The sequence below is a fragment of the Lysobacter korlensis genome (genome assembly GCF_042434515.1).
In genome coordinates, this window is record NZ_JBHLTG010000003.1 from 682,846 (window position 1) to 739,351 (window position 56,506).

General features: G+C 67.4%; 52 protein-coding genes (2 of these 52 running past the window's edge). 30 read left to right on the forward strand and 22 right to left on the reverse strand.

The window, feature by feature from the left end; all coding sequences use genetic code 11:
• A protein-coding gene (locus tag ACFFGH_RS16150; RefSeq protein ID WP_386670063.1) for an extracellular catalytic domain type 1 short-chain-length polyhydroxyalkanoate depolymerase crosses the window boundary here: on the reverse strand, positions 1-823 show its 5' portion. It extends 239 nt beyond the left edge of the window; only the first 823 of its 1,062 coding nucleotides appear in the window; it begins with the start codon at positions 821-823; its stop codon lies beyond the left edge, outside the window.
• A 391-nt stretch (positions 824-1,214) separates the two neighbouring features.
• Between ACFFGH_RS16150 and gntA the strand changes: the two genes are divergently transcribed.
• Together gntA and ACFFGH_RS16160 are read left to right on the forward strand one after the other, a co-directional pair.
• Positions 1,215-1,964, forward strand: coding sequence for a guanitoxin biosynthesis heme-dependent pre-guanitoxin N-hydroxylase GntA (gene gntA / locus ACFFGH_RS16155; protein ID WP_386670065.1), 750 nt, complete (start codon positions 1,215-1,217; stop codon positions 1,962-1,964).
• On the forward strand, positions 1,961-2,563 hold the full coding sequence (locus ACFFGH_RS16160) for a DUF1989 domain-containing protein (protein ID WP_386670068.1): 603 nt from the start codon (positions 1,961-1,963) through the stop codon (positions 2,561-2,563). Before gntA ends, ACFFGH_RS16160 begins: the two co-directional genes overlap by 4 nt.
• 181 nt (positions 2,564-2,744) lie before the next feature.
• Here ACFFGH_RS16160 and ACFFGH_RS16165 read toward each other — a convergent pair whose 3' ends face one another.
• Together ACFFGH_RS16165 and ACFFGH_RS16170 are read right to left on the reverse strand one after the other, a co-directional pair.
• Complete coding sequence (locus ACFFGH_RS16165) at positions 2,745-4,748, reverse strand: TonB-dependent receptor plug domain-containing protein (protein ID WP_386670070.1); 2,004 nt, start codon at positions 4,746-4,748, stop codon at positions 2,745-2,747.
• Positions 4,749-4,884: 136 nt separating this feature from the next.
• Positions 4,885-5,085, reverse strand: a complete 201-nt coding sequence (locus ACFFGH_RS16170; protein ID WP_386670073.1) for a hypothetical protein — start codon at positions 5,083-5,085, stop codon at positions 4,885-4,887.
• Positions 5,086-5,524: 439 nt separating this feature from the next.
• Between ACFFGH_RS16170 and ACFFGH_RS16175 the strand changes: the two genes are divergently transcribed.
• Positions 5,525-8,161, forward strand: a complete 2,637-nt coding sequence (locus tag ACFFGH_RS16175) for a TonB-dependent receptor plug domain-containing protein (RefSeq protein ID WP_386670075.1) — start codon at positions 5,525-5,527, stop codon at positions 8,159-8,161.
• Positions 8,162-8,242: 81 nt separating this feature from the next.
• Here ACFFGH_RS16175 and ACFFGH_RS16180 read toward each other — a convergent pair whose 3' ends face one another.
• Entirely contained in the window at positions 8,243-8,872 is a 630-nt protein-coding gene (locus ACFFGH_RS16180; RefSeq protein ID WP_386670077.1) for an outer membrane beta-barrel protein, read from the reverse strand.
• A 440-nt stretch (positions 8,873-9,312) separates the two neighbouring features.
• Between ACFFGH_RS16180 and ACFFGH_RS16185 the strand changes: the two genes are divergently transcribed.
• Positions 9,313-10,218 (forward strand): hypothetical protein, encoded by a 906-nt coding sequence (locus ACFFGH_RS16185; protein ID WP_386670079.1) that lies wholly within the window; start codon positions 9,313-9,315, stop codon positions 10,216-10,218.
• 413 nt (positions 10,219-10,631) lie between these two features.
• On the opposite strand, the gene ACFFGH_RS16190 is transcribed toward ACFFGH_RS16185, so the two are convergent.
• Positions 10,632-12,182, reverse strand: a complete 1,551-nt coding sequence (locus ACFFGH_RS16190; RefSeq protein ID WP_386670081.1) for a diguanylate cyclase domain-containing protein — start codon at positions 12,180-12,182, stop codon at positions 10,632-10,634.
• On the opposite strand from ACFFGH_RS16190, the gene ACFFGH_RS16195 reads away from it, so the two are divergent.
• Positions 12,103-12,660: a DUF3228 family protein gene (locus ACFFGH_RS16195; protein ID WP_386670083.1), complete on the forward strand. Its 558-nt coding sequence runs from the start codon at positions 12,103-12,105 to the stop codon at positions 12,658-12,660. The two genes, ACFFGH_RS16190 and ACFFGH_RS16195, sit on opposite strands and share 80 nt — an antisense overlap.
• An 18-nt stretch (positions 12,661-12,678) precedes the next feature.
• On the opposite strand, the gene ACFFGH_RS16200 is transcribed toward ACFFGH_RS16195, so the two are convergent.
• Positions 12,679-13,092, reverse strand: coding sequence for a hypothetical protein (locus ACFFGH_RS16200; RefSeq protein ID WP_386670085.1), 414 nt, complete (start codon positions 13,090-13,092; stop codon positions 12,679-12,681).
• A 156-nt stretch (positions 13,093-13,248) separates the two neighbouring features.
• Here ACFFGH_RS16200 and ACFFGH_RS16205 point away from each other — a divergent pair, with 156 nt between their 5' ends.
• Positions 13,249-14,229: a Gfo/Idh/MocA family protein gene (locus ACFFGH_RS16205; protein WP_386670087.1), complete on the forward strand. Its 981-nt coding sequence runs from the start codon at positions 13,249-13,251 to the stop codon at positions 14,227-14,229.
• Between the two features lie 111 nt (positions 14,230-14,340).
• On the opposite strand, the gene ACFFGH_RS16210 is transcribed toward ACFFGH_RS16205, so the two are convergent.
• The 4 genes from ACFFGH_RS16210 to ACFFGH_RS16225 form a co-directional block, all read right to left on the reverse strand.
• On the reverse strand, positions 14,341-14,910 hold the full coding sequence (locus ACFFGH_RS16210) for a hypothetical protein (RefSeq protein WP_386670089.1): 570 nt from the start codon (positions 14,908-14,910) through the stop codon (positions 14,341-14,343).
• Positions 14,911-15,424: 514 nt separating this feature from the next.
• On the reverse strand, positions 15,425-17,272 hold the full coding sequence (locus ACFFGH_RS16215; RefSeq protein WP_386670091.1) for a DUF885 domain-containing protein: 1,848 nt from the start codon (positions 17,270-17,272) through the stop codon (positions 15,425-15,427).
• A 219-nt stretch (positions 17,273-17,491) separates the two neighbouring features.
• Positions 17,492-19,687 carry a catalase/peroxidase HPI gene (gene katG / locus ACFFGH_RS16220; RefSeq protein ID WP_386670093.1) on the reverse strand — a complete coding sequence of 732 codons (2,196 nt, stop codon included), beginning with the start codon at positions 19,685-19,687 and terminating at the stop codon, positions 17,492-17,494.
• Between the two features lie 251 nt (positions 19,688-19,938).
• Positions 19,939-21,039 (reverse strand): NAD(P)/FAD-dependent oxidoreductase, encoded by a 1,101-nt coding sequence (locus tag ACFFGH_RS16225; protein WP_386670095.1) that lies wholly within the window; start codon positions 21,037-21,039, stop codon positions 19,939-19,941.
• Between the two features lie 242 nt (positions 21,040-21,281).
• On the opposite strand from ACFFGH_RS16225, the gene ACFFGH_RS16230 reads away from it, so the two are divergent.
• A complete protein-coding gene (locus ACFFGH_RS16230) occupies positions 21,282-21,839 on the forward strand; it encodes a hypothetical protein (protein ID WP_386670097.1) in 558 nt (185 codons plus the stop codon).
• Between the two features lie 152 nt (positions 21,840-21,991).
• On the opposite strand, the gene ACFFGH_RS16235 is transcribed toward ACFFGH_RS16230, so the two are convergent.
• Positions 21,992-22,834: a class I SAM-dependent methyltransferase gene (locus ACFFGH_RS16235; RefSeq protein ID WP_386670099.1), complete on the reverse strand. Its 843-nt coding sequence runs from the start codon at positions 22,832-22,834 to the stop codon at positions 21,992-21,994.
• A 240-nt stretch (positions 22,835-23,074) separates the two neighbouring features.
• Here ACFFGH_RS16235 and ACFFGH_RS16240 point away from each other — a divergent pair, with 240 nt between their 5' ends.
• Entirely contained in the window at positions 23,075-25,156 is a 2,082-nt protein-coding gene (locus ACFFGH_RS16240) for a S8 family serine peptidase (protein ID WP_386670101.1), read from the forward strand.
• Between the two features lie 114 nt (positions 25,157-25,270).
• On the opposite strand, the gene ACFFGH_RS16245 is transcribed toward ACFFGH_RS16240, so the two are convergent.
• Complete coding sequence (locus ACFFGH_RS16245; protein ID WP_386670103.1) at positions 25,271-25,678, reverse strand: hypothetical protein; 408 nt, start codon at positions 25,676-25,678, stop codon at positions 25,271-25,273.
• 175 nt (positions 25,679-25,853) lie between these two features.
• Here ACFFGH_RS16245 and ACFFGH_RS16250 point away from each other — a divergent pair, with 175 nt between their 5' ends.
• A complete protein-coding gene (locus tag ACFFGH_RS16250; protein WP_386670105.1) occupies positions 25,854-26,414 on the forward strand; it encodes a thermonuclease family protein in 561 nt (186 codons plus the stop codon).
• Between the two features lie 42 nt (positions 26,415-26,456).
• On the opposite strand, the gene ACFFGH_RS16255 is transcribed toward ACFFGH_RS16250, so the two are convergent.
• Together ACFFGH_RS16255 and ACFFGH_RS16260 are read right to left on the reverse strand one after the other, a co-directional pair.
• Positions 26,457-27,209, reverse strand: a complete 753-nt coding sequence (locus ACFFGH_RS16255; RefSeq protein ID WP_386670106.1) for a hypothetical protein — start codon at positions 27,207-27,209, stop codon at positions 26,457-26,459.
• Between the two features lie 390 nt (positions 27,210-27,599).
• The gene (locus ACFFGH_RS16260; RefSeq protein ID WP_386670269.1) at positions 27,600-28,496 is read right to left on the reverse strand and encodes a manganese catalase family protein; all 897 of its coding nucleotides are present in this window, start codon (positions 28,494-28,496) and stop codon (positions 27,600-27,602) included.
• Between the two features lie 319 nt (positions 28,497-28,815).
• Between ACFFGH_RS16260 and ACFFGH_RS16265 the strand changes: the two genes are divergently transcribed.
• The 7 genes from ACFFGH_RS16265 (at position 28,816) to ACFFGH_RS16295 (ending at position 36,461) form a co-directional block, all read left to right on the forward strand.
• Positions 28,816-30,828: a hybrid sensor histidine kinase/response regulator gene (locus tag ACFFGH_RS16265; protein WP_386670108.1), complete on the forward strand. Its 2,013-nt coding sequence runs from the start codon at positions 28,816-28,818 to the stop codon at positions 30,826-30,828.
• Between the two features lie 222 nt (positions 30,829-31,050).
• Positions 31,051-31,914, forward strand: a complete 864-nt coding sequence (locus ACFFGH_RS16270; RefSeq protein ID WP_386670110.1) for an STAS domain-containing protein — start codon at positions 31,051-31,053, stop codon at positions 31,912-31,914.
• Positions 31,915-31,917: 3 nt separating this feature from the next.
• Positions 31,918-32,289 carry an STAS domain-containing protein gene (locus ACFFGH_RS16275; protein ID WP_386670112.1) on the forward strand — a complete coding sequence of 124 codons (372 nt, stop codon included), beginning with the start codon at positions 31,918-31,920 and terminating at the stop codon, positions 32,287-32,289.
• Positions 32,286-32,690: an anti-sigma regulatory factor gene (locus ACFFGH_RS16280; protein WP_386670114.1), complete on the forward strand. Its 405-nt coding sequence runs from the start codon at positions 32,286-32,288 to the stop codon at positions 32,688-32,690. The genes ACFFGH_RS16275 and ACFFGH_RS16280 overlap by 4 nt, the downstream gene beginning before the upstream one ends.
• Complete coding sequence (locus tag ACFFGH_RS16285; RefSeq protein ID WP_386670271.1) at positions 32,690-33,670, forward strand: ATP-binding protein; 981 nt, start codon at positions 32,690-32,692, stop codon at positions 33,668-33,670. Before ACFFGH_RS16280 ends, ACFFGH_RS16285 begins: the two co-directional genes overlap by 1 nt.
• Positions 33,671-33,678: 8 nt before the next feature.
• A complete protein-coding gene (locus tag ACFFGH_RS16290; RefSeq protein ID WP_386670116.1) occupies positions 33,679-34,551 on the forward strand; it encodes a sensor histidine kinase in 873 nt (290 codons plus the stop codon).
• Positions 34,548-36,461 carry a hybrid sensor histidine kinase/response regulator gene (locus tag ACFFGH_RS16295; RefSeq protein ID WP_386670117.1) on the forward strand — a complete coding sequence of 638 codons (1,914 nt, stop codon included), beginning with the start codon at positions 34,548-34,550 and terminating at the stop codon, positions 36,459-36,461. Before ACFFGH_RS16290 ends, ACFFGH_RS16295 begins: the two co-directional genes overlap by 4 nt.
• A 25-nt stretch (positions 36,462-36,486) precedes the next feature.
• On the opposite strand, the gene ACFFGH_RS16300 is transcribed toward ACFFGH_RS16295, so the two are convergent.
• The 3 genes from ACFFGH_RS16300 to creB form a co-directional block, all read right to left on the reverse strand.
• Positions 36,487-37,908: an Hsp70 family protein gene (locus ACFFGH_RS16300; protein WP_386670273.1), complete on the reverse strand. Its 1,422-nt coding sequence runs from the start codon at positions 37,906-37,908 to the stop codon at positions 36,487-36,489.
• A 118-nt stretch (positions 37,909-38,026) separates the two neighbouring features.
• Complete coding sequence (gene creC / locus ACFFGH_RS16305; protein WP_386670119.1) at positions 38,027-39,460, reverse strand: two-component system sensor histidine kinase CreC; 1,434 nt, start codon at positions 39,458-39,460, stop codon at positions 38,027-38,029.
• Between the two features lie 2 nt (positions 39,461-39,462).
• Positions 39,463-40,149: a two-component system response regulator CreB gene (gene creB, locus ACFFGH_RS16310; protein ID WP_386670121.1), complete on the reverse strand. Its 687-nt coding sequence runs from the start codon at positions 40,147-40,149 to the stop codon at positions 39,463-39,465.
• A 178-nt stretch (positions 40,150-40,327) separates the two neighbouring features.
• Between creB and ACFFGH_RS16315 the strand changes: the two genes are divergently transcribed.
• The gene (locus tag ACFFGH_RS16315; protein ID WP_386670123.1) at positions 40,328-40,672 is read left to right on the forward strand and encodes a hypothetical protein; all 345 of its coding nucleotides are present in this window, start codon (positions 40,328-40,330) and stop codon (positions 40,670-40,672) included.
• Positions 40,673-40,815: 143 nt separating this feature from the next.
• On the opposite strand, the gene ACFFGH_RS16320 is transcribed toward ACFFGH_RS16315, so the two are convergent.
• Complete coding sequence (locus tag ACFFGH_RS16320; RefSeq protein WP_386670125.1) at positions 40,816-41,553, reverse strand: rRNA pseudouridine synthase; 738 nt, start codon at positions 41,551-41,553, stop codon at positions 40,816-40,818.
• A gap of 174 nt (positions 41,554-41,727) precedes the next feature.
• On the opposite strand from ACFFGH_RS16320, the gene ACFFGH_RS16325 reads away from it, so the two are divergent.
• The 7 genes from ACFFGH_RS16325 to msrA all read left to right on the forward strand — a co-directional run bounded on the left by ACFFGH_RS16325 (position 41,728) and on the right by msrA (position 47,519).
• Complete coding sequence (locus ACFFGH_RS16325; RefSeq protein WP_386670127.1) at positions 41,728-42,075, forward strand: hypothetical protein; 348 nt, start codon at positions 41,728-41,730, stop codon at positions 42,073-42,075.
• A 243-nt stretch (positions 42,076-42,318) separates the two neighbouring features.
• Complete coding sequence (locus tag ACFFGH_RS16330) at positions 42,319-43,242, forward strand: M14 family metallopeptidase (protein WP_386670129.1); 924 nt, start codon at positions 42,319-42,321, stop codon at positions 43,240-43,242.
• A 185-nt stretch (positions 43,243-43,427) separates the two neighbouring features.
• Positions 43,428-44,210, forward strand: coding sequence for a hypothetical protein (locus tag ACFFGH_RS16335; protein WP_386670130.1), 783 nt, complete (start codon positions 43,428-43,430; stop codon positions 44,208-44,210).
• A gap of 374 nt (positions 44,211-44,584) precedes the next feature.
• Entirely contained in the window at positions 44,585-45,268 is a 684-nt protein-coding gene (locus ACFFGH_RS16340; RefSeq protein ID WP_386670132.1) for an adenine nucleotide alpha hydrolase family protein, read from the forward strand.
• A 282-nt stretch (positions 45,269-45,550) separates the two neighbouring features.
• Positions 45,551-46,468, forward strand: coding sequence for a 2-hydroxyacid dehydrogenase (locus tag ACFFGH_RS16345; RefSeq protein ID WP_386670133.1), 918 nt, complete (start codon positions 45,551-45,553; stop codon positions 46,466-46,468).
• Positions 46,469-46,566: 98 nt separating this feature from the next.
• On the forward strand, positions 46,567-47,016 hold the full coding sequence (msrB, locus tag ACFFGH_RS16350) for a peptide-methionine (R)-S-oxide reductase MsrB (protein WP_386670135.1): 450 nt from the start codon (positions 46,567-46,569) through the stop codon (positions 47,014-47,016).
• Positions 47,013-47,519, forward strand: coding sequence for a peptide-methionine (S)-S-oxide reductase MsrA (msrA, locus tag ACFFGH_RS16355; RefSeq protein WP_386670137.1), 507 nt, complete (start codon positions 47,013-47,015; stop codon positions 47,517-47,519). The genes msrB and msrA overlap by 4 nt, the downstream gene beginning before the upstream one ends.
• Before the next feature lie 58 nt (positions 47,520-47,577).
• Here msrA and ACFFGH_RS16360 read toward each other — a convergent pair whose 3' ends face one another.
• Entirely contained in the window at positions 47,578-47,766 is a 189-nt protein-coding gene (locus tag ACFFGH_RS16360) for a hypothetical protein (protein WP_386670139.1), read from the reverse strand.
• Between the two features lie 420 nt (positions 47,767-48,186).
• On the opposite strand from ACFFGH_RS16360, the gene ACFFGH_RS16365 reads away from it, so the two are divergent.
• Both ACFFGH_RS16365 and ACFFGH_RS16370 read left to right on the forward strand, forming a co-directional pair.
• Positions 48,187-49,197 (forward strand): sensor domain-containing diguanylate cyclase, encoded by a 1,011-nt coding sequence (locus tag ACFFGH_RS16365; RefSeq protein ID WP_386670140.1) that lies wholly within the window; start codon positions 48,187-48,189, stop codon positions 49,195-49,197.
• Positions 49,198-49,332: 135 nt separating this feature from the next.
• The gene (locus ACFFGH_RS16370) at positions 49,333-49,770 is read left to right on the forward strand and encodes a hypothetical protein (protein WP_386670142.1); all 438 of its coding nucleotides are present in this window, start codon (positions 49,333-49,335) and stop codon (positions 49,768-49,770) included.
• A 173-nt stretch (positions 49,771-49,943) separates the two neighbouring features.
• On the opposite strand, the gene ACFFGH_RS16375 is transcribed toward ACFFGH_RS16370, so the two are convergent.
• Both ACFFGH_RS16375 and ACFFGH_RS16380 read right to left on the reverse strand, forming a co-directional pair.
• The gene (locus ACFFGH_RS16375) at positions 49,944-50,660 is read right to left on the reverse strand and encodes an alpha/beta hydrolase (protein ID WP_386670144.1); all 717 of its coding nucleotides are present in this window, start codon (positions 50,658-50,660) and stop codon (positions 49,944-49,946) included.
• A gap of 198 nt (positions 50,661-50,858) precedes the next feature.
• On the reverse strand, positions 50,859-51,647 hold the full coding sequence (locus tag ACFFGH_RS16380) for a DUF4142 domain-containing protein (protein ID WP_386670145.1): 789 nt from the start codon (positions 51,645-51,647) through the stop codon (positions 50,859-50,861).
• Positions 51,648-51,929: 282 nt separating this feature from the next.
• Here ACFFGH_RS16380 and ACFFGH_RS16385 point away from each other — a divergent pair, with 282 nt between their 5' ends.
• The 3 genes from ACFFGH_RS16385 to ACFFGH_RS16395 all read left to right on the forward strand — a co-directional run bounded on the left by ACFFGH_RS16385 (position 51,930) and on the right by ACFFGH_RS16395 (position 54,152).
• Complete coding sequence (locus tag ACFFGH_RS16385; protein ID WP_386670274.1) at positions 51,930-52,787, forward strand: PA4780 family RIO1-like protein kinase; 858 nt, start codon at positions 51,930-51,932, stop codon at positions 52,785-52,787.
• A gap of 191 nt (positions 52,788-52,978) precedes the next feature.
• Positions 52,979-53,242 carry a glutaredoxin domain-containing protein gene (locus ACFFGH_RS16390; protein WP_386670147.1) on the forward strand — a complete coding sequence of 88 codons (264 nt, stop codon included), beginning with the start codon at positions 52,979-52,981 and terminating at the stop codon, positions 53,240-53,242.
• 346 nt (positions 53,243-53,588) lie between these two features.
• Entirely contained in the window at positions 53,589-54,152 is a 564-nt protein-coding gene (locus tag ACFFGH_RS16395; RefSeq protein ID WP_386670276.1) for a fasciclin domain-containing protein, read from the forward strand.
• 51 nt (positions 54,153-54,203) lie between these two features.
• Here the strand turns inward: ACFFGH_RS16395 and ACFFGH_RS16400 are convergent, their stop codons facing one another.
• On the reverse strand, positions 54,204-55,379 hold the full coding sequence (locus ACFFGH_RS16400) for a serine hydrolase domain-containing protein (RefSeq protein ID WP_386670148.1): 1,176 nt from the start codon (positions 55,377-55,379) through the stop codon (positions 54,204-54,206).
• Positions 55,380-55,573: 194 nt separating this feature from the next.
• Here ACFFGH_RS16400 and ACFFGH_RS16405 point away from each other — a divergent pair, with 194 nt between their 5' ends.
• Positions 55,574-56,506, forward strand: the beginning of a protein-coding gene (locus ACFFGH_RS16405) for a M13 family metallopeptidase (RefSeq protein WP_386670150.1). It continues 1,191 nt past the right edge of the window; 933 of the gene's 2,124 nt are visible here — the first part of the coding sequence; the start codon lies at positions 55,574-55,576; the stop codon falls past the right edge of the window.

Below are 56,506 nucleotides of genomic sequence, written 5' to 3' on the forward strand. Positions count from 1 at the left end.
CGACCAGGTCACCCCCCGCCGCCTGACGCACCAGCGCATCGGCGTTGACCGGATCGACCACGCGGTCGCGGTCGCCCTGGAACAGGATCATCGGCACCGGCAGTCCGGAGACGGTCTGCCTGGCTTCGGACTTGTGGTAGCCGTGCCCGGTCAACGTCGCCAGCGCGGACGGCGCGCTGTGCGCGCTCAGGTACGGCGTACCCGAGTGCACGCAGATCGCGCGGAACAGCGTGGGATACGTGTGGCCCAGGATCGCCGCCATGCTGGCTCCGGCAGACAGGCCCGCCACGAAGATCCGCCCGGTATCGACGCGGTGGGTCGAGGCGATCTCGTGCGTGATGCCGGCGAGGATCGACGGTTCGCCTTCGTCGGGCTTCTGATGATCGGGGCGATACCAGTTCCAGCACTTCGCGCGGTTTTCGCCCATCGTCTGCCGCGGGTAGGCCACCAGGAAGCCGAGGCGGTCCGCCAGCATGTTCATGCGCGTGCCGACGGCGAAGTTTTCGGGCGTATGCGCGCAGCCGTGCAGCATGAGGACCAGCGGCATTGCACGGTCGCTCTCGGCGTATCCGACCGGCCGATAGAGGCGGTACTCGCGCTCGCCGTGCTCGTTCCGATACGTGGCGTGCAGAAATTCGCCGCGCCCGCCGGCGGCATCGCCTGTGTCGTTCGCCTCGTCCGTTTCCGCGGTCGCGCCGCAGTGCATGCCGAGACGCAGTTCCTCCTCGTCGATGTCGCGTCCGCTGTTCGACCATTGGCCGCCCGCGGATGCGCCGTCCGGCGACGACTCGGCGTTGGCCATCTGCTGGGCCCGGCTGCGCACTGAGGCGTTTCTGTCTTCTCGATCATGTGCTTTCGATATGAATTTCATGCTCCGCCCGGCTTCGTTTCGTTGCGGTGCACCATACGCAGCCGGGATTAAGGAACCGTCACAGCGTCGCCGGGCATCTTGTTAACTGACCTCGAGCGCGGGCGCTTGGGCCGGCCGCAATCGACGGCGCCGCGCGTGATGTGTCCGTGCCGATCGTCCCCGCGAGCCCCCGCATGAATCGGCGGCTATGGCGCTCAGACACACGGGGGCGGCGCTGGGGTCGCTGACGTCTCGCAGGTCCGCCACGTCGAATCTGAACCATTGGTCGCGCGCTTCCTTGTGCTCGACATGGCCTTGCCACGCACGCTCCTATGGTTGCGGCTTGACGCGCAGGAGCAACGAGATGAACAAGCCGATGATGCCGGCAACGCTACGTGCGCTGGAAACCGCGGAGGCTGGCCTGTTCATCGCGGCTGAGCCGCCGCCAGCCAACCTGGATTCGCGCTTTCGCGAGTTCGTCGATGCGGCGGAGTTCCCCTGCGTCGGTGCGAAGACCGCGCTTGCGCGCGATGGCATCCGCACGATCGAACTCGATGCGCTTGATAACCCCAACGACGACGCTCGCCTGATGGCGCGGCTAGAAGTGTTCGCTCGCGAAGTCGAGTCCTTGCCGGCGGACAGCCTCGATGTGCTGTCGCTGGTCGCCCTCTATCGCGCGCCAACGGTGATCGATGAGCTGCAGTTCGAGCGCCTGCTGTGGAAGCAACTGCAGCGGCTGCACGATCTGGATGTCGCGCGGGGTGTGCCCTGGGCGGACGACGTGAGCGCCGATCCGTCGGACGCCAGATTCAGCATGAGCTTGGCCGGGCATCCGTTCTTCGTGATCGGGCTGCATCCGGAGGCATCACGACTTGCGCGGCGGTTCGAACTGCCGGCGCTGGTGTTCAACTCGCACCGGCAGTTCGATCGCCTTCGCGAGGATGGACGATTCCTGCGAATCAAGCGCGCGACGCGAAAGCGCGATCGCGCGCTGCAGGGTTCGATCAACCCGAACCTGGCCGATTACGGCAAGGCCTCAGAGGCGCGGCAGTACAGCGGCCGACACGTGGAGCGTCGCTGGAAGTGTCCGTTCCAACCCAGGAGCCCGCATTGAACAACCCGACCATGCACCGCATCCCGCCGTGCTCGGCGCGCGCTGTCGAACTGGAGACAGGCGACGAGCTGGTCATCGTCGACCCGGAGGGTCAGCAGGTCAGCGACCTGGTCGCATTCAGTCGCGATGATCTCGCCGAATACCTGTCGTCGGGCCGCTCGATCGATTACGCCGCCAAGCTCTGGCTGTCTACCGGCGACCTGCTCTATTCGAACCGCAGCCGCCCGATGTTCGAGATCGTCGACGACACTTGCGGTCGCCACGACTTCACGCTGACGCCGTGCTCGAAGGACACGTTCTCGATCATCTACGGGGAAACCGAGAACCGTCCCGGTTGCGAGGGCAACCTCGTCAGTGCGCTGGAGCCATACGGCATCACCACCGACCGCATCCCGATCGCGTTCAACGTGTTCATGCATGTGGCATTCGACCCCGACACGGGCGCAGTTGCCGTCAAACCACCGCTGAGCAAGCCGGGTGACCGCATCCGCCTGCGTGCACTGATGCCGCTGGTCGCAGCGATGACCGCGTGCTCGGCGGGGCAGTCGAACAATTTCCGCTACAAGCCGATCGACTTCGCGGTCGAGCGGGCAGGGTGATGGCGCGGTAGCGCTCGTGGTTCATGGCGCCGTTGCGCAGGCATCCGCGGGACGATGACGTGGCGTTCGTCCGCTGTTGAACAGTCAGACGCGACGATCGGCGCGGGAGCGCGCGAACCTGCGCCTTCGAGCCGCTCGGCCGCGCATCAGCGCTGACCAAAGCTCGCTGAGCACCGAGGACTCAGAACCGTATCCGCACGCCGCCGTTGACCACGAAGCCGTCAGTCGGCGCCCAGGCATCGACGGTCCAGCGACCATCCGGTGCACGCTGCGGGCGTGTGATCGGGTGGTAGCGGGTCTGCCTCACGTTGAGGATGTTCTCGAGGTTGAGGAACAGGCTGACCTTGCCTAGCGTGATTTCCCCGAGCGCGCCGAGCTCGACGTAAGGACGGCCGGTGCGACGGTAGGGGTTGTCGTCCAGCGTCTGATTGCCGGTGTAGTACGCCTCCAGGCCAACGCGGCCGCGGCCGTGCTGTTCCCACATGGCAACCAGTCCGGCGGTGTGGCGCGGCGTCAGCGGTACGCGGCGGCGGCCGGGCCCATCGGGGTCCTGTTCGGCTGCATCGGTGAACACATAGCTGCCGGTGACAACGAGGTCCTGCCAGCGGTAGCGCAGCAGCAGCTCGCTGCCGCGCGTGCGGATCGGCCCGTCTGCGTTGACCAGCTGCACGCGCGGCGTGCCGTCGGGAGATGGCGCCGACGGCGCGAGCCGCACCGCATCGTCGATGTCGGACGCGAACAGCGTGACGTGCGTTTCCAGCCCGCCACGGGCGTAGCCGACGTCGATGGAGCCGGTCGTCGCGGTCTCCGCCTCCAGTCCGGCGAGCGGCTCCAGGCGCGACAGCCCGGCGGCCTCGATCTCCTCGACGAACGGCGTCGGTGCGTAGAAACCGCGGCCGAGCGAGGTGCGCACCGACCAGTTACCCGGTCGGTAGAGCAGTGACACACGTGGGCTGAAGTGCGAGCCGTATTCGCTGTGGTCGTCCCAGCGCGCGCTGCCGGCCAGCGTGAGGTCTTCGCGCAGGTTGTGCTCGGCCTGCGCGAACACGCCCGGCACGGTGTAGCGGTAATCGAACGCGGAAAACGCGCGCGACTCGAACGCGTCCGACTGCAGCGCAACACCCGCAAGCCACGTGGTCTCGCCAAAGCCCGAGGCGTACGAGGCTTCGGCGAACACCGTCTCGTGACGGTCGTCCTCGACCACGGCGCCAAATCGGTGCCGGTGGTCGGTCGTCATCGCGGAGGCGCGAAGGTGCAGCGTGTCGGTCTCGCGCATCGGTAGCTCGACGACCGCGCCCGCATCAAAACGCGTGGTGTCCTGGGTCAGCGGGAACGGCTCTCCATCGGGGATCAGCGCGCCGGGAAGGGTGCCGCCGATGCGGTCTTCGGTCATCGCACCGAACGTCAGCAGCGCCTTGCCGCCATCCGGCGAGTTCCAGAACAGGCGCGGCCGCATGGTCCAGCGCTGGTAGGCCGGCATGTCGATCCAGCCATCCTCATCGAGGTCCTGCCGGGTCTGATCGTGATAGCCCCCGACCAGCGAATAACTCCACGCCTCCGTCAACGGCGACGCGGTGTACGCGGTGACGTCGTAGCCTTCTCGGCTGGTGACGTTGAGCAGCAGCTCGGCTTCACGCTCGTCCTTGGGACGCCGCGAGATCAGGTTGATCACGCCGCCCAGTGCGGACGGGCCGTACAGCGCGGACGCGGCGCCCTTGATGATCTCCACGCGCCCGAGGTCGGTGGGCGGGATCTGCAGCAGGCCGATCGACGACGCCTGCCCGCCATACAGCGGCAGACCGTCGGCGAGCAGCTGCGTGTAGCGCCCGCGCATGCCCTGCATGCGGATGTTCGCGGCGCCAAGCGCAGGGGAGGTGACCTGCACGCGCACGCCGCCGGTCTCGGCAACCAGCATCGCGATGTTGCCCGGCGTCATCAGCAGCTTTTCTTCGATCTCCTCCTGCTCGATCACCTCGACGCGTATCGGCTCGTCCGACACGCGCCGCTTCGACCGCGTGGACTCGACGATGACGGCGTCGAGTTCGACGGTCTCGTCTTCATGCCCGTGCTCGTGTTCGTCGCTGTGGACGTCCTGGGCGGTAGCGGTGGCGGGTGCGGTCGCCAGCGCGACGAGGAAGATGGCGGTCGCCAGCGGGCGACGGCGGAGCAACAAAAGGCGATGCACGGGTGTGTTCCTGAAGCCGATCCGTGGGCGGGGCGCGACTGCACGCCAGCCCGTTGCGGGTCGGCGATTGTACCGGCCCGGCGGCGTCGCCCTGCGTGTGCAGGGCGGTGCGGACACACTGGCTTCAGGGCTGCGGCTAGACCGCGATCCGGGCGTGTGCTTGCTGCCTGACCTCCTCCCCAGCATCGGCCGCCGCGGCGGGCCCGATTGCGGCGTCGTCGCCGTCACGGGATTCGTATTGGTTCCAGGCGAAAAATCCGAGGATCAGCAGCGCGATCACGGCCAGGATGACTGCTGCGCTACTGCGTGTTTTGGGCTGTTTCCGGCGGCCGGGCATGTCGAACCTCCAGGGCGGTGGTGTAGCGATCGTCGTGCCGGCCGTGGTGACGTCCGGTGAAGTCGGCGTCCGCGGACGAGGTAGGGCGACGACCTGCGTGGGTGGAACCTTGCGGCTCACTGCCCGCCCTGCGAGGAGAACGGAGCGCCGGAATACCTCACGTCCCGCTGCAGCGCGTGCGAGCGGCCGAGCACCTGCCGGCTTTCGCACGACCCGCCGCGCATGCCGCCGCACCTCGCACGGCTTCCCGCGACCCGGCCGAGCACCGTCGAGATCGCAAGAGTCCGCCGCCGCGGGCTTTGCCGGTTTCAGCCTGACTTTTTGCTTGCCACCCACATTCAATTCCTGTTAAGACGGAGCCGGACCGAGACGGGCGGGGGCGGAACGGCCAGGGATGCAACACGACATTCATCTGATTGGTGAGGGAAGGTTGATGGCAATGAAATCGAACACGCAGCGCCGCCTGGCGCGCCACTCGCTGTCGGCGGGGGTGCGTCTCGCACTGGTCACCACGATGCTGTCCGTTGCGGGCATCGCCGGCGCCCAGAGCCAGGAGCAGTCGCAGGATCAGTCGCAGGAACAGGCACAGGCCCAGCAGGGCCAGGCCGAAGGACAGGCCACCACGCTCGAGACCGTATCGGTGCTCGGTTCGCGTACCAAGCCGCGCTCGGAAGCTACTTCCGCAGTGCCGATCGACATCCTCGACGGCGAGGAATTCCGCAGGCAGCCCGCAGTCGATGTCCTCGACAAGCTGCGCACGCTCGTGCCGTCGTTCAACGTCAGCACGATTCCGATCGACGACGCAGCGACGCTCGTGCGCCCGGCCAACCTGCGCGGTCTGCCGCCGGACAATACGCTGGTGCTGGTCAATGGCAAGCGCCGCCATCGCGCGGCGGTCATCACCTTCCTCGGACACGGCCTGTCCGACGGCTCGCAGGGCCCGGACATCTCGGTGTTCCCGTCGCTCGCGCTCGAACAGGTCGAAGTGCTGCGTGACGGCGCAGCGGCGCAGTACGGTTCCGACGCGATCGCGGGCGTCATCAACTTCCAGCTCAAGCGTCTGGAAGAGGGCGGTACGATCGAAGCGTTCGCCGGCCAGTACTACGAAGGCGACGGCTTCACCCAGCAGTACGCCGCGCAGATCGGCATGCCGCTGTCGGAGAGGGGTTTCGCGACGTTCACCGCTGAATGGCGCACCGCCGACGCGACCTCGCGTAGCGTGCAGCGCGACGACGCGGCTGCAGTCGCGGCCGCGGGTTACCCGGGTGTTCCGAACCCGGCGCAGATCTGGGGCTCGCCCGAGGTCGACAAGGACATCAAGCTGGTGGCGAATATGGGCCTGTCGACCGAGTCGATGGACTTCTACCTGTTCGGCAACTATGCGCAGCGCGAAGTGATCGGCGGCTTCTACTACCGCAACCCGACCACCCGCGGTGGCGTCTTCTCCAACGACGACGGCCAGACGCTGCTGATCGGTTCGCTCAACGGCGCACCGTGCCCGACGATCTCGCTGCGCGACGCCGCCGGCAACCTGATCCCGTATTCGGTCGTCGGCCCGCAGGTGCAGGCACTACCGGGCAACTGCTTCACGTTCCTGTCGAGCCTGCCGGGTGGGTTCACGCCGAACTTCGGCGGCGAGATGGAAGACGCCGCGGTCACCGCGGGCGTCAAGGGCATGTGGGGCGACGGTTGGCACTGGGACCTCAGCGCGTCCTACGGTCGCAACGAGATCGACTTCTTCATCCTCAACACGGTCAACGCCTCGCAGGGCCCGAATCAGCCGGCGGACATGCGGTTCAATCCGGGCGGCAACGTGCAGACCGAGCGCAACGTCAACTTCGACGTCGGCCACGACCTTGCGGTCGGTTTCCTCGACGAGCCGGTCAGCCTCGCAATGGGTGCGGAGTGGCGCGAGGAGGAGTTCCAGGTCATCGCGGGTGATCCGGCATCGTTCGCGATCGGGCCGCTCACGCAGCAGGGCTTCAGCATCGGGTCAAACGGCTTCCCGGGCTTCAACCCGCGCACGGCCGGTACGTTCAGCCGCGACAACTGGGCGGTGTACGTCGATGCCGAAGCGCGTCTGACCGAGAAGTTCCTGATGGCGGCGGCGGTCCGTTACGAGGACTACAGCGACTTCGGCGGCACCACCAACTGGAAGCTGACGGGCCGTTACGACTTCACCGATACGTTCGCGATGCGCGGCGCGCTGAGCACGGGTTTCCGCGCTCCGACTCCGGGCCAGTCGAACGTCAGCCAGGTGACCTCGGCCTTCATCGACGGCCAGCTGCGCGACACCGCCACGCTACCGCCGACCAACCCGGTTGCCGCGTTCTACGGTGCCGACCCGCTGACGCCGGAAGAGTCCGAGAACGTCTCGCTGGGCCTGGTGTGGAACCACGACGCCTGGCAGACCACGGTCGACGCGTACCACATCGAGGTCACCGACCGCATCGCGCGCAGCACCGACTTCACGCTGACCGATGCCGACCGCGCCGCACTCGTGGCCGCAGGCGTTGCAGAGGCCGCAACGCTGAGCCGCGTGGGTTTCTTCGTCAACGACTTCGACACCACGACGACCGGCGTCGATATCGTCAGCAGCTACACGAGCGAGCATTTCGGCGGCGAGACCATCTACTCGGTGGCCGCCAACTGGAACCGCACCGAAGTCGACAGCTTCACGCCCGGCATCATCACCGAGGCGCGCATCAAGAAGCTCGAGGAATCGCTGCCGCGCACGAAGGGCTACTTCAGCGTCAACCACCAGCGCGACATGTTCAGCGCGAACCTGCGCGTGAACTACTTCGGCTCGTTCTACGAGGATCACCTGGACAGCGACGTGGTGCTCGTCGAGGACGGCGGTCTGCCGATCTACGGCGACAGCGCGGTCACCGTCGACGCCGAGGTGGGTTGGAAGTTCGCGTCCGGCCTGTACGTCAACGTCGGTGCGCAGAACCTGTTCGACAACGTGCCTGATGCGAACCCCTGGGCGGGCATCGCGGGTGCGCAGTACCCGGTGCATGCGCCGTACGGTTTCAACGGCGGCTTCTACTACGCACGCGTCGGCTTCAGGTTCTGATCAAGGTTGTTGGTTGTACGAAAAAGCCCCGCGATTGCGGGGCTTTTTCTTGGGTCGCGTGAAAGCACGACGACCGATTCGTCAGAAGCGGTACTCGACCGTGACGGTGACGCTGCGTGCGTCGCGCTTGTCATCCGAAAGCCGGTACTCGTCGCCGACCGGGTCGTACTGCACCTGCGAATAGCGGTACTGGTTGAGCATCAGACCCACGTCGAGCAACGGCAGGATCGTGGTGCCGACGCCGACGCCGGCGTACGTGCCGCCGCTGGCATCGCTGAACTCGCTGCGCTCGGTGACCGGCGCCGTGCCGACGGTGCGGTCGATGGCGGTTTCGTCGAGCTCGCGCCGGATGCCCAGCACGCCGGCCCGGCCGATGAAGTACACGGGTAGCACGGGCGGTTTGATACGTGCGTTCGCACCGACAAACCCGTAGCGCGATGACAGAGTGTAAGCACGGTCCACGGTGCCGGCGGTGTAATCGAACTCCGTCTCGCCGAGTTGGCCGAGGCCGCCCTCCAAGCCGATCTGTGCGTAGCCGATGCCCCAGCGGTAGCCGACGCTGCCCTGCACGAGCGAGCTGCTGTCGTCGGAGAAGCCACTGTCGAGTTCGATTCGGCCGGCCTGGCCGTTGATGAAGAAATCACCCGCCGAGGCGGCAGGGGCGATGGCGAGACAGGCGGCGAACAGCGCCGCGCATCCGGACTTGCGCATGGTGTGCTTGTTCCGATCGTGGAGGGGGAGGGGCGGCCCGTGGGCGGCGCGGCGCATAGGGTAGCGGTGTCGGCGGCGGTAGCCCGTCCATCACGGCGCTCCGCCTCGGCCGCTGTTCAGGCGCGACCGTCCTCAACGGTCGATGCGGGCTCGACTTTGCCGATCCTGCGTTTCTGTCATGTCGATTTCATTACGCCGCCCTTAAGGTTTGCTCATCGCACCGCCTGTCCGCTCGACCGCGTACCGAGTGCGCAAGCCCGGCCGTCTACGGCCCGGGGTCCCTGTCCGGGCAGCCTGCAGGCGTGCATCCGTTCCTAAAACGACAGGAGAACACCATGGCTGCAGTTACCCACTCCACCACCGCGACTGCCGCGGTACGGCGGGTGTCCTGGGGCGCGATCTTCGCTGGCGCCGTGATCGGCCTGACCGTACTGCTGCTGATGGGCGTGCTCGGCATTGCGATTGGCGCCAGCGTCATCGATCCGATGAGTGAGCAGAACCCGGTCAAGGGCATCGGCATCGGCTCGGGCATCTATTTCGTAGTGAGCGTGATCGTCGCCATGCTCGCCGGCGGCTATGTGGCGGGCGCACTGGCTTCGCTGCAGACGCGCGGTGATCGCACCCTGCACGGCCTGGCGACCTGGGCCGTGATCACGCTGCTGTCGATGATGCTGCTGGCAACCGGCCTTGGCCGGCTGATCGGTGGCACGCTCAACCTGCTCGGCGAGGGTCTGTCGAAAGCCGGGCAGGCCGCGTCCGCGGTGGCCGGACCGATTGCCGATCGGGCACAGGAACAACTGCAGCAGAGTGACGTGGACCTCAGTGTACTGCGCCGTGAGGCCGAAGCGGTGCTGCGCGATACAGGCACGCGTGAACTGACGCCAGGCGCGGTAGAGCAGGACGCGCAGGAGGTGCGCAACGAAGCCAGTGACGCACTGCAGCGCGCGGCACGTAACCCGGCTGCCGCCGACGAGGCACTGCAGCAGATTTTCGACCGCATCCAGCGCGAAGCGCGCGAGACGATGAGTGCCGCCGACCGTGAGGCGCTGGTCAACCTCGTCGTGGAGCGCACCGGGATGAGCCGCGAGCAGGCCCAGCAGACCGTTGCCAACTGGGAGCGCAGCTACGGCCAGGCTTACCAGAAGGCGCAGTCGACCTGGCAGGATGCGAAGGTGCAAGCCGAGCAGAAGGCGCGCCAGTGGGGCCAAGCGTCGGCCGAGGCGGTCGCCGCGGCGGCATGGTGGTCGCTGTTCGTGCTCGTGCTCGGCGCGGTTGCCGCGGCCGCCGGCGCGAACATCGGTTCGAACCGGGTGCTCGTGGCGACGCGCACCAACGTGCGCCACTAAGAGCCGCGTCACGAGCGGGCAAGCAGCACTGCGCTGCGTCCTGCTTCATACGCCAACAGACAAAGGCCCCGCATTGCGGGGCCTTTTTTTCGCGACGATTTCAGGGCCGGGTCGGCATTTCGAGGCCCGGGTAGCACAAGCGCCGCGGGGTACGCATCAGCCGTGCAACGTGCTGGCAGCCGGGCCCGGTAGAAATGGAGGTGGAGATGGAGTCGTCCGTCCATGATCCGCACCACGACGAGCCCGAGCCCGAGCCCGTGCTGCGCGAGTCATTGCAGGGAGCCGCCTACCTGGTGCGTTGCAGCAGGTAGCTCCGCAGTCGGCAGCGTTGCGGCAGAGCGCACGGCGGCACGGCTGCTCGTGGAACCGGCAGGCGGTCTCAGCCGGAGGGTCCAAGACGGGCTGGCCCCGAGTCAGTGCATCCGCGGGTGGTGAACCCGGTTCCCGCCCTGCGCCTTCGCGGTGTAACACGCACGGTCGGCGCGACCGAGCGCCTCTTCCGCGGTGTCGCCGGCGACGATCAGGGTGACGCCCACGCTCGCACCGACCTGGTACTCGCGCCCGTCCTGGTTGATCGCGAAGTCTTCCGTTGCACTCCGTATTGCGTCGGCCACCCGGTCGGCGACCTCGTGCGAGCAGCCATCAATGATCAGCGCGAACTCGTCGCCGCCGATGCGCGCAAGCGTGTCGCGCTCCCTGATGTGCTCGGCAAAGATCCGCGCCAGGCGCCGAAGCAGTTCGTCGCCCGCGGCGTGCCCGCCGCTGTCGTTGACGGCCTTGAAGCCATCGAGGTCGATGTAGATCAGCGCGCTCGCCGTTGCGCTCTGTTGCGCGCGCATCACAGAACGGGCGAGTCGTTTGTCGAACTCCGCGCGGTTGACCAGGCCGGTCATGTCGTCGTGTGTCGCCTGATGCGCGAGTGCGCGCAGATTCTCGCGTGACGTGGTCGCGTCGCGGAACACGACCACGCAACCCGCAAAGCGTCCATCCAGCGCGCGCACCGGTGCAGCCACACCGTCGACGGCCATGGTGGATCCGTCGTGTTTCCGGAGCAACACCGGAAAGTGCTCGGAGAACACCTGGCCCTGGCACAGCTGCTCGAACAGAACGGCGAGGGGCGGCGTTTCGCCATCGCCAAAAACCAGCAACTCGTGGATGCCAACGTCGAACAGGTCGTTGAGACTGCGTCCCGACAGCGACTGCGCCTTCGCGTTCGCGAAGCTGATGCGGCCCTCCGCATCAGTCGACACCACCGCGTCGCCGATCGCCTGCAGCGTGCCGGCAGTCCGCTCCATTTCCTGTTCGAGCGCGTCGTGCAGCCGCTTGCGGTGCGTGAGGTCGCGCGTGATCTTGCAGAAACCGGTGTGCACGCCGCCGGGCTCGACAATCGAGATGATCTCGATGAGAGCCCAGAACAGCTGACCGTCCTTCCGGCGCCGCCATGACTCTTCGACGTAAGTTCCTTCCTCGCGCGCCGCGCGCAGGTTGTGCTGCGGTGCGCCTGCCTTCCGTTGCGCGTCGGTATAGAGCACATCGAGCGGCTGGCCGATGATCTCGGCCGCGCTATAGCCCTTCATCGCTTCCGCTGCGGGGTTCCACGACGCGATGCGGCCTTCGGGATCGATCAGGAAAATCGCGTAGTCACGAACGCGGTCGACCATGGCCGCAAACTGATGGCCGGGCTCGGGCGGGCTCGGGCGGGCTGGGGCGATTGTCCATTTCCGGCTCCAGGTAACGCGGCCTGGCACAGGCGCGCCCGCACTCTCGCACATGCGCCGTGATCGCCCGGCGGTCTCCGAGCGCAGCTGGACCGTTACGCGCAAGCCGCCTGCATCGACGCTGCCGTGCCCGATAATGCGCGCCCGCCGATGCATTACCCGCCCAATGTCCATCGTTCTCACCGATTTCGCCCGGCCCCGACTGTTTCCGCGCGAACCGCGCCGCAACACGATCCAGGACTGCACGCCTGCGCAGTTCGAACGACATCTCAACGAGGTTTCACCGCTGAAGGTATTGGATGGCTACGCGCCGTTCTGCAAACTGCACGTGCACCGCAACTGGACCTCGACCCGCTGCCTCACGGTGCCGATCACCGACGACAACCGGCACCTGCTGCGCTCGGACTACGAAGCGCGCACGAAGGATGAGCTGCCGGTGCTTGTGCGCTGGTTCGAAGGCGTGGAGCCGCCGGTCGCGGAGTATCTGATCGTGATTCTCTACGACCGTGAGCAGCTGGCGCGGGAAAGCACGGCGATCGATGCGGACTGGGGCGTGGTGGGCTGCATGTATACGGCCGAGCCCGAAGAGACACCGATGGCGCCGGTGACGATGATGCGCAACGCACTCGGTGTGGGCGAGGGCGGCTCGGGCGTGCCGCTGGACCGCGAGGCGTACCGCCGCAGCGTGGAGTTCTGGCGCACGCATGCGAACTGGCGCGGCTAGGGGCGCCGGCGCACGGCGTCAGTGGCTGCCGACGATGCCACGTGCGATGAACTGCGCAAGCACGGCCGCGAATGTCGTGCCGATGGCGAACAGGGACAGGCGTACCCATTGCAACGCCCGTTGCGAGCCCGAGCGCTGCACGAACAGGTCGGCCGGGTAGGCGGCGCAGTACATGACATTCGCAAGCACGGCGAGTAGGAACAGGCCGAGAAAAAGATCGGGCGAAGCGTTCCGCAGGAAGCGGTCGGCATGCGCGCCGAAGACGGTTGCGACCACGACGGCGAGCACGGCGTTGTATACAAGGCGCCGCCGCTCCCAGTAGTGCAGTGCGTCGGAAGTCTGCACACGCTGCGTTTCGGTGGTCGCGTCGCCGTTGGTGCTGCCCGGCGACGCGGGTCGGGTAGAGGCAGCTTCGGATGCTGGCTTGTTCATGGTGGTCCCTCGCTGACAGGCCCAGTCTCGAACGCATCTGTGTGGTCGGTATGAAGCGGGCGCGAAGCATCTGCGCGCCTGCACCCGGCATACGGATGCGCTGAGGTAGAACACGACACTGTGGCCCCGGCCGCATCACAACAGACGAGGATTCGCTTGGGCACGATTCGCTGGGGAATGATCGGTTGCGGCGCGGTGACCGAGGTCAAGAGCGGGCCGCCGCTCTACAGCGTGCCCGGTTCGGCGCTGGTCGCGGTGGCGTCTAGAAACGCCGCATCCGCCCGCGACTATGCGCAGCGTCATGGCGTTCGGCAGGTCTTCGAGGACATCGACGAGCTGATCGCGTCGGACGAAGTCGACGCGGTGTACGTCGCGACTCCGCCCGCGAGCCACAGCGAGTACGCGCTGAAGGTCGCCCGCGCCGGCAAGCCCTGCTGCGTCGAAAAGCCGATGGCGATGGATCACGCCGAATGCATGGCCATGGTGTCCGCGTTCGCGGCGAGGGATCTGCCTTTGTTTGTCTCGTACTACCGCCGTTCGCTGCCGCGATTCGTTGCCGTCAAACAGTGGTTGGAGGAGGACCTCATCGGGGAAGTGCGCGAAGTCAGCTGGCACCTCGTGAAGCCGCCGTCGCCGCGCGACCTCGCTCGCGAGCCGAACTGGCGCACCCAGCCGGAGACGTCGCCCGGTGGGTATTTCTCGGATCTGGCGAGCCACGGGATCGACCTGTTCCAGTTTCTGCTCGGCGATATCGAGGCGGTGCAGGGCTTCGCGACGAACCAGCAGGGCCTGTACCGGGCGGAAGACGCCGTCGCCGCGTGCTGGCGGTTCGCGGGCGGTGCGCTCGGCACTGGCAGCTGGAATTTCGGAGGCGATCACCGCAGTGACGAAGTCCGCATCGTCGGTGGGCGCGGAGTGATCCGTTTTTCGGTGTTCGACGAGGCGCCCCTCGAGGCGCGAACGGGCAAAGAGCAGCGCTCGGTGTCGATCCCGAACCCAGCTCACATCCAGACGCCGCACGTCGAGAACATGGTCCGCCACCTGCGCGGCGGCGCGCCGCATCCGTCGCTCGGCATCGAAGCGGCGAAGACCAGCTGGGTGATGGGCGAGATTCTCAGGGCCCGAACGGAGCGATAGCGTCGCCGCGGTGCGGGGAGGCGCCGGAGTCCAGCAGGCTCATCGGGCGGGCGATGCAGACGGCATTAGCTCGGCGAGCGCGACGATCGCCCGTCGGCGAAGCGCGGTCCGCTACTTCTGGACGACCGGCCGCTCCTGCGAGAGGGTGGCCGACGTTGGCTGCACAACAGCCGGTGCCGCGCCCGCGGCCGCGGCCGCGGGCCACGGTTGCACGACGGAGGCAAGCTCTGCATTGCCGCCGCGGGCGCACATCGCAGCCGATACGTAGTGCGAAGCGGCCTGCGCGAGCGAACTGCCGCACCTGGCCAGATGGCGTTGGTACGCCGCACGCGCGGGTTCGCCGGTCGCGACGGTGTGGAAACCCTGCTGGCCCACGTATCTCACCTGGCACACCGCGACGCCGTCGTCGGCCGCGTACTTCAGCTCGGCAATGGCCTCGGGCGAGACGCGGTCGATTTCCCATGCGACGTTCGCATACGTGCAGGGCCTGCGCCGGCGCCACGCGAGAAATGCGCAAACGCCAAGAAAAACCGCAATCGCCGCTAGTACGTACATGGTCAAGTTCGGGGACGTCGTTGTCGGATCAGGCCCGGAGACCAGACTGTACTTCCGCGTGCGTCGCCTCGGAGTCAAGGTCGACCGCAGCCGGGTGGATTGCGCGATTCTGCCGCGTTTCGGCACGCATTGCGCGTTCGGCTTGGCCGAGCAGCCGCACCGGTCGTTACGACTGCGTGGCCTGATTTGCCGTAGCGGCCTGATCGACGCACTCCGAAACGCACCTCCGCCGTGGGCGGTCGCACGTACCGGGATCGCAGTCCGGCGCGGTCCGCTCGGGCCCCTGAATCGGCCGCGCACGTGAAGGCGAAGCGAAGACCCGCCTTCCAGAATGCGCGATCTCCTGCCCGTCGGCTGCCGTGCGAGATCGTCCGTTGACTATCGAAAACCCCATCGCGGCCGCCGGTCGGCGAACGAGCGACAGCGACGGTCCGCTGGCGCCCAGTCGCCGGGCACTCGACAACGAAACGCTCTTCCGGGCAATGGCCGATGCCACTCAACACATCGTGTGAACGACCGATGCCGAGGGTCGCACTGAGTTCTTCAACCAGCAGTGGACGCGATACACGGGCGTGCCCTACCGGCAGAGCACAGCCACCGAGGTCGCGGCGCTGCACGTCCGTCCCGACGACGTCGACCCTCAGCCGGCCTTGACCGCCTGCTTGCCGATCCACGCATCCACTTCCTGCTCCAGCAGCTTCAGCGGCACGGTGCCGGTCAGCAGCAACAGGTTGTGGAACTCGCGTGGATTGAAGCGATCGCCGAGCGCGGCGCGCGCCTTGTCGCGCAGGCGGATGATCTCGAGCTGGCCGATCTTGTAGCTCGTGGCCTGACCGGGCATCACGACATAGCGGTCGACTTCAGAAGGCGGGATGCCGTAGTCGATCGCCTGCTGCCGGGTCCAGCGCTTGGCGTGCAGGCCCGTATCCGCGACCAGCCGGCGGGCGCGGAACAGCTCCGCGTCAAGCTGGCCAAGCCGGCCCTTCGGGTCGCCCTCGTACCAGCCTTCCTCGGCGGCCAGGCGCTCGGCGTACAGTGCCCAGCCCTCGCTGAAAGCGGAAATGCCGCCGAGCGCGCGGACCTGGCGGAACTTCGGCAGGTCCTTGTTCTCGACCGCGAGCGCGCCCTGGAAGTGATGGCCCGGCACGGTCTCGTGGTAGACCAGCGTGCGCAGCCCGAAATTCGTCAGCCGGTCCTTGCGCAGTGGCATCTGGTACACGCCCGGGCGCGAGCCGTCGAGCGGCGGCGCGGTGTAGCTCGCGGCCGCGGACGCCCAGCGGTACTCCGGGTACGGACGCGCGATCACCGGGGTCTTCGGGCGGATGTCGAACAACGTGTCAGCGCGCTTTTCCGCGTCGCGGATCATCGTGTCGATGTCGGCCATGATCTGCTTCCGGCCTGCATCATTGTCGGGATACGCGAGGTCGGTCTCGAGCTTCTCGATGCGCTCCTTGACCGAGCCCTTGGTGCGGCCGATCGAGCGCAGGATCGTGTCCATCTCCGCTTCGATGCGCGCGACTTCGCGCAGACCGAGCTCATGGATCTGGTCGGCCGTAAGGTCGGTCGAGGTGAACTGGCGCAGGCGGTGCGCGTAGGTCTGCGCGCCGTTCGCGAAACGCCACAGGCCGGCATCGTCCGTCGACTTCGGCAGCTGGGATTCAAGCTCGGCGATCGCAGCGCGCCAGGCGGGATAGACGCTGTCGGCGACGATCTTCGTCGCTTCATCGACGCGTGCCTTTCGCTGCGTGGCGTCCACGCCTTCAACCGCGCCGAGCTTGTCGGCAAGCGTCGTGACGAGGGGATTTGCCTCCGGCGCCGGCGAGATGAACTTGCGCATCTGGTCGATCGTCGCCTGAAGAATGAAGCGCGGCGGCAGGATGCCCTTGGCGGCCTGATCGCGCGATTCGGCCACGGCTTCGCCCATGCGCTCGTCGAACAGCTGCAGGCGGGCGACGTAGCTGTCGGCGTCCTGCGCGCTGGCGACGGGATGGATCACCGTCATCAGGTTCGGCAGCTCGACGTTCGCGCCGCGGAACTGGTTGAGCGGAAACTGCGTGTCGCTGTACTGGTGGCCGTCGACGATGCTCTGCAACTGCCAGCGCATCAGGTCGGCCGAGACACGCTCGGTCTCGCTCATCGCAGCGCGATCGAAGGTCGCCAGCCGGGCCAGTCCGCGGCGGGCGAGGGCGACGGTTTCCTGCTCGAACTCATCGGTCTGTGGCGTGATCTCGCGGTCCAGCCGGTTCTGAAGCTCTCCATCGAAGTAACGGCTCGCCGTCGCCGCGGACGGATTGCGGCGCATCCATTCATCGGTGAATTCGGTGAAGAACTCCGAGACGGACTGAGCGCTGCGGGCAGCGGCGGGCGCCTGCGATGCGGAGGGCGCGGAAGCGGTCGGGGCGGTCGTAGCACATGCGCCCAGCAGCACGGCCGCGATTGCGGTGGCCAGGCGGAGCGACATGGTCTGGGGACGGACGGGCTGGGTCACGGTGATCTCGCGGTCGGCGTCGGTGACCCGATTCTAGTCAGCGCGTGTCGAGCGGCCGTTTCCGTGCTTGGCGGCCGGGCATGCCGGAGCCGGCCGTCGCGGGCGTCGCCGCGGGTCGCGATGGACACGAAAAAAAAAGCCCGGCCGGAGCCGGGCTTGTCGGTCATTGAGTCGGGGTCATCAGCGAGCGGCCGCGCGAGCAGTCGCTCGCGGGTAACGCTACGCCGCCGAGGCGTGCTCGAGGTCGAAGCGATCGAGGTTCATCACCTTGGTCCAGGCCGCCACGAAATCGCGCACGAAGTCCTTCTCGCCGTCGGTGGCCGCGTACACCTCGGACAGCGCCCGCAGCTGTGCGTTGGAACCGAAGATCAGGTCGGCGATGGTCGCGGTCCAGCGCTGCTCGCCGCTCTTGCGATCACGGCCCTCGAACACGCCCGCCGCGCCTTCCTTCTTCTGCCACGCCGTGCGCATGTCGAGCAGGTTGCGGAAGAAGTCTGGCGTGAGCGTGCCCGGGCGGTCGGTGAACACACCGTGCGAGGTGTTACCCGCGTTCGCCCCCAGCGCGCGCATGCCTCCGACGAGCACGGTCATCTCGGGCGCGGTCAGCATCAGCAGGTTCGCCTTGTCGATCAGTGCATTCGCGACGTGGTCCTCGGCGCCGGCGATCACGTAGTTGCGGAAGCCATCGGCCGCGGGCTCGAGCACGAGGAACGAGTCGACGTCGGTCTGCTCGATCGAAGCGTCCATGCGGCCCGGCGTAAACGGCACGGTGATCTCGTGACCGGCATTGCGCGCCGCCGCTTCAATCGCCGCGCAACCGCCCAGCACGATGAGATCGGCGAGCGAGACCTTCTTGCCGCCGCTCTGCGCGCCGTTGAACTCCTGCTGGAGGCGCTCGAGGGTGGCGAGCACCTTCGCGAGTTCTTCGGGCTCGTTCGCTTCGAAGTCCTTCTGCGGCGCAAGACGGATGCGCGCACCGTTCGCACCGCCGCGCAGGTCGCTGCCGCGGAACGTCGATGCCGAGGCCCAGGCCGTCTTGACCAGTTGCTGGATCGACAGCCCCGAGTCGAGCAGCTTCCGCTTCAGCGATGCGACGTCGGATTCATCGACCAGCGGATGGTCGACGGCCGGGATCGGGTCCTGCCAGATCAGGTCTTCCTGCGGCACGTACGGGCCGAGGTAGCGCACCTTCGGGCCCATGTCGCGGTGCGTGAGCTTGAACCACGCGCGCGCGAACGCGTCGGCGAACTTCTCGGGATTGGCCATGAAATCGCGCGAGATCTTTTCGTAGATCGGATCCACGCGCAGCGCCATGTCGGCCGTGCTCATCATCGGCTGGTTCATCTTGCCGGGCACGTGCGCATCTGGAACGATGCGTCCGGTGTCGCCGACGGGCTTCCACTGGTGCGCGCCGGCCGGGCTCTCGGTGAGTTCCCACTCGAAACCGAACAGCGTCTCGAAGTAGCTCATGTCCCACTTCGTCGGCGTAGGCGTCCACGCACCTTCAAGACCGCTGGTGATCGTGTGCGAGCCGATGCCGCTCTCGTAGGCGTTCTTCCAGCCGAAGCCGAGCTCCTCGATGTTCGCGCCTTCGGGCTCGTGCGTGACGTGGTGCGCCGGGCCGGCGCCGTGGCACTTGCCGAAGGTGTGGCCGCCGGCGACTAGCGCGACGGTCTCCTCGTCGTTCATCGCCATGCGTCCGAACGTGTCGCGAATGTCGCGCGCCGAGCCGAGCGGATCGGGCTTGCCGTCCGGGCCTTCCGGGTTGACGTAAATCAGGCCCATCTGCACGGCCGCGAGCGGACGCGCGAGTTCACGCTCGCCGCTGTAGCGATCGTTGCCGAGCCAGGTCGACTCCGGGCCCCAGTCGATCGGCAGCGGTTCCCAGATGTCCTCGCGGCCGCCGCCGAAGCCGAAGGTCTTGAAGCCCATCGACTCCAGGGCGACGTTGCCGGCCAGGATCATGAGATCCGCCCACGACAGCTGCTTGCCGTACTTCTGCTTGATCGGCCACAGCAGCCGCCGCGCCTTGTCGAGGTTGCCGTTGTCGGGCCAGCTGTTGAGCGGCGCGAAGCGCTGTTCGCCGGAGCGCGCGCCACCGCGCCCGTCGAAGATGCGGTACGTGCCGGCCGAATGCCATGCCATGCGGATGAACAGCGGACCGTAATGGCCCCAGTCGGCCGGCCACCACTCCTGCGAGTCGGTCATCAGCGCATGCAGGTCGCGCATCACCGCATCGAGATCGAGCTTCTTGAACTCGGCCTTGTAGTCGAAATCCTCGACGTTAGGATCGCCAAGGCCCCGGTGCTGGTGAAGCATCGTCAGGTTCAGCTGGTCCGGCCACCAGTGGGCGTTCGTACGCGTCTGCTTCGGTGTTGCACCGTGCGAAACGGGGCACTTGGATTCTGCGTTCAAGCGTCTGCTCTCCTTTCAGGCTGCGGATGAGGCTGTGAAAAGGGCATGCCGCGAGAGCACCACCCCGGATATGCCTACCGTACGCCGCACAAACGCATCCAGAAAGTTGAATATTTGGATCGCGGCGATAGGGGCTGTTTATCGCGCTGAGATCGTTACGCGGGTGTCGCTGCGTCATCCGCCGCTCGCGGCGCGGGCAGATGCTCGGTTCCGCGCTGAGCCTGTCCGGACATATGGCATCGCTCGGCCGCTCAGCACCGGCGCTTGTGGAAGTACACCTGCTCGGCAGCCCATCGCAGCGGCGGTGAGTACAGCAACAGGTCGAAGGGCCAATCGAACTGCAGACGGTCATACGCCCAGCGCAGCGCGCGCTTGGTGCGAAAGCGCGGGGCCGCCTCGACCGCGACCTGTTCGGGCGCTGGTCCGCCGTCGTGCCGGTGTGCCGCCAGCGCGCGGCCGACGGCCCAGCCGTGCTCCCAGGCCGAGTGGATGCCGCCGGCCGTGACCGGGGAGACGATGCCGGCCGCATCGCCGATCAGGATGGCGCGGTCACGTGCCATGTCGAACACCGGGCCGCTGCACGGGATCAGCCCGGCGCGCGTGTGCCCGGGCTTCAGATGCCGCGGCAGGCCGCCGGCCTGGCCGACGCGCAGCAGGAACGCGTCGATGTCGGGCACACGTGCGTTGGACGGGTCGTGACGCAGCGCGAGGCCTGCCTGCACACCGGTCGGGCTCTGCGCGATCCAGCCGATGTATCCGGGTGCGTAGCGCTTGCTGATGAAGCAGTGCAGGGCGCCTGGCTGTGCAAGCGTGGCGCCCGGGAATTCGTACTCGACGCCATAGAGAGACTGCCGCACCTCGCCAAGCCCGCAGCGTCGCGCCACGCGTGAGCGCGCGCCGTCGGCGCCGACGAGGTAGCGAGTGCGACCCGCACCCTCCACCTGCCAGCCATCGGCAGTGCGCTTCGCTTCGGTGAACGAGCACCCGAGGCGCACGTCCACGCCGTGCGCGCGCATGCGCTCGGTCAGCCAGCGCATGACCGCGGGTGTGTCGGTGGTGAGGAAGTAGTAGCCCGGCGCGGCCAATGCGACCTGCTTCAGGCTGGGCGCGTACAGACGGACCTGTTCGACGCGCCGCGTCATCGAAGCCGGCAACTGGTTGAGCAGCGTCTGCTCCGCCGCCTCTTTCACGATGATGCCGGTGGTGTGCAGCTTCTCGCCGGGGTCGCGTTTGCGCTCCAGCACGCACACACGCAGCCCGCGCTGGGCGGCGGCGATGGCACACGCAGCGCCGGCGAAGCTGGCGCCGACGATCACGGCGTCGAAGTCGGGGGAGGGCGTCACAGGGTCCATGGCAGTCCGGTCGAATGGAACCGCGACACCATGGCTCCAGGCCGAGAGGCCTTGATGGCGCGAGTGTGAAGCGGGTTTGAAGTGCTCACGGCGCGGCAGCGGGCGACTTCTTCCTCGCTTCACACAAGCGCCATCGAGGGGCCTTGCGCGGGCGCAAGACTGCGGCAGCCCGGAGAGCGCGGAGGCGTCAGCCGCCTGCGCGCCACGGGCGAGACCCGACCACAGCGCAAGGAGAAACGACGATGGCAGGCAGCGGCAGGCGTCACGACGCAAGACGAACGAATCGCTGGGGAAAGGTGATCTGGGGAGGTGCGGTATTGCTGTTGATGCTGCCGGCCGTGGCCATGCAGTTCACCAACGAGGTGAACTGGGACGAGACCGATTTCATCGTCGTTGGCATGCTGCTCGCAGCCGCGTGCGGCATCTACGAGTTGGGTGCGCGGCTCTCGCGCAACACCTGGTACCGGGCTGCCTTCGGCGTGGCGATCGTCACCGCGTTCATGCTGGTCTGGCTCAATCTCGCGGTAGGCGTCATCGGAAACGAGGACAATCCGGCCAACCTCTTTTTTGGTGGCGTTCTCGCGATCGCCATCGTCGGTGCGCTGCTGGTGCGGTTCCGTGCACACGGAATGGCTCGCGTGTTTGATCTCACGGCGATTGCGCAGGCCGCCATGGCCGCATACGCGCTCTTTGCCGGGCCGTACGTGAAAGGCGCTGTTCTGTCGCTCTTATTCGCGATGGCCTGGCTGGTGGCGGCGCGGCTGTTCCGGATTGCGGGACGCCAGCAGGGCGCGGCGTGAGCGCCGCAAGTTGCCCGGCGCGCCCACGAATGAGCCCGCTGAGATTCGCGTCGCGTGATCGCGAAGGGTTAGCGATGCCGAGTTAGTGCGGTGGCGATCGACCTATCGCGCGGCGTGCGTCGCCGGGCGCTGACCCGGCTGCGTCCCGCCCGTCAGCGCCGCACCGCCAGCACGCCATCCAGCGCCAGCTGTGCCTTGAAGCCGGCCTTCTCCAGCCGCTTCGCTACCTCGCGCGGCACGTCGCGCCCGCTGGTGAGCTTGTTCGGACTGCCGGTGTAATGGAACAGGCGTGCACCGCGACGCGCGACGCGCGCCAGCTGGTCGTAAAACACCTGCGAGTAGAGCTCGCCGGCGATGCCGAAGCGCGGCGGGTCGTGAAGCAGGGCATCCACGGACGCATCGGCGACGCGGGCGATCTGCTGCGAGACATCCCCGTGCTCAAGCAGGAGCCGGCCGCCGCTTTCGGGCGCCTCGGGGTCCGGCGACCACGGGTTGAGCGCGCGCAGCCACAACACGTCCTCGTTCTTTTCGAACGACTGGATGCGCGCCACGCCCGCGTCCAGGCAGCAGGCTGCGAAGTAGCCCAGGCCGCCGCAGGTGTCGAGCACGACCTTTCCGCGCGGCTCGACCAGCGCAACCTTGCGCCTGGCGTCGTCAACCGGCGACTCCTTCGAGGTCGGCAGCATCTTGATGCCGTCGATCTCGAACGTCGGCGCGTCCCATTCGGTTGGCACGAGCTTGATCAGCGATCCCGAGTAGCGGGACACGGCAGAGAAGTCCTCGCCATCCCAGTAGTAGATCGTGCGGTCCTTCAGCCGGCCGGGGTACGGATAGTGCTGCCCCTTCCAGGCCCAACCGTCGGCCGCGAGCGTCACCTCCGCCGCGGACCGCCCGAGGTCGAGCGAGCCGGTCCACGCATCGGCGCGGGCGTCGCGCGCCGCGATCAGTGCCTGTGCGACCGGGCGGGTCAGCAGCGGGCCGTGGTACTTCGGCAAGATGACTCTCCGGGTTGGCGGCGCGGGTGGCGGAGGGCGCTGGCGGGAGCGGACCCGCCGGACTCAGGGGGTGGGCAGGATAAAGCCAGCGGCCATCCCGGGCGGGTTTCGCAGGCCGGGCCAGCGCCGTGGCCGGGAACGCGTGGGGGTTTTCCCCTGCGTACGTGGTGGGAATACCGGATGGGCCTGGGCCGCGGATGGGGGGAGAGTCGAGTTATCCCCCAGCTCCGGAGTCCCGCCATGCGTCCTCGCACCGTTACCCGTACCGCACTCGGCCTGGCGATCGCCGCGGGCCTCACGCTGTCCGCCGCGGCCCAGGCAGACGCGCTGGTGTCCAAGGATCTGCAGCAGCGGCTCGACACGGAGTCGACCCACCGCGTGGTCGTGACGTTCACGGACCGCTCGCACATGTCGAAGCTGGCCAACCTCACCAGCGAGATCCTGCCGATGAACGCGCTGCCGATGGCCGGCGCGCTGCTCACCTCGTCGCAGGTGCGTCAGGTCGCGCAGTGGGAAGGCGTCGAGAGCATCTACTTCGATGCGCCGCTCAAGTACTTCAACTATGACGCGGGCGAGATCACGAACGGCCACAAGGTGCATGACGGCATCGGCCTGAGCGGCAGGGGCATCACGATCGCGGTGCTCGACTCGGGCGTGGACGCCACGCACCCGGACCTGCCGCAGGGCACCAAGGTCGTGCAGAACGTGAAGCTGGTCGGCGACCTCGGTATCGCCGGCGCTTCGGCATGGGTCGAGAACGTGCCGAACACCGACACCACCAGCGGCCACGGCACGCACGTGGCGGGCACGGTCGGCGGCACCGGCGAGGCGTCGATCAATGACAAGCGCCGCCCGCGCGCCCATGACGGCATCGCGCCGGCTTCGAAGATGGTCGGCATCGGCGCTGGTGAGGGCCTGAGCATCCTCTACGCGCTGATGGGCTTCGATTACGCGCTCGCCAACCGCGAAAAGTACAGCATCGACATCATCACCAACTCCTGGGGCAGCTCGAACAGCGTGTACGACCCCAGCAACCCGATCAACAAGGCCAGCTACGAGGCCTACCGCCAGGGCATGGTCGTCGCGTTTGCTGCCGGTAACGACGGCCCGGACGAGAACACGCTGAACCCGTACGCGATCGTGCCCTGGGTGATCAACGTCGGTTCGGGCACGAAGTCGAAGGACCTGTCGAACTTCTCCAGCCGCGGCGTCGAGGGCGATTTCTACAAGCACATCGACGTGGTGGCGCCGGGCTCGAGCATCACCTCGACGCGTGCCCCGAACACCGTGATCGGCGCACTCGGCCCGGTGATCGATCCGAACAATCCGACCTACACGCAGTACTACCACACGATCAGCGGCACCAGCATGGCGACGCCGTTCGTCGCGGGCACCGCCGCGCTGCTGCTTGAGGCGAATCCGGACCTGTCGCCCGACCAGATCGAAGACATCCTGATGCGCACCGCGTCGCCGATGAACTTCCCGTACCACGTCGTGGGCGGCGGTTACATCGACGTGCTGGCGGCGGTCGATCTCGCGTCGCGGACGGCGGGCCAGCGCGGCGAGTTCCTCAAGGGCGTCACCAAGTGGTCGAGCAAGGGCCGCTGGACGATCGCCGCGGACACGCATTCGCTGCTGTCCTACAGCGGCAGCTGGTCGAGCGTGGCCGACACCGGCACGACCGATGGCAGCTATCGCAAGGCGACGGTGACGAAGAAGTCCGCGCCGCGTCTGAACCTCGCTTTCGAAGGCAACGCCGCGCAGATCCTCTATCCGCGCAACTCGAAGGGCGGTCTGGCCGATGTGTACGTCGACGGCAAGAACGTCGGTCGCATCAGCTTCTACAGCGCGACCGAAGACGACCGCAACAGCTTCCCGATCACGGGCCTGTCGGCCGGTCTGCACCACGTCGAGCTGCGCGGTATCTCGGGCAACGTCTATTTCGACGGCAGCCTGACCGAAGGCCAGCTCTACGCGACCAACACCGTCATCAGCGAGAAGACCAGCCGTTTTACGGGCACGATGGGCCCGTCGGCGGAGAACCTCGAGGTTGACGAGTTCGCGTTCGAAGTCGGCGCCGATGCGATTTCGATCAAGGCCGTGCTCGGCTGGGACGGCGGCGTGGACGTCGACTTCTCGCTGGTCGACCCGGACGGCAACGAAGTGGCATCCGGCGCGACGCTGTCGAATCCCGAAACGCTGGAGTATGCGGTGACGCGTCCGGGCACCTACAAGTACCTGGTCAAGGGCTTCGCCACGGTGGTGGCGAACTACACGCTCGACAGCACGGTGACCAGCGCAACGACGACCGTCGCGAAGTAAGCAACGCGCAACGCCCGTAACAGGGGCGGGGCAGGCCGGGATACCGGCCTCCTCCGCCCCTGTTGCTCTGTAGATGACGCGAACCGGCCGCTGCGGTGACAGCGGCCGCGGTGATCAGTGCCGCGCTTCGGCGCCGCGCGATGCGCCTGTGTTGCCGCGGGAAGCGCCGTTGCGGCTGGACGAGCGCTGCGAGCGGCCGTCGGCCAGCAGTTCGCGCGACGCTTCGGTGCTCTCGCGGTCCAGCTCGGCAAGCCGGCGCTCGAACTCCTGCAGCACGCGGTCGAGCAGCTGCGCCTTCGCCTCGGTCCGCGAGTTCGCGTTGCCCGCATTGCCTCCCTTCGAGCGGCCCTGCGAGTTCAACGCCAGCTGTTGCCGCTGCAACAGGTCGCGCTGCTTGTCGCGCAGTTCGCGCGTGCGGCGGATTGCCTTGGCAAGGTCGGCGACGTGCCATGGACCGCGCGAGCGCACCAGTTCGAGTTCGCGTTTGCTGAGCAATGCCGCCTCGTTCGCTGAAAGCCTCATCGTCTTTCTCCCGTCTGCGTGAATCACCACCGTAGCGGCCGAGCTGTCGAGGTGCCGTGCGGGTGCGGGCCGCTGCGTGCCGAGGCATGAACACAGGGCCCTTCTTATCACTCCGGTCCCCGGTCCCCACTGCTACGGTTGGGTGGTCGCGTGCACTGCGCAATCGGGAGAATGGATGAGCCAGGTCTCCGACATCGGTCGCGGATGGGTCCGTCTGATCGGACCGGGCCTGTTGTGCCTCGCCGCAAGCGCGTGCGAAGGCCAGCGTTGGCCGTCGGCCGAGGAAGCGCCGCCGCCCCATGACGACAGCCGGGTGGTCGGGCGCGCCAGCGTGATCGACGGCGATACGCTCGAGATCCGGGACCGCCGCATCCGCCTGTGGGGCATCGACGCGCCGGAATCCGGCCAGCAGTGCGGGCACCCGGACGGCCGCCGCTGGCGCTGCGGCACCGAGGCGGCGCGTGCGCTCGCCGACTGGATCGGGCAGCGCAACCTCAACTGCGATCCGCGCGGAAAGTCCTACGAGCGGCTGGTTGCGCGCTGCACGGTTAACGGCCACGACGTGGGCGAGTGGATGGTGCGCAACGGCTGGGCGCTTGAGTACCGGCGTTTCAGCAAAGGGCAGTACGAGAACGCGCAGAAGGCGGCCATCGATGCCGGGGTAGGCATACACGAGGGGACGTTCGAGCCGCCCTGGGAGTACCGCAAGCGTCGGCGCGAACGCAGCCGGCAGTAGACGCAGCCGGCCCAGCGGGCCGTACGCCCACCATTCAATTCGTCAGTGCGCGCGGCGCGGGCAGGTTTCGATACCCGCGAACGCCTGCGGCACTACATAAACGACGGGGTGCTGCAGGCAGAAGCGCGGCGCTGCGCCCTTCTGGTAACCGTTGAGGTTCACCTGTCCCGCGCGGGCCATGCCGACGCTTTCGAGCAGTCTGCGTGCTCGCGCCCGCTCGGGATGCCCGGCACTTCGTCGTGCCGCCGGGCTGTTGACCAGCGCGGTCTCGTCCACCGTCAGCCCCGCAGCGCCGCCAACCACTTCAGGCACCAGCTCGTGCAGATAGTTGACGGCCTGCCACAGCAACTGGTGACGCATGCGGTCGGTGTCGCACGCGGCCGCCACGCTCAGGTCGAGCACGGGCACCCAGACCTCGGGCACCGAATGCAGCCGCCATTCGCGCAGCGCAGCCGGGCGCATGCCGAGCGTCGTGGGATCGAGCAGGGCAGTGAACATACGACCAAGACCGGAGTCGGCCCCCAACGCCGACGCCTCGGTGGCGATATCGACCAGCGCCACCTGCAGCAAGCCGAGCGCCGGACCGTCGGGAACGCGCCACGACAGTTGCAGACCGCGCTGGCGATGCAGCCCACCCCCCACCGCGCTCGGCACTTCTGCGTAGCGGGCACCGACCAGCATGGCGGCGCGGCCGTGCCTGCCGAACTCCAGTGACCTGCCGGTGACGATGCTCGGCCCGAAACGGCCGAGTTCGCCGACTTCGCTGGAGACGAGCGCGGCGGGGGGCAGGAGCATCGGGAATTGGGCGACTCGAGGATGACGCCGGCAAGCTTGCCCCAGCGCTCGTCGCACAAAACCGAGCGCCGTTCTCACTTCACGTCGAGGCCACCCGCATTCGGCACCGCGAGCACAGTTCGACGGATCCGGGGCCGCGGGGGCTGGACAGGGCAGTCGTCCATGTCGGCGGGCACCGTGGCTCCTTGCTGTCGCCCCGTGTCGTGTAGCGCGTCGCCACCTGCTGATCCCTCTAAACGCCCGGCGCCGCGCGGGCCTGCGAGTGCGGCTGCCCACTCCCGGTGGTTCATAACCCCACACCGCAGACGACCAAGGCCGCATCGAAACGGCCGCCTCAAACGCAAGCAGGCCGGTGTAACCCGGCCTGCTGCGAGACAACGTCCGTTGGAGTCAGTGCTTCTGAGGTCGATTCGTTGCATCACCACGACCCAGCGTCACGCCGGTCGCCGGATTGGCCTCGAGGTTCGACTTCAGGCGCATCGTCATCTGCTCGACCGCCTTTTTCTGCTGGCCGGACAGCTTCACCGACATCAGGCCCTTGCCATCATCCACGCCGAGTTGCGTGGTGAGATCGGACACGACGTTGAAGTCCTCATCGTTATTCCACGGCCCGCGCATGTCGCCTGCGCCCTGCGAGGCGTTGACGTACATGTTCGCGTACTCGGGGTTGCCGGCGAGCTTGCCCGGCGGGAAGTTCGGCTCGATCGAGTACAGCGCCTTCTCGAACGACTGCTGGTGGGCGATCTCGCGCGTCATCAGAAACTTCAGCGCATCCTTGACGCCGGGGTCGTCGGTCAGGTTGATCAGACGCTCGTAGACGATCTTCGCGCGCGCCTCGGCGGCGATATTCGAGCGCAGGTCTGCCGTCGGCTCGCCGATGCTGTCGACATAGCCGGCGTTCCAGAGTTGTCCTGCCGAATTGATCAGTGACGGCCCGCCGCCGAACAGCACCTGCGTAACATGCGAGTCGTTGCCCGCGCCCTGCAGTTTCCGGAACAGTTCGGCTTCGGAGTCTACGGCTTCGGCCAGCTCGCCCTTGGCGCCCTTGTTGAGCATCGCGACGATCGTTCCGATCACTTCCAGGTGGCTCAGTTCTTCCGTCGCGATGTCGAACAGCATGTCGCGGCGACCGGGATCTTCTTCGGCAAGCGCCTGCGTGAAATAGCGCATCGCTGCGGCAAGCTCGCCCTGCGGGCCGCCGAACTGTTCGAGCATCAGGTTCGCAAGCGCCGGATTCGGCTCATGCACGTGGACGGAGTACTGCAGTCGTTGATTATGTGAAAACACGGGTTTCTCCTTGGTCTGGCTGGACGGCGTCGCTGGTCGTGGCTTGACGACACCATTGGGACGGTGTCGGCACATCCTGCGGACCGGATCGGAAACGCTGCGTACAAGCGGCAGTAAGAGCGGCGCCCCCGAACGCTGGCCCGTGCCGGTGAAGCGATCGCCGTACGACGCGGACGAGGTTCGCAATCGCCCGTTGTCGGCATCGCTTTCAAGGAGGCGGATACGCTTGGCACCGGATCATTTTTTCAACGTGGGGATCACGCGAGCCGCAACAGCCGATCGATAGGCTTGCGCGCATCTCAGGCATTCGCCCGTTCAGATGCCCGCGCTCGATTTCCAGTCGCTCTTCAATGCTTCGCCGAATCCCTACCTGGTGCTCGATCGCGACCTCAACATCGCGGGCGCGAACGAGGCCTATCTGCGCGCGACCAAGCGGGAGCTCTCGGACATCGTCGGGCGTTGGGCGTGGGATGCGTTTCCGACCGATCCAGAAACGTTGAAGCAGTCGGTTGCATCGTTCGAGCGCGTGATACGCACGCGGCAGCCCGACACGATGGCGCTGCTGCGTTTCGACATTCCGCGCCCGGCGGCGGAGGGCGGCGGTTTCGAAGTGCGCTACTGGAGCATCACGCATACGCCGGTACTGGATGCCGACGGTGAAGTCGCGTTCGTGCTGCAGCATCCGATCGACGTGACCGAACTCGAGCGTCTGCGACAGGCGCAGGATTGCGAGGACACGAAGCGCGCGCTCGAGCCTGCCCACTCGCGCATCTTCGACCGCGCGCAGGCCGTGCATGAGGCGAACCTGGCGCTCAAGGCCGACAGCGACCGCCTTCGCTCGCTGTTCGAGCTTGCGCCCAGCCCGATCGCCGTTCTTTCGGGCCCGGATCTCGTGATCGAGTTGGTCAACGAGGCATTTTGCCGCTTTACCGGGCGCCACGGCGTTGCAGGCCAGCCTCTGCTATCGGTGTTTCCCGAACTGCAGGGGCAGGGCTTCCGGTCACGCCTGCAGGAGGTGATTGCGACCGGCGCCCCCTACGTCGGGCGCGACGTGCGCATCGCGCTGCGTCGCGACCCCGAGGGCCCGGTCATTGAGCTGTTCCATGACGTGCTGTATCAGCCGCTGTTCGACCCGCACGGATCGGTCAGCGGCGTGTTCTGCCAGATCATCGACGTCACCGAGCAGCACAACGCCGCACAGGCGCTGCGCACCGCGAACCGGCGCAAGGACGAGTTCATTGCGATGCTGGCGCACGAGCTTCGAAACCCGCTCGCGCCGATTCGTACTGCCTTGAAAGTGCTGGAGCTGGAGCCGCCGCCCGAAGACGCCGCCCGGGCGCGCGGCGTCATGGGCCGCCAGCTCAACCACATGGTCAGGCTGATCGACGACCTGCTCGACATCGCGCGCATCAACAGCAGCAAGATCGAGCTCAAGCTGCAGCCGGCGTCCGTGCAGGATCTCGTGCACGGCGCCATCGAGGGCAGCCGTCCCGTGATCGATAACGCAGGTCACGAGCTCAGTGTCGCGATGCCCGAACACGCGATGCAGGTGCACGCCGACCCGACGCGCATTACGCAGGTGATCGGCAACCTGCTCAACAACGCCGCGAAGTACACGCCGCCGGGCGGGCGCATCGAGGTTGCGGTGGAGGCCGAGCGACGATGCGTCGCGATCCACGTGCGTGACAACGGCATCGGCATACCGCGCGAATCGCTGCCCCGCGTGTTCGACCTGTTCTCGCAGGCGGGTCGATCGCAGATCCAGTCGCACGGCGGCCTCGGCATCGGCCTTGCGCTGGTGAAGAGCCTGGTCGAACTGCACCGCGGCTCCGTGCACGTGGCCAGCGAAGGGTCGGGCAGGGGAAGCGCGTTTTCCGTGCGGCTGCCGCTTGCGCACACGGGCGACGCGCCATCGCCGGCCGGCGCGGCCGATATGCAGGATGACCTGGCGCAGGCGGCACCACTGAAAGTACTGGTGGTGGACGACAACGTGGACGCCGCGCAAACGATGCGGCTGCTGCTCGAGATGCTCGGCCACGACGTGCACGCGGTGCACGACGGCTTCGGCGCGCTGGAGGTCGCCGAGCATCTCTGCCCGGACATTGCGTTCCTCGACATCGGGCTGCCGGGCATTGACGGGCACGAGACCGCGCGCCGGCTGCGCATGACCCCGCACGGCCGGCAGATGACGCTGGTCGCGGTGACGGGCTGGGGTTCGGAGCGCGACGTGGCGCTGGCGCACGAGAGCGGCTTCGACCACCACATGACGAAGCCGGTCGATCCGCTCCAGGTGGCGCGGGTGCTTGCCGATCGCAGCCGGCGGGCCGACTGAGTCGCGGCACTCGCCGCACGCAGGCGCCGGTCGCGGCGATGCGCCGCGGATGTCGGCCGCGCGATGCCCGCCGGGCAGGCCGCACGAGCCTGCCACCAGCGCGATCGCCCGGACCGGACGCAGCGGCCGCGAGCGGGCGATCCACCGTCAGCGCTGTGCACACGCGCTTGCGCACGTGCGTGCTAGTGTTCGGCCCCTTTCTCCATGCCGAGCGCCCAGCCTATGTCGAGTGATTCCGCTCTTCTGATCGCGATCCTGCAGCAGGATCAGTCCGGCATTCTCACGGCATGGATGAGCGAGCTGGAGCAGTCTGCCGGGGCGCTGCGAGGGCGGGTGACCAAAGCGGAGCTCACGCAGCGCGCAAGCGAGATGCTCGACCAGCTCGTGCAAGCCGTCGCGGTAGATGCGGACGGCACCACCTCGGCCGACTTCGCCGCGCTGGACCGCTTCTTCGACGACTTCGCGCGTGACCGCGTGCTGCAGGGCTTTAACGCGGAGGAGACCGCGACGTTCGTGCTCTCGCTCAAGCGGCCGATCTTCACGCGGCTGCAGCAGCGCCAGGGTGGCGACGCCGATGCACTCGCCGCCGGCCTCTGGGACGCGACCCAGCTGATCGACAAGCTGGCGCTGCGCTGCGTCGGCGCATTCCAGCGCATGCGCGAGGCGGTGATCGACCGCCAGCAGCAGGAACTGCTCGAGCTGTCGACCCCGGTCGTGAAGCTCTGGGACGGCGTATTGGCGCTGCCGATCATCGGCACGCTCGATAGCGGCCGCACGCAGACGATGATGGAGGCGCTGCTGACCCGCATCGCGGACACGGGTTCGGCGATCGCGATCATCGACATCACCGGCGTTCCCACCGTCGATACGCTCGTTGCCCAGCACCTGATCAAGACCGTCACCGCGATCCGCCTGATGGGCGCCGAGTGCATCATCAGTGGCGTGCGCCCGCAGATCGCGCAGACGATCGTCCACCTGGGTGTCGACCTGGGCAACGTCACCACCAAGGCCAACCTCGCCGACGCACTGTCGCTGGCGCTGGGCCGGATCGGCGTGTCGATCTCCAGAACCGCGCGCGGCGCCTGAGCCGTGGACCGCATTCCGATTCTGCGGATGGGCGATGTCCTGCTCGTCACCATCCAGATCGACATGCATGACCAGATCGCCCTGCAGTTGCAGGACGATCTGACGCGCATGATCGAAAAGACCGGCGCCCGCGGCGTCGTGATCGATATTTCCGCGCTTGAAATCGTCGACTCGTTCATCGGTCGGCTGATCGCCGATACCTCGGCAATGTCGCGCGTGCTCGATGCCGCGACCGTGGTCGTCGGCATGCGCCCGGCCGTGGCGATCACGCTGGTCGAGCTGGGCGTTGCGATGCCGGGCGTGAGGACGGCGCTGGACGTCGAGAAAGGCCTTGCGATGCTGCAGGCGGACCGCGCGGGGGACGCCTCTGAATGACCGCCGCCGAGTCGGGACGAATGCCGCTGCGCAGCGAGCAGGACATCGTGCTGGCGCGCCAGGCAGTGCGCCAGCACGCGCAAAGGCTGAAGTTTTCGCTGGTGGACCAGACCAAGATGGTGACGGCCGCCAGTGAGCTCGCCCGCAACGCGCTGGTCTATGGCGGCGGCGGTGACATGGACTGGGAGATCGTGCGCAACGGAGCGCGTACCGGCCTGCGCCTTTCTTTCATCGACCAGGGCCCGGGCATCCCGGACGTGGGGCTTGCTTTGACCGACGGCTGGACCTCGGGCAACGGCCTGGGCCTGGGCCTGTCGGGGACGCGAAGGCTGGTCAACGATTTCGAGCTGCACAGCGAGCCCGGGGCAGGAACGCGCGTCGTCATCACCCGGTGGCAGTGATGGAGCGCGAAGGCGGCCAGTGGCAGGTCACCGAGATCGATGACGCGACCCAGATCGGCAGCGCGCGACGCAATGCCGCGCGGCTGGCCGAGTTCGGCGAGCTGCCCGAAACGGCTGCGGGCCAGCTGGGTTTGATCGCCGTCGAGCTTGGAACGAACCTGCTCAAGCATGCCGTGCGTGGCCGACTGTTCATGCGGATGGAGCGCAGCGACGAGGGCGCGGTGGTCGACGTCGTGGCGATCGACCACGGCCCGGGCATGGACCTGGAGCGCTGCTTCCACGACGGCTTTTCGACCACGGGCACCAGCGGCACCGGGCTGGGCGCCGTGCGGCGCGCGGCGTCAGTGTTCGACGCATATTCGGATTCGCGTGGCAGCGTCGTGTTCGCTCGCCTCGGGACCATGCCCGGCCCAAGGCGCGGTTCAATCTCCATCCCGCTCAAGGGCGAACTCGAAAGCGGTGACCAGTGGCAGTTTCTGCCCACGCCGCAGGGCTGGTCGGCCATCGTCGTCGACGGACTGGGCCACGGACCGGGCGCAGCCACTGCGTCCGATGCCGTGATCGCGGCCCACCGTCAGTGGCCTGGCGAGCCGGGCCGCTGCCTGACAGTGGCGCACGAGCGCAGCCACGGCACCCGCGGTTCGGCCTGCTCGACGGTTGCGTTCGACCGCGAGTCGCGGGTGCTTGTGCACGCTGGGATCGGCAACGTCGCGGTCGTCGTCATCGGACTGGACGATGCGCGCGGGTTGGCCAGCCAGAACGGCACCCTGGGCGGCATCTGCCCGACCGTGCGCGAAAACCGCGTCGAGGTGGGGCGGGGAGCGCTGGCCGCACTGCACACCGACGGACTGGCTTCGCGATGGTCGGTGCACAGCTATCCGGGCTTGCGTACGCGCCACCCTCAGGTCGTTGCCGCTACGCTGTTCCGGGACGTACAGCGGGTCAGGGATGACGCGACTGTGCTCGTAATCGAGACCTGAGGCGGCGGATGAACACCGAAATCGCGCAACTGGAACAGCAACTGGCAGTGGCGCGCAGCCAGATCGCCTCGCTCAACGCCGAACTCGCCGAGACGAACAACGGCGTGCTGGCGCTCTACTCGGAACTCGACGAGCAGGCCGAGGAGCTGCGGCAGGTATCCGAGCTCAAGAGCCGCTTCCTGTCGTACATGAGCCACGAGTTCAGGACGCCGCTGGTGTCGATCCAGAGCATGGGCCGGCTGCTGATCGAGCGCCTCGACGGGCCGTTGACCGAGGAGCAGGAGCGGCAGGTCGAGTTCATCCAGCAGGCGGCGGGCGAACTCAGCGAGATGGTCGACGACCTGCTCGACCTGGCCAAGGTCGAGGCCGGGCGGATTACGGTGTCGCCGGACTGGTTCGAGCTGGTCGATCTGTTCTCCGCGCTACGCGGCATGTTCAAGCCGATCGCGACGGCGGGCGATGTCGCGGTGGTGTTTGAAGAGCCCGAAGGCGTGCCGAGCATGTACTCCGACAACCAGAAGGTGGCGCAGATCCTGCGGAACTTCATCTCCAACGCCTACAAGTTCACCGAGCACGGCTCGATCGTGATCTCGGCCCGCGTGGAGCCCGAGGACATGGTGCGCTTTTCAGTGGCAGACACCGGCATCGGCATTGCTGAAGCCGACCTCGCCACGCTGTTCGAGGATTTCGTGCAGATCAGCTCGGCCCGCAGCCGCAGCCAGCGCGGGACCGGACTCGGACTGTCGCTGTGCAGGCGCTTTGCCGAGTTGCTGGGCGGACGCGTGGAGGTCGAAAGCACGCCGGGCGTGGGCTCGACGTTTCACGCGATCCTGCCGTCGAAGCCTCCGGTCTCACGGAGTGAGACAGAGGCCTCCGCGTGATCGGCCAGATCCAGACCGACCGGCCGGTGCTGGTCGTCGACGACACCAACTCCACGCGGTACTCCACCGTGCGCGTGCTGCGCGCTGCGGGCGCCGAAGTACTGGAGGCCACGACCGGTGAACAGGCGCTGGAGCTCGCGCCCGGCTGCGGCGCGATCGTGCTCGACGTCAACCTGCCTGACATCGACGGCTTTGAAGTCTGCCGGCAGTTGCGCGCGAGCGCGATGAACACCCGCGTCCCGGTGATTCACCTGACCGCCCAACGCATGCGCGACGAGGACAAGATCCGCGGCCTCGAGGCCGGGGCCGACGCCTACCTCACGCATCCCGCTGACCCTGGCGTGCTGGTCGCGACAATCAACGCGCTGCTGCGCGCGCGGGCGGCGGAGGATTCGGAGATGCGCTCGCGCGCGCGCTTCGAAGCAATGTTCCGGACCGCACCGGTCGGCATTGCGCTGGTCGATGCCACGGGCGCGCTGCTGGAAAGCAATGCCGAGATGCTGCGCATTTTCGGGCTGGAATCGGACGACGGGGATGTCTGGCCCGAGCTGCAGCGCCTGGTGCACGGAATACTGGAAACGTGCGGCAAGCGATGCAATCGCGACGCGTCTTCGGTGACCACGACCGCGGAGATCGGGCGGACGGTGCACCTGGACTGCCGCGTCACCTCGCTGGCTGACGAAATCCGTTTGCTGCTGGTGGTGGACGTCACCCTCAGGCAGCAACTGGAGGCCGAACGCGAGGCGCTGCTGCTGCGCGAACGCGATGCGCGCCAGCATGCCGAGGCTGCGAATCGGGCGAAGGACTCGTTCCTCGCACTGCTGTCGCACGAGCTCCGCAACCCGCTGGCCCCGATCAGCTCGGCTGCGCACCTGCTGCAGATGGCGCCCGCCGATGAGGCCGTCGTCGCCCGCGCCAGCGGCGTCATCACGCGCCAGGTGGGCCACATGAAGGAACTCGTCGACGATCTGATGGACGTCTCGCGCGTGACGCGCGGCCTCGTCGAACTCGAAATGACGCCGCTGGAGCTGGGCCCGGTACTGGAAACCGCGGTGGAGCAGGTACGCCCCATGATCCAGGCCCGCGCGCATGCGTTCGAGATCAACGCTCCCGAAGCGCCGGTGTTCGTTAGCGGCGACCGCACGCGCCTGATCCAGGTCGTCGCCAACCTGCTCAACAACGCCGCCAAATACACCCCCGACGGCGGCCGGCTCCGGCTGGAGCTTGGCACCGAGGAAGAAAAAGCCGTCGTCCGCGTCGTCGACAACGGCGTCGGTATCCCGCGCGAGCTGCTACCTCGCGTGTTCGATCTGTTCACCCAGGCCGAGCGCACGCCGGACCGGTCCCAGGGTGGGCTTGGGGTCGGCCTGGCCCTGGTCAAGAGCGTCGTGCAGCTTCACGGCGGCAAGGTCGAGGCGAGCAGCGAAGGCGAGCTGTGCGGCAGCGTGTTCACCGTGCGGCTGCCGCTGAGCCACGCACCCGACGAGGCGCCGGCCCCGAAAACCGCGCCGGAAGCGGGCGCCGCGGCACTGGGCGTGATGCTCGTGGATGACAACGCGGACGCGGCCACGACATTGGCCGAGGTGCTGCGCATGGCCGGCCACGAAGTGAGGGTGGAGCGCGACCCGATCGCCGCGTTGCAGGTCGCCGGCAGCAGCGACGCCGCATACGACGTGTTCGTGCTCGACATCGGGCTGCCGGGGATGAGCGGATACGAACTACTCGGGCAACTCAAAAGCGACCCGCGGTGGAACCACGCCGCATTCGTCGCGCTGACCGGCTACGGGCAGGACTCCGACCACGAGCTGTCGCGGGTCGCGGGGTTCGACTGCCATCTGGTGAAGCCGGTGACGGCCGACCAGCTGCTGAAATCCATCAACGCCTGCGTGGCGGGCAACCGGGCCGGCTGACCCGCGAGGGCACGCCCGGCTGCCGCTACCGGTCTCCGCCGCCCGCCGCGGCCGCCAGACCGCTCACCACGCCGAGCGATGCGTTGCCGTGCACGGCTTCCGCTTCCGGAAACACATCGGCCACGACGCGTCTGATGTAGGGCCCGCGTGACATGCCGCCCGTCAGGAACACCGTGTCGGGGAGCCGGTCCAGGCGCGAACGGACGTCGACGAGCAGTGCCGAGAACGCGCGCAGGTATGCATCGGCACCACGCGTGAGGTCTTCGCCCACGCACGCGGCGCGCAGCCCCGGCTCGATGTAGTCGAGCAGCGCTTCATGCTGCGGCTGCGTGCTGAGCGCGATCTTCGCGTCCTCGACATCGCGTTGCAGGCGCACGGTGTTGCCGGGCTCCTGCAGCGTTATGAGCCGCTCGCCGAACGGCGAGGGCACGTCGCCGAAACCCACGCGCGCCCGGAACGCCTGTTGCCGCTGCAGGTCGTGCACGGCTGCCGCTTCGTAGTAGTGATGCACCGGCGTGCGCGTGTGGTCCTTGCCGAACAGGGGCATGAAGCGCCGCATGCTGAGCGCGAGGTCGACGTCGGTGCCGCCCTGCGCGATGCCCCAGGCGCCGTGCACGCGCGGAGCGTCGGCCTCGCCGCCGACATCCGCAGCCGCGATGTCAGTGGTTCCGCCGCCGATATCGACGACGAGCGTGCGCTGCGTTGAGCGCAGCTCGCGGTGGTATCCGAACGCCGCGGCGGCGGGCTCCTCAAGGAAGGTCACGCGGTCGAAGCCGGCGCCGCGCGCTGCTTCGGTCAGCAGTTCGATCGCCTGTTCGCCGCCGGCCGCACCCATCGAGCTTCGAAACTCGACCGGCCGGCCTAACACCGCTTCGCGCACGGGGACGCCGAACTGCTCCGAAGCCGTCACCCTGATGTGCTCGAGGATGTGCAGCGCAATGCCGACCAGCACGTCCCGTGCAGCGCCGTGGAGTTTGTAGCCGAGCATGGACTTCGGCGACACGACGAGGTGCCCGTCGCCTTCGGCCAGGTAGGCCTCGATCGCGGCGTCGCCGTACACCGCATTCTGCAGCTCCGCGACTGACTGGCGCGCCCGCGTCATCTCGGCTTCCAGCCAATGCCGGCGCACGAGCAGCAGCGCATCCCGCCGCAGTTGCGCTTCCGAACGCGCGACGAACGGGATGGCAGGGCCGGCGGATGCCTCGGCGCGTTCGCGCGCCCGCGCGGCGACGCGTGCCTGCTCGGCGCGGCTGGCGCGCACCAGCGCGTCCACCTCGGCTTCAAGCGCGGGCGTCAGCTCGAAGCGGGACGCATCGGGCAGCGCCTGCGGAAAGTACGCAGTGGTGCGGAACTGCTGGGCATCGCCAAAGCGCACGAGCTCGAGCTGTCCGTCGATGACCGCGCCTGCGGCCGAGTAGCTGGTGCCGAAATCGATGCCGATGCGCACGGGGGTTCGCCGGTCGAAAGGGCCGCGCATTCTAGTCGCCGGTTGCCGCAGCGGGGTGGAGGGCAGGGCGCGTGCTGCGCGAAACCGCGCGTGGCCGTCACATTACGGGCCGCCGGCTTCAGCCCGAAAGCGGCAGGCGCAGCGTTGCCCGTGCGCCCGCGCCGTCGCGGTTTTCAAGTTCGACCGTGCCGCCGTGCAACTTCGCCACCTCGGCCACGAAGCAAAGGCCCAGCCCGCTGCTGCGACCCCCATGGCCCGGCCGCGGTAGCGAATAGAAGCGCTCGAACACGCGGTCCAGTGCGTAGTCGGGCACGCCCGGCCCGCGGTCGCGTACTTCGATCCGGACGTGGGTGCTCTCACGCCTGACTTCGATGTCGACTGTGCTGTTTTCGGGCGCGAAGTCGGACGCATTGTCGACCAGGTTGCCAAGGGCTTGCCGCAGCAGGAACTCGTCACCGCGCACGAGCAGCGCGTCGTCATCACTCGTCAGTTCGATGCGCTGGCCCCGCGACTGCAGCCGCGAATGGCTGTCTTCGACGAGCTGCGCGATCACCTGCGCGATGTAGACAGGCTGAGCGACTTCAAGCCGCTGCCGATGCTCGATGGCCGCAAGCGCCAGCATCTTGTCGATCATCGTCGCAAGCCGCTGGCTCTGGCAGCGGATGGCCTCGGCGAACCGCGCCTGGTCCTGCGGCGGCAACGGTTGCTCCAGCAGTTCCGCGCTGGCGCGGATCGCCGTGAGCGGGCTTTTCATCTCGTGCGTCAGCGTATGCACGTAGCGCTCGACGTATTGCTTGCCTTCAAGCTGCACGCGCATGGTCTCGAGCGCATTGCCGAGGTCGGCAAACTCGCCGGCCGTGCGTGGAAGCGGCGCGCGTTCGCCCACGCTCACCGCATGCGCGTAACGCCGAAGCAGTCCGAGCTGACGAGAAAGCCACGCCGCGGCGGCGATACCGATCAACAGCGCTACCCCGAGCAGCACCGCGCCCCACGTCAGCACGATGCTTCGGCTGCGTTCGATAAAGGGTGCGATGACGCGGTTCGGCTTGGCGACGGTAAGCGAACCGACGATGTTGCCCGCCGCGTCGCGGATTGGCGCGGCGACATGCATCACGGTGGACTCGGGATCGCCGGGATCCAGCGGCGTCGACCGTGCGCCATAGCGGCCGCGAAGCGTGAGATAGACGTCGTTCCAGCGCGAGTAGTCCTCGCCCACGCCTTCACCCGTGCTGTCGTAGACGACCACGCCGCGAGCGTCGGTGACATACACGCGGTAGTGCGCAGCGCGTTTCGCGAAGCCCCAGATGGCCGCGTCCGGGTCACGCTCGCGCAGCGACTGCACGCGCTGCGCGAACCGGCCGTCGGCGATGCGACCGGCGAGGAAGTCGTCGGTCGCGAGTTCCGCCAGCACGTTTGCCATGTCGACCAGTGTGTCTTCCATTGCCTGACGCACACCCGGCTTCACCTGGGCCAGGAACACCTGCGACAGCAGCAGACCGGCCAGCGCAACAATCGCGAAATAGCCGAGGAAGATGCGCAGGCCGATCCGCACGGTCAGTCGACCTGCAGGCAATAGCCGAGGCCGCGCTGCGTGCGTATCGGGTCCGCGTCGGGTGCGACGTCGCGCAATTTCGCGCGCAGCGTCTTGATGTGCGTATCGACCGTGCGATCGGAGCTTTCGCTGTCGCCGCCCCAGACGCGATCCATCAGCTGCGCGCGCGTCAGGATTGCGCCCGGGCGTTGCAACAGCGCTGCAAGCAGGCCGTACTCGTAACGCGTCAGATCCAGCAGGCGGCCGCGGAAGCAGATGCGGTGTCCGATCGCATCGTGTTCAAAGCCGCTGGATGTTGACGGCCCCTGGCTGCGCCGCAACACCGCGCGCACGCGAGCCACGAGTTCGCGCGGGGAGAACGGCTTGGCCACGTAATCATCGGCGCCGATTTCGAGGCCGAGAATGCGGTCGGCCTCGGCGTCGCGCGCGGTGAGAAAAATGACGGGCAAATCGCCGGCTTTGCGCAGCTCGCGGCACAGCGCAAAGCCGCCGATGTCCGGCAGCCCGACGTCGAGGATCGCAAGGTCGAATGCCCCACTGGCCGCGAGTTGCAGCGCGTTGCGGCCGTTCAATGCATGCGCGGTCTCGAAGCCGTCGGCGCGCAGCGCGAACTCGACGGTCTGCGCGATCGACACCTCATCTTCCACCAGCAGTACGCGTGTCATCACCCCTCCCGTTGCGCGGAGCATAGCGACGACGCCGAGCGCGTGCGACGCGCAAGGTCCTGACGCGTGACAGTTACGTCAACGGTTGCGCCTGAATCGCACGCAACACTTCACGCGAACCTTGCACTTCGTCCGCCGAACCGCCGCATGCTCCGCCCCGACGCATTAGGGCGTCATGACCATGCAGAGGTTTGTTATGACCATGTACAGAGCTCTCCTGGCCGTTTCGCTCGGCCTTGCACTTGCGGCTTGCGCTGGTGAGCAGCCGGCGGCCGAGACCGCAGTAGAAGCTCCGGCCGCGGGTGAGATTCCGCAGGCGGGCGACGAAGGCATCGTGACGGGCTCGCCCGAAGAGAACGTCATCGAAACCGATGCGGACGTAGGCGCGACGACGGCGGACGCGGGTGCGATGGGCGAAGTGGGTGCGGAGCCGGCAGGCTCGGCGGCTGGCACTGTCGAGCCGGCGCTGGACCCGGCGCTGCAGACGGAGCCGGTGCTCGAAGGCAGCACCACCGATCAGCAGCCGGCCACTCCGCCGGAGCAGTAATCCACCGACCGGCTGCGCAGCTTCAGCGGCGCGGGTCGGATAGCTGGAACATCGCAGACGTCACCCGGTCCGGAAGGGCCGGGTGATTTTTTATGCGCGCGTTCGCGAACGCCCGCCGGATAAAACGTCCGGACGACAGGATTTCAGAACCGCTCGCCTACGGGCAGGTAGCGCCACTGGCCCGGCGGCATCGCGCCTTCCGGGCCCTTGCCCAGCGGGATCCTGCCGATCCGTAGGCGGCGGATGGAGACGACCTCCAGCCCGACCTGACGGCACATATCGCGCAGCTGGCCGGGTCTGGCGGCCTTGATCGCGAAGCGCAGCCGGACCTCGTTCTGCCAGCTCACCTTGCACGGGGGGAGGGGGCGGCCGTTGTACGACAGGCCGTGGTTGAGCCGACGCAGACCATACGGTGCGATTTCGCCTTCGACCTCGACCAGATATTCGTGCTCGATCTGGTCCGCGTCCTCGGTCAGGCGGCGCCAGACGCGCCCGTCCTGCGACAGCACCATCAGCCCGCTGGCCTCGCGCTCCAGCGGCACGAGTGGCGTGAGGCGGTGGAAATGGCGCTGAAGGCGGCGAACACCGGAGGCGTCGTGCGCCCAGTGGTTCTCGGGCGTGACCAGCCCCGACGCCGGGTTCGATCCGCCGTCGCCATCGAAACCCGCCGGCTTGTGCAGCAGGATGGTCGCCGGCTCGACAGCTTCGGCGCTGGCCTCGGCGTTGACCTCGACATGCTCATCCGTCACGCGCTGCTGCGGGGCTTCGACGACGTGTCCGTCGACCGAGACCCAGCCGTTACGGATGTACTGCTCTGCTTCCGTACGGGTGCAGCCCAGGAGTTGGGCGACGCGTTGGGCAAGACGAACCGGAAGGGACATCGGGGCAGCCGGGAAAACGGGTGCGCAGTGTAGCGACCGCCGCGCGCATTGCCGGTCGTATGGAACACGGCTGAATGCCCCGCAACACTTCACGCCGGGATTGCACATGCAGTCGCCTCACTGTCCAAGCTGCGGTTGGCGCGTCTAGCGTCTACACCTATCCAGAGGTTTCCGATGACGATCTATCGAGTTCTTGGCGCCGCCGTGCTGGCGCTTTCACTGGCTGCCTGCGGCGGCGCGGAGCAAACCGAGAACGCGGCGGTCGAGTCCGACGGTGCTGCCGGTTTCGCGGGACCATCGCCCGGCGCGGCGCCCGCTCCGGGAGTAGCCGACGGCAACACCGTCGCCACGCAGCCCATGCCGGCGGACACGTCCGTAGACGCGGGCGCCATAGTCGATGGCGGCGGCGCGGTCGATCCGACCTCGGGAATGGGCGATCAGCCGCAGGACCCGTTGCAGCAGTCCGATGCGGCGTCGGATGCGGCGGCATCGGACCAGCAGCAGCCGGGTCCGACCCGATAGCGCGAGCGGCGGCGCGCGACTGGCGCGCCGTATGTTCGGACGTGATTGACGAAGGCGCGCGCCGGTGTGCGGTGCGCGCCTTCGGCGTTTTTGAGGCGCGGCGGCGCTCGCCTTTGCGTGACGACGGACGGCGCCCGGTTTGCCGGGGCTGTCCGGTGCCGGAAGTGCGCAGACGGGATGCCAGCATCGCTCTGGTCTGGTGCTAGAGTCGGCGCCCTTCACGCACCCACGCAGGCGGTCGACATGAGTGCAGCCCAGGCCTTCTATCCCATCGGCACGCCCGGTACCGCCTGGGGCGATGCCGAGCGCGACGAATGGCGGTCGCGGCAATCGCGCCGGCGCAGTTACGAAAGCGATGTGCTTGCCAGGATCGAGCAGCTGCGCGGTCGCTTCGACGTCGAGCATTACGGCTGCCTGGACTATCCGCCGGATCGCTACCCGCTGTTCGCGGTCAGAAGCCGGGAGTGGAACGACGACCTCCCGATCGCCCTGGTCACCGGCGGCGTGCACGGCTATGAGACCAGTGGCGTGCACGGTGCGCTGCAGTTCCTCGACCGGCACGCGGCGGACTTCGCCGGGCGGATCAACCTGCTGGTCGTTCCGTGCGTCAGCCCGTGGGGCTACGAACGCGTGAACCGGTGGAACCCCGATGCGGTGGACCCGAACCGTTCGTTCCGCGAGGGTGGAGGCTCAGCCGAGGCCGATGCGCTGATGAAACTCGTCGCGCCGCTGCGCGAGCGGGTGCTGGTGCACATCGACCTGCACGAGACCACCGACTCCGACGAGTCGGAGTTCCGTCCCGCAAAAGCGGCGCGCGACGGTGAGTCGTTCGAAGCCGGCGAAATCCCGGACGGTTTCTACACCGTCGGTGACAGCGAAAACCCGCAGCCCGAATTCCAGACTGCGGTGATCGAAGCAGTCGCGAAGGTCACGCATATCGCGCCGGCCGACCGCAACGGCGAGATCATCGGATCGCCAGTGGTCGCGCCGGGCGTCATCAACTACCCGGTGCGGCAGCTCGCGCTGTGCGCGGGCATCACGGATGCGCGATACACGACGACGACCGAGGTCTACCCGGACAGCCCGCGGGCGACGGCCGAGCAATGCAACGCGGCGCAGGCGGCCGCGGTGTGCGCCGCCCTCGAATTCGCGCTGGCACATCGCTGATCACGACCGCATCTGTCAGGACCGGCGTGGGGCACCGGCCGGCGCAGGTCACTAGCTCGGGCCGGGATGCACTGAATCTCGCCTAAGTACAACCAAATGGGGCGGTATCGACAGAGTTGGCCCCGGATCCCGCCCAACCCCGTTCTACGGGTGTACCCGAGCGCACAAAGAAGGCGTCAAACGTAATGGACAACCACAACACGGACCCCGTGCACCTGCTCTGGACCGGCGGTTGGGACTCCACGTTCCAGCTGCTGCGACTGCTGCTGGTTCATCGTCTGCCGGTGCGGCCGATCTACCTGATCGATGAGAACCGCTCGTCGCTCGATGTCGAGCTGCGCACGATGGAGCGGATTCGCGACGCGCTGGCACGCCACTACCCGGAAACGCGCACGCTGATGCTGCCGACGATGTCCGACCGCGTGTCGCAGTTGCCGGCGGATCCGGAGATCGAGCAGGCATTCGCGCGACTTCTTCGCGAGTGCCCGATCGGCACCCAGTACGAGTGGCTTGCGAAGTTCTGCCGCCAGCACGGCTTGCGCGATGTCGAGGTCGGATTCGAGCGCACGCGCAACGGGGCGGGTGCGCTGCTGACCGATCTCGGCGTGGCAGGCACGTCCGCGGCCGGCTATCCGGTGCATCGCATCTCGCCGGACGGCCAGCATCCGGATGCACAGCTCGTCTTCGGAGCTTACGCGTGCCCGCTGTTCGAGATCAGCAAGCAGGAAATGGCGCAGGAAGTCGACGCCCGCGGGTGGCGTCCGATCATGCTCGAGACATGGTTCTGCCACCGTCCGGCGGGCACCGAGCCCTGCGGCATGTGCAACCCCTGCGTCGGGGTGGTCAAAGCGGGGCTGGGCTGGCGCATCCCGTCGCATCGGCGCGCTTACGCAGCCGTGCACCGCGCAACGATCGGGCTGGTGAAGAAGACTGCCCGCCGCTTCACGCAGCGCACAGCGATGGCCTGACACGAGGTTCGGACGCGACCCAAGCGCCGTCGCATTGCACGGCGCTCGGGTCGCGTTTCGCTTTTGTGGGAGTTGCACCGCCACGGCGAGGCAGCGATATGGCTGCCGGGAAGACACCGGGCGCGTCGTGATCGAAGGGCGCGGGCCGCATCACACGGGGCCCGGGGCCCGCAGGCAGCGTTCACGTACACAACGCTGACCAGCTCCCAACCGGCCGTGGCCGCTTCGACCCGGGCGCTGCGTCCTTCGAAGCAGCAAAGTGACGGAACGATCAAATGCCCGGCGAGGACGCAGCACCCGTACATCTGCTTTGGACCAGCGGTTGGGATTCGACATTTCAACTGCTGAGGGTATTGCTTGTTCACCGCAAGCCGGTGACGCCGATCTACCTCGTCGACGACAACCGTGGCTCGCTGCAGGTCGAACTGCGAACAATGGACCGTATCCGCGAGCGTCTTGCGGAACTTCACCCGTACACGCGCGAACTCATGCGTCCGACGTTGTTCGCGCGCGTCGCCGAACTTCAGCCGGACGCCGCGATCGACCAGGCGTTCAACCGGCTGGCCGCCAAGTTTCCGATAGGTTCGCAGTACAACTGGTTGGCACGGTTCTGCCGGCAACGCGACCTCAAGGATGTCGAAATCGGCTTCGAGCGTGAGCGCTACGGTGCTGGAGCGCTGCTGCTCGATCTAGTCGAGCAGGGCAGGTCGCCTGCGGGCTACCCCGCGTACCGCATCCCCGCGGCAGAGCAGCACACCGACGTGGGCACGATTTTCGGTTCGTACGTGTTCCCGCTGTTCGACATCACCAAGCAGGACATGGCGCGCGAGGTGGATGCGCGCGGCTGGCGGCCGATCATGCTCGATACGTGGTTCTGCCACAGGCCGGTCGGCACGGAGCCCTGCGGCCGGTGCCATCCGTGCCTCAACGTGATCAAGGCCGGGCTGGGCTGGCGCATTCCACCGCGCCGACGCGCACTCGGGGCCTTGCATCGCGCGACGATCGGCTTCGCGAAGAGCACGGCGAAGCGGCTTGTGCAGGGCGCCACGGCTTCGTAATCGCGTAGGGGGTAACGCCGCCGCGGCTTAGGCCGCGGCGTGGGGCAGGGCGCGGTCCACGTTGGCTTCCAGCTCGCTCGGTCAGCGCGTGTGGCGGTGCATGTCAGGTCTACCTGCGCGCCCTGAGCCCGATCGCAGCCCGTACGCGGCGCCCACACCCGACGGCGGACATGACCCGCCTGCCTGCGCGACAATCGCCTGCAAGTCGTCGGCGCTGCGGGCGCCGGCGAAAGGCTGCTGATCGCAGCGACCTCCGAATCCGGCCCGGACGATACGCGACCGATGGACGTACTGATCTGCACTGCGAAGGACCAGCACGCCTGGCGAGGCGCGCTGGCCGCCTGCCTGCCCGAGGCGCGCATACACACGGGGCCGGATGCCGTCGACTGCGACTACGCGGTGGTGTGGAAGCCGTCTCCGGAACTCTTCGCGCGCCAACAGCGGTTGAAGGCGTTGTTCTCGCTGGGCGCAGGCGTCAACGCTCTGCTTGCAATGCCATCGCTGCCGCGCGACGTGCCGCTGGTTCGAATGGAAGACGCGGGCATGGCCGACCAGATGGTCGAGTACGCGCTCTATGTCGCACTGCGCGAGTTCCGGCGCTTCCGCGATTACGCACGCGACGAGTCACAAGCGCGGTGGGCACCGCAGCCGTTGCGCACACGCGGGAGCTATCGCATCGGGATCCTCGGGCTGGGCGTGCTCGGCGGCGCGGTGGCGCAGGCGCTTGCCGGGTTCGGGTTCGATGTCGGCGGCTGGAGTCGCGGCGCGAAAGACCTGCCTGGCGTCGCCTGTGAACATGGCGACGCCGGTCTGGATGCGCTGCTCAGGCGTAGCGACCTCGTGATGCTGTTTCTGCCGCTGACGCGCGAGACCGACACGCTGCTGGATCGCGTGCGGCTCGCGCTGCTGCCGGCGGGCGCGGTGTTGGCGAACCTCTCGCGCGGCGAACTCGTCGACGACGGTGCGCTGCTGGAGGCGCTGGACACGGGTGCGCTGGGCGCCGCCTATCTGGACGTGTTCCGCGAAGAGCCGTTGCCCGCGGACCACCGCTTCTGGAGCCACCCGCGCGTCGAGATGACGCCGCACGTCGCCGCACTGACGGACGTGGCGGTCGCGTGCGAACAGGTGGCCGGCAAGATCCGCAGGCTCGAGGCCGGCCTGCCGATCAGCGGGCTGGTCGACCGGCTGCGCGAGTACTGAAGCGGCGCTCGCGCCCGCGGCCGGAGCGCGCCCCGCGGCTTGAGTTCGCCCGCTTCGGCCCTCATCCATTCTGCTCAACGCCGCCCTAGGAGCTGCCGATGAGCCAGTACACGAAGAATCCAGACGTAGTTTCGAAGCTCTCGCCCGAGCAGTACCGCGTGACCCAGCAAAGCGGGACCGAAGCGCCGGGCACGGGCGAGTATCTGAACAACAAGGAGCCGGGCATCTACGTCGATATCGTGTCGGGCGAGCCGCTGTTCGCCTCTTCGGACAAGTACGAGTCGGGCTGCGGCTGGCCGAGCTTTACCAAGCCGATCGAGCCGGCCAACGTCAGCGAGTTGCGGGACACGAGCTACGGGATGATCCGCACGGAAGTGCGTTCGGCGCATGGCGATAGTCACCTCGGGCATGTGTTTCCCGACGGTCCGCGTGATCGTGGCGGGCTGCGCTACTGCATCAATTCCGCATCGTTGCGCTTCATCCATCGCGACGACATGCAGGCGCAGGGCTACGGCGCCTACCTCGACCAGGTGGAGGACGTGCGATGACCACTGAGCGCGCGGTACTCGCCGGCGGCTGCTTCTGGGGCATGCAGGATCTGATCCGCAAGCAGGAGGGCGTGGTCTCGACACGCGTCGGCTACAGCGGCGGAGATGTTCCGAATGCGACCTACCGCAACCACGGCACGCATGCCGAAGCGATCGAGATCGTGTTCGATCCTTCGAAGATCACATACCGCCGGCTGCTGGAATTCTTCTTCCAGATCCACGATCCGACCACACCCAACCGCCAGGGCAATGACCGCGGGATGTCGTACCGGTCCGCGATTTACTACGACTCACCCGAACAGAAGCAGATCGCCGAGGACACGATCGCCGACGTGGAAGCATCTGGCATGTGGCCCGGGCGCGTGGTGACCGAAGTAGCGCCGGTCGGTGACTTCTGGGAGGCCGAGCCCGAACACCAGGATTACCTGGAGCGGTACCCGAACGGCTACACCTGCCACTTCATCCGACCCGAGTGGACCCTGCCGCGGCGGGACGCCCGCTGACGCCGACCGCGGCTGCTACGCGGCGCGATCCCAACGGCGATCGCGTCCGCTAGCGGGTTCACTGCGTCTTGTTGTCTTCTTCCCCGTGCATATAGCGGCGCTTGCCGCCCGGCGCGTCTGGATCCTGCGAGTTGCGGGCGTCCACCCAGTCCTGGCTCTCCTGATCGTGCTTGGCCTGCGGATCGGTATTGTTCATGCCGCGGTGCTGAGCCTGGTTATGGCTCGAGTCTTTCTGTCGGTTGCTCATCTACGTACTCCTCTGTGGCTGCGCCGCAGCCGGATAAGCGGCATCGGCGGCGCGGGCACCCCCATCAGAGCGGGACGGCCATCAAGGGGGCATCAAACCGGCAGTAGCGCGGGCTGCTGAACCAGTTCGGTGAGCCCCTTCACGGACGTGTCGACCGTGGAGAGGCCCGCGAGCCGAGATCGACGCGCCGACCGAGACACGTCATAGGGTTCCTGCCGCGGTCCGGGACGCTCCGGGCTGCTGATCACGCTGGCGACTGGTAAACGCGGGCGTATGGTGGCCGGGGCGCACGTGCCGGGCGCGCCGGCCGGGCCCGACCGCTCGCGCCGGCTTGTCGCAATCTGCCGGCAGCCGCGAAGTGCCCTCAAGCCGCGGAGCCGGGGGCCGTTGACGAGGACGTCAGGTCCACTCGTGCAGTCCATGGAAGCCATCCTCGCCCAGCTTGCAGACTCGATCTCGTCCGCCCGGACGCTCGAGGACCTCACCCGCCCGCTGCTCGAGATGCTCGAGGCGGTGACGGGCCTGGAATCCACGTACCTCACGACGATCGACCTGGACAAGGGCTTCCAGCACATCGTCTACGCGCGCAACTCCCGCCAGCTGCAGATTCCTGAGGGACTATCGGCGCCGTGGGAGGACACGCTCTGCAAGCGCTCGCTCGACGAAGGCCGGACGTTCACCGACGACGTCGGCACGTGCTGGGGCGACTCCGAAGCCGCGCGTGCGCTGGGCATCAACACGTATGTCAGCACCCCAGTGCGCACCAGCTGCGGCGAGCTCTACGGAACACTTTGCGCCGCAAGCTCGTCGCGTGCACCGCTCACCGCCGATGCCGAAAAGATCCTGGGCATGTTCTCCCAGTTGATCGGGCAACACGTCGAACGCGAGCGGTTGCTCGTGCAGCTGCAGCAGGCAAACGCCGAATTGGCTGCCTCGGCCCTTACCGATCCGGTGACCTGCCTGCCCAACCGACGCGCGCTGCTGCAGGAACTCACGCGGATGCTGGCACGCATCGAGCGGGACGGATCGGCGATCGTTGTGGCGTTCGTCGATCTGGACGGCTTCAAGGCGATCAACGACACCTACGGGCACGAAGCCGGCGACCAGCTGCTTGCGGCAGTCGGGCAGCGCATCCTTGCCAGCCGGCGCGCGGCGGACCTGGTGGCACGCTTCGGCGGCGACGAGTTCGTCGTGGCCGCTCCGGTCGGGCCGCATGGCGCCGAGCTGTCGGCCGAAGCGATCCGCGCAAGCCTCATCGACTGCACGCGCGGCATCTACTGGATCGATGGACGAGACATCCACTATCGCGGCGCCAGCGTCGGCGTCGCGGTCGCGAACGGCGGGCACGCCGACATCGAGGCACTGCTGCGGCGCGCCGACGCATCGATGTACGCGCTCAAGCGCGTGCGCTCGCTCGGTACGGCTGCCTGAGCTGGTCCGCGCGCCGGCATAGCCTCGACCGATTCGGCCGCCGTACTGAAGCGCAGCGAGCGTGCGTCCCGTCGGGCCGTTCCCACGTCGGGCTCATCGCCGTACCCTCACGACGTCAGGCAGACCGGAGAAGAGATGAGCACAGTGGGCGCAGGTCAGGGCGGAGGGGCGGTGCTGCAGGGCAGGGATGAGCGGCAGGCGCAGACGCATGAGTGGTGCGTTGCTGCATTCGGTGACCACGACGCGCGCTCGGTCGCGCAACGCGGACTCAGGCTGGCGGAGGAAGCGATCGAGACCGCGCAGGCCTGCGGGTGCGATGCCGCGATGCTGCACCGGTTGATCGACCACGTGTATTCAAAGCCTGTGGGCGAGTTGGCACAGGAGCTCGGGGGCCTTGGCGTAACGCTGCTCGCGCTTGCCGAGGCGGCCGGGATCAGTGCGGACGACGCCGAGCAGCTCGAGCTGGCACGCGTGCGCGCGATTCCGCTGTCGCACTTCGCGGCACGCAACGCAGCGAAGAAGGCGGCGGGATTTCACGTGTCCGCGCAGAACACGGGCCGCGCGGAAGAGTAGGCGGTCGCAGTCGGTGCCCGCGTCAGCATCGCCGTGCCGACCTACTCGTCTGATGAGTCGCTCGAGCACCGGCATTGCGTTGTGACGACGCGCGCGCGGCACGCACAGCGACAGCGGATTTCGCGGCACACGGCTTATAGCGGCGCAGAGTCGTCCCGCGACTCAGCGTCGTCCTACGAGTCGGGGCCCACATCCTCGCGTGGCTGGTTCCAGCGCTTGTCCGCGGCGCTGAACCAGTCGAGGACATCCCACTCCATTGCAGGGGTGAGCTCATGCCCGGCGTCGTGCAACCGCAGCTCGTGCGCCACCCCGAGTCGCATGAGCCAGGCTTCCGCGCGTTCGGCCCATTGGAGCGGCAGGGTTTCGTCGTTGCGCCCGTGCACGACCAGGGCGTCCAGATGGCGAAATGAATCGACCGATGCGACCTGGGGTTCCAGTTCCGGCATCAGGCGCCCGCCGACCATCCCGAAGCCCGCAAGACACGAGGGCTCAGTAAGCGCGACGCTCGCGCTGAGAATTCCGCCCTGGCTGAAGCCCGCGGCCACGGTATGTGATGGCGGCACGCCGAAGCGCTGCTGCAGCTGCGAAATGAACTCGACGAGCTTCAGCCGCGCATCTTCGGCCTCGTCCTCAACGATCTGTGGACCATCTTCGCTGAGCCCCTCGCGAAACCAGCCCAACCTGTCGCCGCTGATCGAACGCGGCCCGCGTGGAAGCACCACGAGAACGTCTTCAGCGGTGGCGGCGCCCAGTGGCTCCAGTTGGTGTTCGTCGCCACCCACGCCGTGCAGCAGGATGAGCAACGCGCGTGGCTGCTCCGGGCGTGGCTCCAGCGCATGGAACGCGAGTGCATACGCGGCATCGTGGATCAGTGTTCCGGACTGTTTCATGCCTCTGCTCCAACCCGGGCGTGGTGCCCGGGTTGCGCAATGGCCCCGCCTAAAGACACGGTTGGGCCGTTTTCGTTTGATTGCCGGCGAAGCGGGCATGGATGTAGTTGACGGACAGTTGCGCGGTGCCCGGCCGACTTGCGATCCCTTCGCCCCGCGGCGGGCCGCAGCGCCCGCCGTTCGCCGGGCAGCAAGTCCTCAGCCGCCGAGCTGACCCTGAAGCTGCTGGGCACGCTCGAGGTGCATCTGCAGCGCCTGCCGGGTCTTCATCATGAAGTCGCGCGCGGCCGGGTCGGTCGCCACATTCATCGACGCATCCACCATTGCGATCGCGTGCTGGTGGCTCGCCACCATGTGCTCGACGTAGGCGCGTGCATACGCATCACCCTGCAACGCGCCCAGGCGATCCTGACTGAGCTTGCCGGCGGCCATCAGCTTCTGGATCGTCGTGCCGTCAGCCGGCATGCCGCCCATCTTCTCGATCATCGCGCGCGTCTGCGCCAGGTGCGGCGTGTGCTGCGCGACCATCATGTCGGCGTATGCCATCACCGGGCCGGTGACCTTCTTCGCCTTCGCCTGCTGCGAAAGCGCGATTTCCATCTGGTCGACGGTCGCGACCAGCGCCAGTGCTTCGGTCGCCGAGTTGATTGTCATCGGGCCGCGGGCGCCGTCCATTCCAGTCGACCCAGCGGTCGCGGACCCTGCGGATGCTGCCCCGGTCGTGGTCGAGCCGTGCGAACCGGAATGACCCATGTTCGACGAGCCGCTGCTCGACGTGCCCATGTTCGACGAACCCATGCTCGACGAGCCCATCTGCGACGACGACGCGCCTGCGCTGCCCCGTGCGCCAGCGGAAGCCGTTGACGTCGACGCGCGGGCGTCGGCAGAACCTGCGGCCATGGCGTTGTCGTCGGTATGCGCACATGCGCCAAGCGCAAGCGTCAGTACCGCGGTACTCATCATCGCGATCGGATGTTTGATGTTCATCGTTGTTGTCCTCGGTCGGGTGGGGTGGCCCATGGGCCGAAGCGCACGCTACGCACGAGCGGCTGCCAGCAGGGTGAAGGCCGCAATGCCTTCTGTAACGGGCTGTTCATTAGGTTCGCGCCGCGCCCGCGCTACCCGCGCGAGACGCTCCCGCTTCGAAACGGGCCGCGCTTTGCGGCTGCCCGATCGCGATTGCATGAACGCGGCCCTCGTGCGCGCTGGGGCTTGCGTTCGCAAGATGCGAAGATGCCTGCCCACCGTGGCAATCGTTTCCGGATCTGCATGAAAACCCCGAAGGCGCTCGAAGCGCTGATCGATGACGGCGTCATCGACGAAGTGCTGCGCCCGCTCAAGAGCGGAAAAGAAGCCGCCGTTTACGTTGTCCGCAGCGGTGACGATGTGCGCTGTGCAAAGGTCTACAAGGACATGGCGCAGCGCAGCTTTCAGCAGCGCGTGCAGTATCAAGAAGGCCGCAAGGTGCGTGGCAGCCGCGAGGCGCGTGCGATCGGGAAGGCCACCAACTACGGGCGGAAGCAGCAGGAGGCCGCTTGGAAAAACACCGAGGTCGACGCGCTTTACCTGCTGCGCGATGCGGGCGTGCGCGTGCCGGAACCGTACGGTTACTACCACGGCGTGCTGGTCATGGAGCTGGTCACTGATGCGGACGGGTATTCCGCACCGCGGCTCGGTGAGCTCGAGCTGACGGCCGAGCAGGCGCGCGAGTTTCACGCGGTGCTCGTAAGGCAGGTCGTGCGCATGCTGTGCTGCGGACTGATCCATGGCGACCTGTCCGAGTACAACGTACTCGTCGGCCCCGACGGTCCGATCGTCATCGATTTCCCGCAGGTCGTAAGCGCAGCCGGCAACAACGCGGCGCGGCGGATGCTGATCCGCGACGTCAACAATCTCACTGCAAGCCTCGGCCGTTGGGCGCCAGAGCTGCTCGACACCTGGTACGCGGAGGAGATGTGGGCGCTGTTCGAAGCCGGCGAACTGCAGCCTGATACAGCGCTCACCGGTCGCTTCGTGCACGAGCAGGGCGATGTCGACCTCGACGGCCTGCGACATGCGATCAATGATGCGCGCGAAGAAGCGCTGATCCGTCAGCAGGGACGCGAAGCGGCTGCCGAGGCCGACTGAAGCTCGGAGGTCGGCGTTGCTGATCGGCATGCGTGTGTATCTCGGCCGCCCGTAGCGGGGCCGTATGTGACGGGTAGAGCCTCGGCGCCCGCGCTTGCAATCACGCTGTTGCGCAAGCGTTCGTCGTGACCTCGTCATTGCATCTGCGCGGATAACGTGTGGGCCCGCTATCCACACGCAGGAGCCGCGACATGAACCAGTCCAGCCAGAGCAACGAATCAAAGCAGGCCACGCTGTATCGCATGGTGCTGCCCGACCATGTATGCCCGTTCGGCGTGAAATCTCTCGAGCTTCTGCAGCGTAACGGCTACTCCGTCGAGGACCGTCATCTGTCGACGCGCGAAGAGACCGACGCGTTCAAGGCCGAGCATGGTGTCCCGACGACGCCGCAGACCTTCATCGATGGCGAGCGCATCGGCGGCAGTGACGACCTCGAGCGCTGGCTGGATAGCTGAGCGCGCTCTAGCCGCGACACGGACACGCCGCACTGAACCGGCGCGGCGTGTCCGCGTTCGCTGCGTGTAGGGCAGGCGCGCTCGCGACAGCACACCGGCCCGCTGCCCACCTTGGACTTTGACGGTGCCCGTACGGAAACCAAACGGGCGCGTGCGCTGGGCGCAGCATCTGCATCCGCACCGGCCGAACAGCCGTAAGTAAAGGTAACGACGCCATCTGCAGCGATCGTATTGATCGCAGCCGCCGAGCGTCAGCCCCTTTCCAAACGGAGTTCTACCGATGAACCACAGACTGCTTACCCTCGCTCTGTCCTCGGCTGCAATGCTGTCGCTCGCAGCCTGCTCGATGGACTCAGTGAATACCCGCGATTCGATGGCGGGCGCATCGGCTGATACCTCGGTTTCTGCGTCGGCGTCGGCCTCGGCCGACACGAACCCCATGGTCGGCGGTGCACCGATGCTCCGCAGCCGCGACATCATCGATAACGCGGTCAACTCCGCGGATCACACCACGCTCGTCGCCGCAGTAAAGGCTGCCGGCCTCGTCGATACGCTGAAGGGGGCAGGGCCGTTCACGGTCTTCGCACCGACCAACGCCGCATTCGAGCAACTGCCGGCCGGCACGGTTGATTCGCTGCTGAAGCCGGAGAACAAGCAGATGCTGACCACGGTGCTGACGTACCACGTCGTGCCGGGCCGGGTCGACGCGCGCGCACTTGCGTCGCAGATCCAGTCGGGCGGTGGACAAGCCAAGCTCAAGACGGTGCAGGGCGGCACGCTGACCGCGCGTATGAATGGTAATTCCGTGGTCGTCGTCGATGCCAAGGGCAACACATCGACGGTCACCACCGCCGACGTCTACCAGAGCAACGGCGTGATCCATGTGGTCGACACGGTACTGATGCCCTGACAGTCGGGTCGGGTGGGGGAGCAGGGCCTGCCACCGCGGCAGGCCCTGCTTTTATCGCGTGCGGGGCCGTGGCGCGGCGGGCTGGGCGTCTGCCTCGAGGGCGCCGATGAAGCGTGTCACGACGCCTTCCAGATCCGGCGTCCAGCGCAGCACGATTACGAGATCGTGCTCGCGGTCGACATAGATGTAGTTGCCACCGAACCCTGCGGCCCAGAAGGCCGATTCGGGCGCCGCGGGTATCGCCTTGCGGTCGGTATTGAGCCACCACAGGTAACCGTAGTCAGGCTTGATGGGCGAGGGGCGAGTGGCCTGCTCGATCCAATTCACCGACACGAGCTGCTGCTTGCCCCAACGGCCGTTGCGCAGCATCAGCAGGCCGAAGCGTGCATGGTCTGCCGCGCTGATGAACATGCCGCCGCCGAAATGGCCGCCGCCCGAGACCGACTGCATCTGCAGCCCATCCAGCGGCACCCACGAGTTCTCGTAGCCGTGCCAGCGCCAGGTGTTGCTGGCGCCGATCGGGTCCATGATGCGCGCTTTCAGCACACGTGGCAGCGGCTCGCGCAGCACGTGCAGCAGGCTCAGCGCCAGCAGGTTGATGCGCACATCGTTGTACTTGTAGTGCGTGCCGGGCGCACGTAGCGGCCGCTTCGAAGGATCGTCGCCCTCGGGACGGTCGGCCCAGTCATGCACGTCCCACAGCGTGCCGCTCCAGTCCGAGGTCTGGTGCAGCAGGTGCTGCCAGGTGATCGCACCGTTGTGTGCGCCTTCGAACCACGGCCCCGGCACGTACGGGCCAACACGGTCGTCGACCGAGGCGATCAGGCCGTCCTCGACCGCGAGCCCTGCGACGGTCGACAGATAGCTCTTGACCACGCTGAAGGTCATGTCGACGCGGTCGATGTCGCCCCACTCGGCGACAATGCGGCCGTCGCGGATGATGAGACCGCTGGCCTGGTCGCGTGGCACCAGCGGGCCCAGGATCCGGTAGTTCGGCTCCTTGGTTCCGTATGACTCGAGCAGCACGGGGCGCAGGTCCGACGGCTGCACTTCCGCCTTGCTCTTCGCATATGCGACGGCTTCCGCGAGCCGGGCCGCATCAAAGCCGGCATCCCCGGGCGCCTGCCGCGCCCACTCGTGCCGCGGCGGAACGTAGTCGGACGCCTGTACAGGCGTGCCGAGCAGCAAGACAGTTGCGGCGACCGCAACGTGAACCAGACGAAGCATGGCGAAGGTTTCCTCGGTCGTTCATCTGCAGCATAACGACGAGGGCGCGGACGGCCGCACAATCGTCGCACTGGAGTGTTGCCGCCCCGCGGCCAGACACATCCGGAAAAAGCCGGGGCCGGATTTCGACCTATGCTCCCGCTGTGCGGCGGCCCGCCGGGCTGCCTTCCATTGCTGCTACCGGAGATACCGCTTTGAAGAGGACCCTGCTGGCCGTCGCCACGGCCATGGCGCTTACGGTCGCGGCACCGCTTGCCGCGCGCGATCGCGGCGATTGCCTGGACGATGCCTGCAACACGCAGGCGCTCTACGAGAACGAGGCCGCCGGTGCCGGCACAGCGGGCGACGTCATCGAAGCCAAGCGCCTCGGTCGCTGGGGCATCGACACCGATGGCATGGACACCAGCGTCAAGCCCGGCGCCGACTTCTTCGGCTACGTCAACGGCAACTGGGCGAAGAACACCCCGATCCCGGCCGATCGTTCGAGCTACGGCGGCTTCGCCGTGCTGCGCGACCTGTCCGAGGCGCGCGTGCGCAAGCTGGTCGAGAGCTACCCGGCGGCGGACCCCGCGAGTGGCGACGACCAAGCGAAGGTCGCAGCGCTCTACCGTGGTTTCATGGACGAGGCCGCGATTGAATCGATCGGCACCAAGCCGCTGAAACCGCGCCTGGATGCGATCCGCGCGGCGAAGGACAAGGCGGCGATTGCCGAACTGATGGGCCGGGCCAACAGCGGTTTCGGCCGCAGCTTCTTCGCCGCCGGTGTGTCCGATGACCAGCGCGACCCCGACCGTTACACGCTGTACCTGAGCCAGTCGGGCCTGGGCCTCGGCGACCGACAGATGTACCTGGACGAGAAGTTCGCGCCGCAACGCGAGCGCTACCAGGCCTACATCGCGCAGATGCTCGGCCTGGCGGGTTGGGGCAAGCCGGCCGAGCGCGCGGCGGAGATCCTCGCGCTTGAAACGAAGATCGCCGAGGCGCACTGGACCCGTGCGGAAAGCCGCGACCGCGACAAAACCTACAACCCGGCGACGCTGGCCGAACTCGAAAAGAACGCGCCGGGCTTCCCGTGGAAGACCTACTTCAAAGCCGCCGGCGTCGACCACGCCGAACGCGCGGTGCTG

What these genes read in the sequence shown, in the direction of transcription:
- gntA (WP_386670065.1), top strand. Translation starts at nt 1,215, where the DNA reads ATGAACAAGCCGATGATGCCGGCAACGCTACGTGCGCTGGAAACCGCG.
- ACFFGH_RS16170 (WP_386670073.1), bottom strand. Translation starts at nt 5,085, where the DNA reads ATGCCCGGCCGCCGGAAACAGCCCAAAACACGCAGTAGCGCAGCAGTC.
- ACFFGH_RS16175 (WP_386670075.1), top strand. Translation starts at nt 5,525, where the DNA reads ATGAAATCGAACACGCAGCGCCGCCTGGCGCGCCACTCGCTGTCGGCG.
- ACFFGH_RS16180 (WP_386670077.1), bottom strand. Translation starts at nt 8,872, where the DNA reads ATGCGCAAGTCCGGATGCGCGGCGCTGTTCGCCGCCTGTCTCGCCATC.
- ACFFGH_RS16185 (WP_386670079.1), top strand. Translation starts at nt 9,313, where the DNA reads ATGGGCGTGCTCGGCATTGCGATTGGCGCCAGCGTCATCGATCCGATG.
- ACFFGH_RS16195 (WP_386670083.1), top strand. Translation starts at nt 12,103, where the DNA reads ATGTCCATCGTTCTCACCGATTTCGCCCGGCCCCGACTGTTTCCGCGC.
- ACFFGH_RS16200 (WP_386670085.1), bottom strand. Translation starts at nt 13,092, where the DNA reads ATGAACAAGCCAGCATCCGAAGCTGCCTCTACCCGACCCGCGTCGCCG.
- ACFFGH_RS16225 (WP_386670095.1), bottom strand. Translation starts at nt 21,039, where the DNA reads ATGGACCCTGTGACGCCCTCCCCCGACTTCGACGCCGTGATCGTCGGC.
- ACFFGH_RS16230 (WP_386670097.1), top strand. Translation starts at nt 21,282, where the DNA reads ATGGCAGGCAGCGGCAGGCGTCACGACGCAAGACGAACGAATCGCTGG.
- ACFFGH_RS16240 (WP_386670101.1), top strand. Translation starts at nt 23,075, where the DNA reads ATGCGTCCTCGCACCGTTACCCGTACCGCACTCGGCCTGGCGATCGCC.
- ACFFGH_RS16245 (WP_386670103.1), bottom strand. Translation starts at nt 25,678, where the DNA reads ATGAGGCTTTCAGCGAACGAGGCGGCATTGCTCAGCAAACGCGAACTC.
- ACFFGH_RS16250 (WP_386670105.1), top strand. Translation starts at nt 25,854, where the DNA reads ATGAGCCAGGTCTCCGACATCGGTCGCGGATGGGTCCGTCTGATCGGA.
- ACFFGH_RS16255 (WP_386670106.1), bottom strand. Translation starts at nt 27,209, where the DNA reads ATGCTCCTGCCCCCCGCCGCGCTCGTCTCCAGCGAAGTCGGCGAACTC.
- ACFFGH_RS16265 (WP_386670108.1), top strand. Translation starts at nt 28,816, where the DNA reads ATGCCCGCGCTCGATTTCCAGTCGCTCTTCAATGCTTCGCCGAATCCC.
- ACFFGH_RS16270 (WP_386670110.1), top strand. Translation starts at nt 31,051, where the DNA reads ATGTCGAGTGATTCCGCTCTTCTGATCGCGATCCTGCAGCAGGATCAG.
- ACFFGH_RS16280 (WP_386670114.1), top strand. Translation starts at nt 32,286, where the DNA reads ATGACCGCCGCCGAGTCGGGACGAATGCCGCTGCGCAGCGAGCAGGAC.
- ACFFGH_RS16285 (WP_386670271.1), top strand. Translation starts at nt 32,690, where the DNA reads ATGGAGCGCGAAGGCGGCCAGTGGCAGGTCACCGAGATCGATGACGCG.
- ACFFGH_RS16290 (WP_386670116.1), top strand. Translation starts at nt 33,679, where the DNA reads ATGAACACCGAAATCGCGCAACTGGAACAGCAACTGGCAGTGGCGCGC.
- creB (WP_386670121.1), bottom strand. Translation starts at nt 40,149, where the DNA reads ATGCTCCGCGCAACGGGAGGGGTGATGACACGCGTACTGCTGGTGGAA.
- ACFFGH_RS16315 (WP_386670123.1), top strand. Translation starts at nt 40,328, where the DNA reads ATGTACAGAGCTCTCCTGGCCGTTTCGCTCGGCCTTGCACTTGCGGCT.
- ACFFGH_RS16320 (WP_386670125.1), bottom strand. Translation starts at nt 41,553, where the DNA reads ATGTCCCTTCCGGTTCGTCTTGCCCAACGCGTCGCCCAACTCCTGGGC.
- ACFFGH_RS16325 (WP_386670127.1), top strand. Translation starts at nt 41,728, where the DNA reads ATGACGATCTATCGAGTTCTTGGCGCCGCCGTGCTGGCGCTTTCACTG.
- ACFFGH_RS16330 (WP_386670129.1), top strand. Translation starts at nt 42,319, where the DNA reads ATGAGTGCAGCCCAGGCCTTCTATCCCATCGGCACGCCCGGTACCGCC.
- ACFFGH_RS16335 (WP_386670130.1), top strand. Translation starts at nt 43,428, where the DNA reads ATGGACAACCACAACACGGACCCCGTGCACCTGCTCTGGACCGGCGGT.
- ACFFGH_RS16345 (WP_386670133.1), top strand. Translation starts at nt 45,551, where the DNA reads ATGGACGTACTGATCTGCACTGCGAAGGACCAGCACGCCTGGCGAGGC.
- msrB (WP_386670135.1), top strand. Translation starts at nt 46,567, where the DNA reads ATGAGCCAGTACACGAAGAATCCAGACGTAGTTTCGAAGCTCTCGCCC.
- msrA (WP_386670137.1), top strand. Translation starts at nt 47,013, where the DNA reads ATGACCACTGAGCGCGCGGTACTCGCCGGCGGCTGCTTCTGGGGCATG.
- ACFFGH_RS16360 (WP_386670139.1), bottom strand. Translation starts at nt 47,766, where the DNA reads ATGAGCAACCGACAGAAAGACTCGAGCCATAACCAGGCTCAGCACCGC.
- ACFFGH_RS16365 (WP_386670140.1), top strand. Translation starts at nt 48,187, where the DNA reads ATGGAAGCCATCCTCGCCCAGCTTGCAGACTCGATCTCGTCCGCCCGG.
- ACFFGH_RS16370 (WP_386670142.1), top strand. Translation starts at nt 49,333, where the DNA reads ATGAGCACAGTGGGCGCAGGTCAGGGCGGAGGGGCGGTGCTGCAGGGC.
- ACFFGH_RS16375 (WP_386670144.1), bottom strand. Translation starts at nt 50,660, where the DNA reads ATGAAACAGTCCGGAACACTGATCCACGATGCCGCGTATGCACTCGCG.
- ACFFGH_RS16380 (WP_386670145.1), bottom strand. Translation starts at nt 51,647, where the DNA reads ATGAACATCAAACATCCGATCGCGATGATGAGTACCGCGGTACTGACG.
- ACFFGH_RS16385 (WP_386670274.1), top strand. Translation starts at nt 51,930, where the DNA reads ATGAAAACCCCGAAGGCGCTCGAAGCGCTGATCGATGACGGCGTCATC.
- ACFFGH_RS16390 (WP_386670147.1), top strand. Translation starts at nt 52,979, where the DNA reads ATGAACCAGTCCAGCCAGAGCAACGAATCAAAGCAGGCCACGCTGTAT.
- ACFFGH_RS16395 (WP_386670276.1), top strand. Translation starts at nt 53,589, where the DNA reads ATGGACTCAGTGAATACCCGCGATTCGATGGCGGGCGCATCGGCTGAT.
- ACFFGH_RS16400 (WP_386670148.1), bottom strand. Translation starts at nt 55,379, where the DNA reads ATGCTTCGTCTGGTTCACGTTGCGGTCGCCGCAACTGTCTTGCTGCTC.